Source organism: Thermoactinomyces intermedius (assembly GCF_013912365.1).
GTDB classification, from domain to species: domain Bacteria; phylum Bacillota; class Bacilli; order Thermoactinomycetales; family Thermoactinomycetaceae; genus Thermoactinomyces; species Thermoactinomyces intermedius.
Window position 1 is genome coordinate 57,672 of the sequence record NZ_JACETT010000014.1, and the last position, 40,857, is coordinate 98,528.

General features: G+C 47.7%; 37 protein-coding genes, 3 tRNA genes and 1 other annotated feature (1 of these 41 cut by a window edge). Of the genes, 24 read left to right on the top strand and 16 right to left on the bottom strand.

What is annotated here, in order from left to right:
• On the top strand, positions 1-1,794 hold the 3' portion of the coding sequence (gene gyrB, locus H1R82_RS03710; RefSeq protein WP_181732978.1) for a DNA topoisomerase (ATP-hydrolyzing) subunit B. It extends 120 nt beyond the left edge of the window; only the last 1,794 of its 1,914 coding nucleotides appear in the window; the start codon falls outside the window, past its left edge; the stop codon is at positions 1,792-1,794.
• A 26-nt stretch (positions 1,795-1,820) separates the two neighbouring features.
• A complete protein-coding gene (gyrA, locus tag H1R82_RS03715) occupies positions 1,821-4,277 on the top strand; it encodes a DNA gyrase subunit A (RefSeq protein WP_181732979.1) in 2,457 nt (818 codons plus the stop codon).
• On the opposite strand, the gene H1R82_RS03720 is transcribed toward gyrA, so the two are convergent.
• Positions 4,274-5,272 (bottom strand): YaaC family protein, encoded by a 999-nt coding sequence (locus tag H1R82_RS03720; protein ID WP_309544786.1) that lies wholly within the window; start codon positions 5,270-5,272, stop codon positions 4,274-4,276. The genes gyrA and H1R82_RS03720 overlap by 4 nt on opposite strands.
• 86 nt (positions 5,273-5,358) lie before the next feature.
• Between H1R82_RS03720 and H1R82_RS03725 the strand changes: the two genes are divergently transcribed.
• The 8 genes from H1R82_RS03725 (at position 5,359) to H1R82_RS03760 (ending at position 13,273) form a co-directional block, all read left to right on the top strand.
• Positions 5,359-6,213: an alpha/beta hydrolase gene (locus H1R82_RS03725; protein WP_181732981.1), complete on the top strand. Its 855-nt coding sequence runs from the start codon at positions 5,359-5,361 to the stop codon at positions 6,211-6,213.
• Positions 6,214-6,374: 161 nt separating this feature from the next.
• Complete coding sequence (gene guaB, locus H1R82_RS03730) at positions 6,375-7,832, top strand: IMP dehydrogenase (RefSeq protein WP_181732982.1); 1,458 nt, start codon at positions 6,375-6,377, stop codon at positions 7,830-7,832.
• 195 nt (positions 7,833-8,027) lie between these two features.
• Positions 8,028-9,269, top strand: a complete 1,242-nt coding sequence (locus H1R82_RS03735; RefSeq protein WP_181732983.1) for a D-alanyl-D-alanine carboxypeptidase family protein — start codon at positions 8,028-8,030, stop codon at positions 9,267-9,269.
• 136 nt (positions 9,270-9,405) lie between these two features.
• On the top strand, positions 9,406-10,299 hold the full coding sequence (pdxS, locus tag H1R82_RS03740) for a pyridoxal 5'-phosphate synthase lyase subunit PdxS (protein WP_181732984.1): 894 nt from the start codon (positions 9,406-9,408) through the stop codon (positions 10,297-10,299).
• A gap of 19 nt (positions 10,300-10,318) precedes the next feature.
• Positions 10,319-10,906, top strand: coding sequence for a pyridoxal 5'-phosphate synthase glutaminase subunit PdxT (pdxT, locus tag H1R82_RS03745; protein ID WP_181732985.1), 588 nt, complete (start codon positions 10,319-10,321; stop codon positions 10,904-10,906).
• Between the two features lie 111 nt (positions 10,907-11,017).
• Positions 11,018-11,241: a binding site (T-box leader), on the top strand.
• 42 nt (positions 11,242-11,283) lie between these two features.
• Complete coding sequence (serS, locus tag H1R82_RS03750; RefSeq protein WP_181732986.1) at positions 11,284-12,561, top strand: serine--tRNA ligase; 1,278 nt, start codon at positions 11,284-11,286, stop codon at positions 12,559-12,561.
• A 103-nt stretch (positions 12,562-12,664) separates the two neighbouring features.
• Positions 12,665-12,754 (top strand) — tRNA-Ser (locus tag H1R82_RS03755).
• A 321-nt stretch (positions 12,755-13,075) separates the two neighbouring features.
• On the top strand, positions 13,076-13,273 hold the full coding sequence (locus H1R82_RS03760) for a hypothetical protein (RefSeq protein ID WP_181732987.1): 198 nt from the start codon (positions 13,076-13,078) through the stop codon (positions 13,271-13,273).
• A gap of 317 nt (positions 13,274-13,590) precedes the next feature.
• On the opposite strand, the gene H1R82_RS03765 is transcribed toward H1R82_RS03760, so the two are convergent.
• The 3 genes from H1R82_RS03765 to H1R82_RS03775 all read right to left on the bottom strand — a co-directional run bounded on the left by H1R82_RS03765 (position 13,591) and on the right by H1R82_RS03775 (position 16,182).
• Positions 13,591-13,752 carry a hypothetical protein gene (locus tag H1R82_RS03765; RefSeq protein WP_181732988.1) on the bottom strand — a complete coding sequence of 54 codons (162 nt, stop codon included), beginning with the start codon at positions 13,750-13,752 and terminating at the stop codon, positions 13,591-13,593.
• A 356-nt stretch (positions 13,753-14,108) separates the two neighbouring features.
• Positions 14,109-15,527 (bottom strand): sensor histidine kinase, encoded by a 1,419-nt coding sequence (locus H1R82_RS03770; RefSeq protein ID WP_181732989.1) that lies wholly within the window; start codon positions 15,525-15,527, stop codon positions 14,109-14,111.
• Positions 15,514-16,182 carry a response regulator transcription factor gene (locus H1R82_RS03775; RefSeq protein WP_181732990.1) on the bottom strand — a complete coding sequence of 223 codons (669 nt, stop codon included), beginning with the start codon at positions 16,180-16,182 and terminating at the stop codon, positions 15,514-15,516. Before H1R82_RS03775 ends, H1R82_RS03770 begins: the two co-directional genes overlap by 14 nt.
• Before the next feature lie 107 nt (positions 16,183-16,289).
• Here H1R82_RS03775 and H1R82_RS03780 point away from each other — a divergent pair, with 107 nt between their 5' ends.
• Positions 16,290-17,606 carry a hemolysin family protein gene (locus H1R82_RS03780; RefSeq protein WP_181732991.1) on the top strand — a complete coding sequence of 439 codons (1,317 nt, stop codon included), beginning with the start codon at positions 16,290-16,292 and terminating at the stop codon, positions 17,604-17,606.
• Positions 17,607-17,624: 18 nt separating this feature from the next.
• Here the strand turns inward: H1R82_RS03780 and H1R82_RS03785 are convergent, their stop codons facing one another.
• Positions 17,625-18,362, bottom strand: coding sequence for a sporulation protein (locus tag H1R82_RS03785; protein ID WP_181732992.1), 738 nt, complete (start codon positions 18,360-18,362; stop codon positions 17,625-17,627).
• Positions 18,363-18,523: 161 nt separating this feature from the next.
• Here H1R82_RS03785 and asnB point away from each other — a divergent pair, with 161 nt between their 5' ends.
• Positions 18,524-20,371: an asparagine synthase (glutamine-hydrolyzing) gene (gene asnB, locus H1R82_RS03790; protein WP_181732993.1), complete on the top strand. Its 1,848-nt coding sequence runs from the start codon at positions 18,524-18,526 to the stop codon at positions 20,369-20,371.
• A 136-nt stretch (positions 20,372-20,507) separates the two neighbouring features.
• Entirely contained in the window at positions 20,508-21,845 is a 1,338-nt protein-coding gene (locus tag H1R82_RS03795; RefSeq protein WP_181732994.1) for an APC family permease, read from the top strand.
• Positions 21,846-21,981: 136 nt separating this feature from the next.
• Here the strand turns inward: H1R82_RS03795 and H1R82_RS03800 are convergent, their stop codons facing one another.
• Both H1R82_RS03800 and H1R82_RS03805 read right to left on the bottom strand, forming a co-directional pair.
• A complete protein-coding gene (locus tag H1R82_RS03800) occupies positions 21,982-23,193 on the bottom strand; it encodes an MFS transporter (protein ID WP_181732995.1) in 1,212 nt (403 codons plus the stop codon).
• Between the two features lie 382 nt (positions 23,194-23,575).
• Positions 23,576-23,652 (bottom strand) — tRNA-Arg (locus tag H1R82_RS03805).
• A 170-nt stretch (positions 23,653-23,822) separates the two neighbouring features.
• Here H1R82_RS03805 and H1R82_RS03810 point away from each other — a divergent pair.
• Complete coding sequence (locus H1R82_RS03810; protein WP_181732996.1) at positions 23,823-24,263, top strand: Dps family protein; 441 nt, start codon at positions 23,823-23,825, stop codon at positions 24,261-24,263.
• A 49-nt stretch (positions 24,264-24,312) separates the two neighbouring features.
• On the opposite strand, the gene H1R82_RS03815 is transcribed toward H1R82_RS03810, so the two are convergent.
• A complete protein-coding gene (locus tag H1R82_RS03815) occupies positions 24,313-24,882 on the bottom strand; it encodes an FAD-dependent oxidoreductase (RefSeq protein WP_181732997.1) in 570 nt (189 codons plus the stop codon).
• Between the two features lie 360 nt (positions 24,883-25,242).
• Here H1R82_RS03815 and H1R82_RS03820 point away from each other — a divergent pair, with 360 nt between their 5' ends.
• The gene (locus H1R82_RS03820) at positions 25,243-25,845 is read left to right on the top strand and encodes a TetR/AcrR family transcriptional regulator (protein WP_181732998.1); all 603 of its coding nucleotides are present in this window, start codon (positions 25,243-25,245) and stop codon (positions 25,843-25,845) included.
• 88 nt (positions 25,846-25,933) lie between these two features.
• Positions 25,934-27,967, top strand: coding sequence for a YhgE/Pip domain-containing protein (locus H1R82_RS03825; RefSeq protein ID WP_181732999.1), 2,034 nt, complete (start codon positions 25,934-25,936; stop codon positions 27,965-27,967).
• Between the two features lie 11 nt (positions 27,968-27,978).
• Here the strand turns inward: H1R82_RS03825 and H1R82_RS03830 are convergent, their stop codons facing one another.
• On the bottom strand, positions 27,979-28,596 hold the full coding sequence (locus H1R82_RS03830) for a poly-gamma-glutamate hydrolase family protein (protein WP_181733000.1): 618 nt from the start codon (positions 28,594-28,596) through the stop codon (positions 27,979-27,981).
• Positions 28,597-28,726: 130 nt separating this feature from the next.
• Between H1R82_RS03830 and H1R82_RS03835 the strand changes: the two genes are divergently transcribed.
• The 6 genes from H1R82_RS03835 (at position 28,727) to H1R82_RS03860 (ending at position 32,512) form a co-directional block, all read left to right on the top strand.
• Positions 28,727-29,668 carry a metal ABC transporter substrate-binding protein gene (locus tag H1R82_RS03835; RefSeq protein WP_181733001.1) on the top strand — a complete coding sequence of 314 codons (942 nt, stop codon included), beginning with the start codon at positions 28,727-28,729 and terminating at the stop codon, positions 29,666-29,668.
• Positions 29,649-30,392: a metal ABC transporter ATP-binding protein gene (locus H1R82_RS03840; RefSeq protein WP_181733002.1), complete on the top strand. Its 744-nt coding sequence runs from the start codon at positions 29,649-29,651 to the stop codon at positions 30,390-30,392. The genes H1R82_RS03835 and H1R82_RS03840 overlap by 20 nt, the downstream gene beginning before the upstream one ends.
• Positions 30,393-30,426: 34 nt before the next feature.
• Positions 30,427-31,293 carry a metal ABC transporter permease gene (locus tag H1R82_RS03845; RefSeq protein ID WP_181733003.1) on the top strand — a complete coding sequence of 289 codons (867 nt, stop codon included), beginning with the start codon at positions 30,427-30,429 and terminating at the stop codon, positions 31,291-31,293.
• Positions 31,294-31,317: 24 nt separating this feature from the next.
• Positions 31,318-31,746, top strand: coding sequence for a Fur family transcriptional regulator (locus H1R82_RS03850; RefSeq protein ID WP_037996594.1), 429 nt, complete (start codon positions 31,318-31,320; stop codon positions 31,744-31,746).
• Between the two features lie 83 nt (positions 31,747-31,829).
• On the top strand, positions 31,830-32,312 hold the full coding sequence (gene tadA, locus H1R82_RS03855) for a tRNA adenosine(34) deaminase TadA (protein ID WP_037996612.1): 483 nt from the start codon (positions 31,830-31,832) through the stop codon (positions 32,310-32,312).
• Between the two features lie 109 nt (positions 32,313-32,421).
• Positions 32,422-32,512, top strand: a tRNA-Ser gene (locus H1R82_RS03860).
• 70 nt (positions 32,513-32,582) lie between these two features.
• Here the strand turns inward: H1R82_RS03860 and H1R82_RS03865 are convergent.
• On the bottom strand, positions 32,583-33,734 hold the full coding sequence (locus H1R82_RS03865) for a site-specific integrase (RefSeq protein ID WP_181733004.1): 1,152 nt from the start codon (positions 33,732-33,734) through the stop codon (positions 32,583-32,585).
• Positions 33,715-34,419 carry a hypothetical protein gene (locus H1R82_RS03870; RefSeq protein ID WP_181733005.1) on the bottom strand — a complete coding sequence of 235 codons (705 nt, stop codon included), beginning with the start codon at positions 34,417-34,419 and terminating at the stop codon, positions 33,715-33,717. Before H1R82_RS03870 ends, H1R82_RS03865 begins: the two co-directional genes overlap by 20 nt.
• A gap of 275 nt (positions 34,420-34,694) precedes the next feature.
• Between H1R82_RS03870 and H1R82_RS14900 the strand changes: the two genes are divergently transcribed.
• Positions 34,695-34,895, top strand: coding sequence for a helix-turn-helix transcriptional regulator (locus tag H1R82_RS14900; RefSeq protein WP_181733006.1), 201 nt, complete (start codon positions 34,695-34,697; stop codon positions 34,893-34,895).
• 102 nt (positions 34,896-34,997) lie between these two features.
• On the top strand, positions 34,998-35,756 hold the full coding sequence (locus tag H1R82_RS03880; RefSeq protein WP_181821606.1) for a PIG-L deacetylase family protein: 759 nt from the start codon (positions 34,998-35,000) through the stop codon (positions 35,754-35,756).
• Positions 35,757-36,083: 327 nt separating this feature from the next.
• Here the strand turns inward: H1R82_RS03880 and H1R82_RS03885 are convergent, their stop codons facing one another.
• From H1R82_RS03885 to H1R82_RS03905, 5 genes are all read right to left on the bottom strand, one after another.
• On the bottom strand, positions 36,084-36,509 hold the full coding sequence (locus H1R82_RS03885) for a RelB antitoxin-like protein (protein WP_181732908.1): 426 nt from the start codon (positions 36,507-36,509) through the stop codon (positions 36,084-36,086).
• A gap of 105 nt (positions 36,510-36,614) precedes the next feature.
• Complete coding sequence (locus H1R82_RS03890) at positions 36,615-37,679, bottom strand: ICP22 family protein (protein WP_181732909.1); 1,065 nt, start codon at positions 37,677-37,679, stop codon at positions 36,615-36,617.
• Positions 37,676-38,215, bottom strand: coding sequence for an HMG-box domain-containing protein (locus H1R82_RS03895; RefSeq protein ID WP_181732910.1), 540 nt, complete (start codon positions 38,213-38,215; stop codon positions 37,676-37,678). Before H1R82_RS03895 ends, H1R82_RS03890 begins: the two co-directional genes overlap by 4 nt.
• A 626-nt stretch (positions 38,216-38,841) precedes the next feature.
• Positions 38,842-39,186: a hypothetical protein gene (locus tag H1R82_RS03900; RefSeq protein WP_181732911.1), complete on the bottom strand. Its 345-nt coding sequence runs from the start codon at positions 39,184-39,186 to the stop codon at positions 38,842-38,844.
• A gap of 985 nt (positions 39,187-40,171) precedes the next feature.
• Entirely contained in the window at positions 40,172-40,813 is a 642-nt protein-coding gene (locus H1R82_RS03905) for an RNA-binding protein (RefSeq protein WP_037996597.1), read from the bottom strand.
• Between the last annotated feature and the right edge of the window lie 44 nt (positions 40,814-40,857).

The window sequence follows — 40,857 nt, forward strand, 5'->3', positions numbered from 1 at the left end:
TTGGTGTGGGAAGTGGTGGACAACAGCATCGACGAAGCACTGGCCGGCCGTTGCGATACCATTCAGGTGATTGTCAATGAAGACAACAGTGTGACCGTGATTGACAACGGAGGCGGGATTCCTGTCGGGATCCACCCAAAAATGGGCCGTCCGGCGGTGGAGGTTGTGATGACGGTCCTTCATGCCGGGGGTAAATTCGGCGGAGACGGATACAAATTTTCAGGCGGTTTGCACGGCGTGGGGGTTTCCGTTGTCAACGCGTTGTCCACGTGGTTGTCGGTCGAAGTGAAGCGGGACGGGAAGATTTATCATCAACGTTATCAACGAGGGGTTCCGGAAGCGGATTTGGAAGTGATCGGGGAAACAGAGGAAACAGGGACCAAAATCACCTTTAAACCGGATCCCGAAATCTTCACGGAAACCACTGAGTTTGATTTCAACATTTTGCAAAACCGCCTGCGCGAACTCGCTTTCTTAAACGGCGGCGTAAAAATTATTTTGAAAGATTTGCGCGGCGAAGAAGAAAAAGAAGTGGTTTTCCAGTTTGAAGGCGGAATCCGGTCGTTTGTGGAGCATTTGAACCGGAATCGCGAAGTGTTGAATCAACCGCCGGTATACATTCAGGGGGAACGGGATTCCATCCTGATTGAAATCGCTTTGCAATACAACGATTCTTTTACATCCAACATTTATTCTTATGCCAATAACATTCACACGCACGAAGGCGGCACGCATGAAGCCGGCTTTAAATCGGCTCTGACGCGCGTGATCAATGATTATGCCCGCCGGAACAACCTTTTGAAGGATAATGACAGCAATCTGACCGGGGATGACGTACGGGAAGGCTTGACCGCCATTATCAGCGTGAAAATTATGGATCCTCAGTTTGAAGGGCAAACCAAAACCAAACTGGGGAACAGTGAAGCCCGTTCCGCAACCGAGCAGCTCTTTGCCGATCATTTCCAAACCTATTTGGACGAACATCCCGCGGAAGCGAAAAAAATCATCAACAAAGCAGTGATGGCGTCCCGTGCCCGCCAAGCCGCCCGCAAAGCCCGGGAATTGACGCGGCGCAAAAACGCGTTGGAGGTCAGTGCATTGCCCGGGAAATTGGCGGATTGCACCTCCCGCAGCGCTCAGGACAGCGAGCTTTTCATTGTGGAGGGGGATTCTGCCGGCGGTACGGCAAAACAAGGTCGGGATCGGATGTTCCAAGCCATTTTGCCGTTGAAAGGAAAAATCATCAATGTGGAAAAAGCGCGACTGGACCGGGCGCTTTCCAATGATGAGATTCGCACCATCATTACGGCATTGGGGACCGGAATCGGTGATGATTTCAATATTGAAAAGGCCCGTTATCACAAAATCATCATCATGACGGATGCCGACGTCGACGGTGCCCACATCCGGACTTTGCTGCTCACCTTCTTTTACCGGTACATGCGTCCGTTGATTGAACATGGATATGTGTATATTGCCCAACCGCCTCTGTATAAAATCACGCAAGGCAAAAAGATCCGGTATGCGTTCAATGACAAGATGAAAGATGAAATCGTGGCCGAACTCGAAGGCAAAGGGAAAATCGAGATCCAACGGTACAAAGGGTTGGGGGAAATGAACGCCACCCAGCTGTGGGAAACCACCATGGATCCGGAAAGCCGCACATTGCTCCGGGTTTCTTTGCAAGATGCCATGGATGCCGATGAAGTGTTTGAGATGTTGATGGGTGACCGCGTAGCACCGCGTCGGGAATTTATCAAGGAGTATGCACAGCAGGCGAACCTTGATATTTAGGCGAGTGTAGAACGGAGAGATGAACAATGGAAGAAATGAACCGTATCCAAGAAGTCAATATCAGTAAGGAAATGAAAACCTCTTTCCTGGACTATGCGATGAGCGTGATCGTGAGCCGGGCGTTGCCGGATGTCCGCGATGGGTTAAAACCGGTTCACCGGCGGATTTTGTACACCTTTTACGAGTTGGGGATGACGCCGGATAAGCCGTACAAAAAATCTTCCCGTCTCGTCGGAAACGTGACGGCAAATTATCACCCGCACGGGGATGCAGCCGTGTACGATTCCATGGTGCGGATGGCACAAGACTTTACTTACCGTTATCCGCTTGTCGACGGACACGGGAACTTCGGATCCGTGGACGGGGACCCGCCGGCGGCCATGCGTTATACCGAAGCGAGGATGGCTGCCATCAATCTGGAAATGCTTCGCGACATCCAAAAAGACACCATCGATTTCACGCCGAACTACGACGGGCAACAAGAGGAACCGGTGGTGCTGCCTTCCCGTTTTCCGAATCTCCTTGTCAACGGGGCTTCGGGGATTGCGGTCGGGATGGCAACCAACATCCCCCCGCATAATTTGAAAGAAGTGATCGACGGCATCCTGTTGTTGCTGGAAAATCAGGATGTGTCCGTTGAGGAATTGCTCAAAGTGATCAAAGGGCCGGATTTCCCCACCGGCGGCATCATTTTGGGATATGACGGAATCCGCAAAGCGTACCGCACCGGTCGCGGAAGCATTCAAATCCGGGCGAAAACGCGGATTGAAGAAGCCCGAAACGGAAAAATGCGGATTGTGGTGGACGAACTTCCGTTCCAGGTCAATAAAGCGAAACTGATCGAAAAAATCGCCGAACTGGTACGGGATAAAAAGATCGACGGAATCACCGATTTAAGGGATGAATCCGACCGCAACGGAATGCGTGTGGTGATTGAGCTCCGCAAAGATGTGAATCCGCAGGTGGTTTTGAACAACCTGTACAAATACACCAACTTGCAAACCAGTTTTGGTATCAACATGCTGGCTTTGGTCGACGGCCAACCGCGCGTGTTAAATTTGAAGCAGATGATCCAACATTACGTGGACCATCAAATCGAAGTGATTCGTCGCCGGACCCAATATGATTTGAACAAAGCGGAAGACCGGGCACACATTTTGGAAGGGCTCCGGATTGCTCTGGATCACATTGACGAAGTGATTGATTTGATCCGCTCCTCAAAAACCACGCAGGAAGCGAGAACCGGCCTGATGGAACGGTTCGGCCTGTCCGAAAAACAAGCCCAGGCCATCCTCGACATGCGGCTGCACCGTTTAACCGGTTTGGAACGGGAAAAAATCGAGAGTGAATATAAAGAACTGCAAAAGTTGATCTCCAAATTGCGTGCCATTCTTGCCGACGAGAACAAAATCCGGGGAGTGTTGCGCAAGGAAATCACCGAAATCAAAGAGAAATACGGCGACGAACGCCGGACCATGATCAAAATTGAAGAAGACAACATCGACATTGAGGATCTGATCCCGGAAGATGAAGTCTCCATCATGATGACGCAAAGAGGGTATATCAAGCGGGTGCCGCTTTCCACCTACCGCGCGCAAAAACGGGGCGGAAAAGGCATCACGGGAATGGGAACCCGTGACGACGATCTGGTTCAGCACATGTTTGTCACCCATTCACACAGCACGCTGCTTTTCTTTTCCAACAAAGGAAAGGTTTATCGCCTGAAAGCTTATGAAGTTCCGGAACTGGGACGGACGGCGAAAGGCACCCCGGTGATCAATTTGATTCAAATTGATCAAGGGGAACGGATCGAAGCCGTCATTCCGGTCAAAGAATTTACCCCGAACCAATTCCTCTTCTTTGTCACAGCAGAAGGAGTGGTGAAGAAAACCGCATTAAGCGAGTTTGAAAACATCCGCCGCAACGGATTGTTCGCCATCAATTTGCGTGACGGGGACGATCTGGTGGGCGTGCGCCTGACCGACGGGGATCAGGAAGTGATCATGGGAACACGGCACGGCATGTCCATCCGTTTCCATGAATCCGACGTCCGTGAAATGGGACGTTCTGCCACCGGGGTAAAAGGAATCACCTTGGGCGAAGGAGACCGCATCATTGACATGGATATCGTGGTTCCGGACAGCTACGTCATGATCGTGACCGAAAACGGCTACGGAAAACGGACGCCGATTGATGAATACCGGATTCAATCGCGTGGGGGCAAAGGGATTAAAACGTTAAGCCTGACGGAGAAAAAAGGCGAAGTGGTTGCGCACAAAGTGGTGTCGGAAGATGAGGATCTCATGATTGCCACGCAATCGGGCGTCGTGATCCGGATCAAAGTTGCGGATATTTCCATCATGGGCCGGTATGCCCAAGGCGTTCGTCTGATTCGGGTGGATGAAGACGAAGTTTCCGCGGTGGCCCGGGTGCCGGCCGAGGAAGAAAACGATGAAAAAGAAGAGAAAGAACCGGATGCTTAATCCGGCCAATCCCAAAGCGGGGCCATAAAGCGGGGGAACCCGTAAAGAATCAGATCGGTCAGATGGATTAACATCAGCTGTTCCTGATGAACGGACGCCAGCATGATTTCTTCCCACAAGGGAGGATCATACCGGCACAGCATACTCATGGAAAAACAAAGCATCATCAGGGATATGACCCGCGGGAGCGGATGAGGGCGATGATTACCGGTATACAGGTAATGATCGCCCTTTTTGTTTTTTTTGATCCAAGGATGAAGCCGGTGTGGCGGGCCGGAGGCAAAACAGTTCAGGTAAAGCGCTCCTTGCTCTTGATGGTGCAATGAAAACCGGATTTCCCCGCTTTGTGCGTTTAATTTTTCCACAAAGGATGAAGGAGCAAGGTGGCATTGATCCAGAATTTTTTCAGGGACGATCAGAAGGGAGGACGCAGGAATCCAATCCACGGGAAACCAAGTGCACTCACCGAAGATCGCCCGGTACGTCGGCTGTAATTCAGGTAAAAAGCCGAGCAATTCCTTGACACGGTAGGAATCCCCGGCAGAGACCGGAAGCTCCATCAACTCAGCCAGATACGGAAACAGCCCCTCTTTTTGGATCCGGATTTCATCCTGCGAAAAGCGAAAGGGTTCCTTTTTCCGTTTGCGGGTGGACAACCCGTGCCGCAACACGGCCGTGCTCTTGGGATAATCGGGATCTTTGGTTAAAATCCAGGCTTTAAAAAAATCCATCATCCCATAGTACAGCAAAAGGGGTTGCATCCATTGGTCACATGCCCCGGCTGTTTGAAACAGGGAGCAAGCTTGACGAATGTAAGCGACAAACGATTGGACATTTTTGTAGGCCAGCACCCCCGGCTCCTTGAAAGAAGCATCCTCATATTTTTGCTGCAGAAATTTGCGCGCCCATTCTTCATTTTTAAGTTTTAAAAAAAGATTGGGTTCATGGAAGCCATCACGGGCAGAAGGGTCTGAGCAAAACGGCACACCCGTCACCTCGATTTTTCTTTCTTTTTTTTCTATTGTTTGACAAAATAAAAAGGGCTATGACAAGAAAGAGAAACGGGAGAGAGGCAGCATCCATGAAAAGAAAGGTTTTATGCCTTTGTCTGTTGTCGGCTTTTGTATTTGGACTGTTGCCGCCTCCGGGTTCCGGAAAGACAACGGTTCCGAAAAAATATGATCTGGTGTTGATTCACGGATTTAACAACCGCCATCAATGGGGTTATGAATTTTTAAACCGTTTGGCCCGGAGTTGGGGATCGGGGAATGTTTATGTGGTGTATTCCAATTCGTCCATGAAAGTCTGGTCAATGCCGGTGCAAGGAAAACGGGTGATCATGATGGGGGCGAAAAACCATCAGGCCGGGAATGATTCCATTGAGGAGCAGGCCCGGGTGATTTCCCGGAAAATTTCTGTTCTCCAAAAACAATACGGACTGGGGAAAAACTACTACATTTTGGCTCACAGCATGGGAGGACTGGTTGCCCGGCGTTTGGTTTACATGCGTCCCGGGGAAGTGGCGGACCTGGTGACGCTCGGGACTCCGCATCAAGGGACACCACTTGCGAAAGAATATGAATGGCTGGGGATGTTTGTTAACGGGCAAGAAGGGATCAAAGATGTGACGCCGGAAGCAGTGGCCCGGTTTAACCGGCGCTTTCCGGTGGAAAAAAGTCCCTTTTTTCAAGATGGAAAACTGTATACGATTGCCGGGGATGCAGATGGTTGGGGCGACCGGGGATGGAAAGGGGAATTGGCCGTCGGTTGGACCTTGCTGACCCTGAAATATCATACGGACAGCGACGGGGTTGTGGAAGAAGGAAAAGCCACGCTTCCCGGCGCTTATCATGTGAAAACTTTTTGGCATTTAAACCATTTGGAGTTGATCCAAAGCCCGCTGGTTGCCGAATTTGTGTCCAAGCTGTTGCCTTGAACGCATTTATCCACAAGACTTTGTGAGTTATCCACAGGCTTTTGTGGATAATCTATGGATAAATGCAATACAGCCATGACTGGATCTTGAAAAATCTTGACAGTTATGCAGGAGACTGTTAAACTGCTTTAAAATTATTAGGCCAAAAGGGGAAAACGTCTATGTGGGAACAGAAATTCGCCAAAGAAGGATTAACTTTTGATGATGTACTATTATTGCCGGCAAAATCAGAGGTATTGCCTCGTCAAGTCAATGTGGGAACCAAGCTGGCGGAAGGAATTGAATTGAATATTCCGTTGATCAGCGCGGGAATGGACACCGTCACCGAATCCAAATTGGCAATTGCCATTGCCCGGCAAGGCGGAATCGGAATCATCCATAAAAACATGAAAGTGGAAGAACAAGCCGAGGAAGTTGACCGCGTCAAACGTTCCGAAAGCGGAGTGATCACCAATCCGTTTTATCTGACACCCCAACACAAAGTCCACGACGCGGAAGAATTGATGGCCAAATACCGGATTTCCGGTGTGCCGATTGTGGATGAAAACAGGAAACTGGTTGGCATTATCACCAACCGTGACCTTCGCTTTGTACGGGATTATGCCATGCCGATTCAAGAAGTGATGACCACTGAACCGCTGATCACGGCACCGGTCGGGACCACGCTCGAACAAGCGGAAGAAATCCTGCAAAAGCATAAAATCGAAAAATTGCCGCTGGTGGATGAAAACGGGATTTTAAAAGGGCTCATCACCATCAAAGACATTGAAAAGGCGACACAATTTCCCGATGCGGCCAAAGATAAACAAGGACGTCTTTTGGTCGGGGCGGCTGTCGGGGTGTCCAAAGATATGGAACGCCGGGTTCAAGCCCTGATCGATGCCGAAGTCGACTTGATTGTTGTGGATACGGCCCACGGCCACTCCAAAGGGGTTTTGGATGCCATTCACACGCTCCGCCGGAAGCATCCGGATCTGGTCATTGTCGCCGGAAATGTCGCAACTGGTGAAGCTACCCGTGATCTTATCGAGGCAGGCGCCAATATCGTGAAAGTCGGAATCGGGCCGGGATCCATCTGCACGACCCGTGTGGTTGCCGGTATCGGCGTTCCGCAAATCACGGCGATTTATGATTGCGCGACCGTGGCCCGCCAATACGGTGTGCCAATCATTGCCGACGGAGGAATCCGTTATTCCGGCGATATCGTCAAAGCTTTGGCGGCGGGTGCGGATGCAGTCATGTTGGGAAGCCTGTTTGCCGGAACAGAAGAATCTCCCGGGGAATCAGAAATTTACCAAGGACGCCGGTTCAAGGTGTACCGGGGAATGGGATCCATCGGCGCCATGCAACAGGGAAGCAAAGACCGTTACTTCCAGGAAGATGCGCAAAAACTCGTTCCGGAAGGTATCGAAGGACGGGTTCCGTACAAAGGGCCTCTGGCCGACACCGTGTATCAATTGATCGGAGGCATCCGTGCCGGAATGGGTTACTGCGGTGCGGCCACATTGAAAGAACTGAAGGAAAACAGCCGGTTTATCCGGATCACCAATGCCTCTTTGCGCGAAAGCCATCCGCATGATGTCCAAATCACCAAAGAAGCGCCCAATTATCATTTATAATCCATCCGTTTAAATACAAGCTGTTGATCGTTGGTCCGGTCAACAGCTTTTCTTCGTGATGCGAAATTTTTCTTTTCTTGTCCATTTCTTTTTTTATTGCAATTTTGTAAAATGATTCTCATCCTTTTCATTCTTTCCGAATGTTTTGGTAGGGGACATTTAAAACAGAGACAGAGAAGTAAGGAATGAGCGATGATGAATCATTTTCACAGAAAAAAAGTTTGGTTGTTTTTCAGTGCGTTTGCCTTCTTCATATGGCTGTTTCCTGTTCCGGTGCAGGCTGAACAGGGAAAGCTGCCTCCGGTGGAGGCGCGTTCTTATTATTTGATGGATTTTTATTCCGGGGTGGTTTTGGCCGCGAAAGATGAAGAGACGCCTTATCCCCCGGCCAGCATGACCAAAATGATGACGGCCTTGGTGGTTTTGGACGACATTCAGGCCGGAAAATTGCGTTGGGATGACGTGGTGACGGTCAGCAAACGGGCTGCAGATGTGGAAGAAGCACAAATTTATTTAACCGAAGGCGAAAAGATCACGGTCAAGGAGCTTTTTGAAGCCATGTTGATTTATTCCGCCAACGATGCGACCGTGGCCCTGGCGGAACATGTGGGCGGAAGCGAAGAAGGATTTGTCAACCGGATGAATGAAAAAGCAAAAGAAATCGGGATGAACCACACCCATTTTCAAGGAGCCTCCGGTTTGGATCTGCATCTGTATCCCGATCCGCCCAAGGTGCCCGGGAAACATGTGATGTCGGCCCGGGACACGGCAATTTTGGCTTCGACGTTGATCCAAAGACACCCGGAAGTGCTAAACGTCACGGCGACGACAAAATATAAGGTCCGGCCCGGAACCAACCGGGAACAAACAGTGACGAACTGGAACCTGATGCTTCCCGGTTTTGTGTATGCCTATCCGGGAGTGGACGGATTGAAGACCGGACATACCAATGCCGCCGGCTATTGTTTCACGGGAACCGCGCAACGGGACGGATACCGCTTGGTTTCGGTCGTGATGGGGACGGCGAATGATCAAAGGCGTTTTTCCGAAACGAAAAAACTGTTGGATTATGGATTTGACCAATTTGCATTCACCACTTTGGTTCCGGAACACGGAAAAGTAAAAGGACAAGAATCATTGGCTTTGCCCAACGGTGTGGAACGGACCGTCCCGGTGGAAGTGGAAAAAGCCGTGTCGCTGCCGGTTCAAAAAGGAGAACAAGGAAAATATTCCGTAAAAGTCGAGTTTGATTCCAATGTGAAAGCCCCTCTGGAGAAAGGCACCATTGTCGGAAAAGCATATGTGTTTTATGATGGAAAGAAAATGGAAGGCTTCAAACCAATCAATGTGGTCACCTCTCAATCCGTGGAAGAAGGGAGCTGGATTCGCCTCTTTTTTCGGTCGGTGGGGGATGAAATTTCAAGTTGGTTTGATTGATTATTTTTCAAATGCTTCCATTCAATTATAATAAAAGAGGGAGGAAAAAGGGGATTTACTCTCTCGCAAAATGAAACCACCCTTTCATGACGATCACAGTTGAAGACATCCACAAGATCACAGAGGAGGCGGCAAGATGAGTCAAACACGGAAAACAGGAACGGACCGGGTAAAACGCGGGATGGCAGAAATGCAAAAAGGCGGCGTCATCATGGATGTGGTGAACGCCGAGCAGGCAAAAATTGCTGAACAAGCCGGTGCGGTGGCGGTAATGGCGTTGGAGCGCGTGCCGTCGGATATCCGTGCGGCAGGCGGCGTTGCCCGCATGGCTGATCCGCGTGTGGTGGAAGAAGTGATGAACGCTGTTTCCATTCCGGTAATGGCCAAAGCACGGATCGGCCATTTTGTCGAAGCGCGTGTATTGGAATCCATGGGGGTTGATTATATTGATGAGAGTGAAGTGTTGACCCCAGCGGATGATTTGTTCCATATCGACAAATCCCAATTCACCGTTCCTTTTGTATGCGGTGCCCGTGATTTGGGAGAAGCGTTGCGTCGCATCGGGGAAGGGGCATCCATGATCCGGACCAAAGGGGAACCCGGTACCGGAAATATCGTGGAAGCGGTTCGCCATATGCGGAAAATGCAGGCGCAAATCCGCCAGGTGCAAAACATGTCCCGTGATGAATTGATGGCCGAGGCGAAAAAACTGGGGGCTCCGTATGAACTGCTCCTGCAAGTGCATGAGACCGGAAGATTGCCGGTGGTCAACTTTGCGGCAGGTGGCGTCGCAACCCCGGCAGATGCCGCATTGATGATGCACTTGGGATCCGACGGTGTGTTTGTGGGCTCCGGTATTTTCAAATCGGAAAACCCGGAAAAATATGCTCGCGCGATTGTGGAAGCGACCACCCATTATGAAGATTTTGCATTGATTGCAGAAGTATCCAAAGATCTGGGTTCGGCGATGACCGGGATTGAAATTTCCAAACTGAGTGCGGAAGAACGGATGCAAGAGCGCGGTTGGTGACATAAGGAGGACAGATCCGATGAAAATAGGAGTATTGGCATTACAAGGCGCAGTCCGTGAACATATCCGCCTGCTGCAACAAACCGGGGCAACGGCCGTGGCGGTCAAAAGGGCGGAAGAGTTGTCGGATCTGGACGGTCTCGTGATTCCGGGCGGGGAATCCACAACGATTGGCAAATTAGTGAAAAAATATGAATTGACCGAACCGATTCTTGCGCTTCATCGTGCCGGGAAACCCATTTTCGGAACCTGTGCAGGAATGATCCTGATTGCAAAAAATATCGGGCCGGAAGAAGAACCCCATTTGGGCATCATGGATATCACGGTGAAGCGGAATGGTTTTGGACGCCAGCGGGAAAGCTTTGAAGCGGAGCTGGCGGTGAAAAACATTGCCGATGATTACCCGGCGGTCTTTATTCGTGCTCCTTATATTGAAAAGGTGGAACCGGGAGTCGAAGTCCTCGCCGAAGTGGACGGAAAGATCGTCGCTGCCAAGCAAGGGAATTTGCTCGCGATGTCTTTCCATCCGGAATTGACCGAAGATCCGCGGGTTCACGCTTATTTTGCAGAGATGGTTCGTGAATCGATGGCAGAAAAAGCCGTGTAACGAAAAACGTTCATTTTGGACGGAATCCTCCCCGTTTTGGGGAGGTTTTTTTGGTTTGATGGTTACAAAGGGTGTACAATCGGATATAATAAAAGGTAAAATTTGAAATGGCAGGCCGCGAGGAAAAGGCGAGTAACTGATTGTTTTGCCATCCAGAGAGGCGGTGGAAGGTGCGAACCGCCCAAAATGATCAGTGAATCCACCTTGGAGCGAGGCACGAAGCGAACCGGGTTCGCGTAAGTGTTTTCGGTGAACGAACCGTTATCTCGTCAGAGCGGGCCGTGGATGCGTCCACGGTCAAGAAGGGTGGCAACGCGGAACCTTCCGTCCCTTGTATGAGGGGGGAAGGTTTATTATTTTATAGGAGGTGTGTGTGAGTGCTGGATATGAAAATCCTTCGCAATCAAATGGAGGATGTGAAGAAAAAATTATCGACACGGAATGATGAATTGGAAGGACTCCGCGCCTTCACGGAATTGGATCAGCGTCGGCGCGAATTGATTCAGCAAAGTGAGCAATTGAAAAACAAACGGAACGTGGTATCCAAAGAAATCTCCCAAAAGAAAAAGAACAATGAGGATGCAGAAGATAAAATCAAAGAAATGCGCCAGGTGGGAGAGGAAATCAAACGGTTGGATGAAGAATTGCGCCGTTATGAAGAAGAAATGAATCAAATCCTGTTCAAACTTCCTAACATTCCTCATGAAAGCGTTCCCGTCGGGAAGTCGGAAGAAGAAAACGTAGTGGTTCGCACATGGGGAGAAGTTCCCGCTCCTTCTTTCGGGCAAAAGCCGCACTGGGAACTGGCGGAAGAATTAGATTTGCTTGATTTTGAACGTGCTGCCAAAGTAACGGGTTCCCGGTTTGTCTTTTACAAAGGGCTTGGAGCGCGTCTGGAGCGGGCGTTGATCGATTTCATGCTGGATCTGCACACCAGGGAGCATGGATATACGGAAATCATTCCGCCTTATATCGTAAACCGCCGCACCATGACCGGAACAGGGCAATTGCCCAAATTTGAGAACGATGCCTTTAAGCTGGCGGAGAATACGGATTATTTTTTGATTCCCACATCTGAGGTGCCGGTCATTAACTATCATGCCGGCGAGATTTTGTCTATGGAAGATTTGCCCAAATATTACACGGCTTACAGCAGTTGCTTCCGTTCGGAAGCGGGATCGGCCGGACGGGATACCCGCGGTTTGATCCGTCTCCATCAATTTAACAAAGTGGAATTGCTGAAATTGGTTCATCCGGAATCATCCTATGAAGAGCTGGAAAAAATGGTGGAGAATGCCGAAAAGGTCTTGCAATTGTTGGAACTCCCCTATCGGGTGGTCGCGTTGTGCACGGGGGATCTCGGGTTTTCTGCCGCCAAAACCTATGATCTGGAGGTATGGATGCCCAGCAATCAAAGCTACCGGGAAATCTCTTCCTGCAGCAATTGTGAAGATTTCCAAGCGCGCCGCGCACAAATCCGTTTCCGTCCCGGTCCCAAAAGCAAACCGGAGTATGTCCATACGCTCAATGGTTCGGGTTTGGCCGTGGGGCGGACCGTTGCCGCCATTTTGGAAAATCACCAGCAACCGGATGGAACGATCCGGATTCCCGAAGCGTTGCGTCCTTACATGGGCGGAATCGACAAGATTGGATAACATAAATCCCTGCAACATTTGCAGGGATTTATGTTTTGGGGGTTGGTTGACATCGCACAAAAAATCAGTATAATATAACTTTGTAATTGAATATTTACATTGTGGAGAGGTGGTCGAGTGGTTTAAGGCAGCGGTCTTGAAAACCGCCGAGGGTTCACGCCCTCCGTGGGTTCGAATCCCACCCTCTCCGCCAAATGGACAGAAAGGTTTCGCGGACAGCGAAACCTTTTTCTTTGCCGACTGGGTTAAATTTTTACGGGACACGTTCAGGTGCTAATCGATTGGTCGCCGGTTGTTTATACACAAAAGACATCTCTCCACGGGAAAACATTAAAAAAACATAAAAAATTAATCAAATAGAAAGAGAATCGCCTTTCATCAGCAGGGGTTCTTAAATAAAAGGATTGAACTGACGGCCTGATTCATGTAAATTCAGAATTAAAGATATAGTTTTCACAATGATTTGATCAAATGTTAAAATCTGATTTCACATTTAAAATGAGGAGGGTGAAGAATGTTTTACTTAAAAATTGAAACTGAAAAAAACGGGGAAATCAAAACGCATGAATACCCCGCCGGATTTGAGACTGAAGAATCCGCCAACGAATACATAAAATCGCTGATTCGCTTGTTTCCCAAAAAACACGAATCCAGCCGCTTCTTTATCAGTACTGACAAAAGCAATTGGAAAGAAGTTCAGGTTGAAGTTTGAGATAAGGAAAAAGTTGAACAGGATAATCCAATGCGGGAGGAAGATATCCTCCTCTTTTTTTATTAATAATAACATTTATATTAGCACAAGATATTGTGAATAATGTGGATAAAATTGTGGATATGTTGATAACTTTTTATTTTTATACAACATAATGAATGAAAAAAGGAGCCGGCTTTATAGCACGACTCACCGGAGGGTATCGGTTTTTTTCCCGTGATTCAATCCCGTTGAAATCTTACATTTTCATTATAACGAATCATCGATGGATTCGAAATATTATTATGGAAAGGGTCATAAAAAAGACACATGCATAATTATGAATGACGTTTTTTGGAAGAAGAAGTTTTGGGGGTTAATTCCTCAAACATATTCTCCATTTTTAAGATCACGTTTTGATTATGGGATAATTGTTCCCGGACCAGGGGAAGGGTTTCTTCAATGATACGGGCGGCCCAGACCAGCCATGGATTTTGCATTCCATCGGCTCCTTTATTGGAAGTGGTATTGTTTTATTATTATATCATATCTTTGGCGATACGGGAACATGTGTTCTGATTTTGGATTGAAAAGCATTTTATTCCGGCATTGCACTATATGTTGTGGATAATGTGGATAAAGTTGTGGATATCTTGATGATTCCGTATTGTGATCATCTGTTTTAGATGTGTTTAAAAATCTGTACTAATGAATTGATAGACGGTTTATTCGGGTATTTAAGTGTTTTTTGTACTGTTTATGTTTTCGTATGGATATTGTAATCATCAGGCTTTTTTTCCGTTTCCGGGAGAAAAACCGGGGATGGATTGTCCCCGGACTGCTTTAAAAGACGGGATTAATCGTTTTGTTCAGGCAGAGGAAAATGAATCGTAAACAAAACGCCGTTTTCTTCGTTGCTCAGCCGGTAAGGGAACGAATGGATATCCAAAATCTGTTTCACGATATAAAGACCCAAACCGCTTCCCCCGGTGTTCCGGTTCCGGGATTTTTCCAAACGGTAAAAGGGTTCGAAGATTTTTTCCAGTTCGGCTTCCGGGATGGAGGATCCCGTGTTCAGCACGCGAAACTCGATATGGGTGTTTTTTTGTGCAAGGGAGATCCGGACGGTTTCACCGGAAGGAGAATAGTTGATGGCATTGTGGATGATGTTTGCCACCGCTTTTTGCAGATAGCCGGGGTCGGCCGTGACAAACAAGTCCGGCTCGATGCTCACGTCGAATCGGATTTGTTTGTCTTCGCGGAAAAATTCCAGCCTTTTGATGACGGATTGAATCATGCTTGATAAAGGAACCGTTTTTTTCAGCGGATGAAATGCATCCGATTCCAGTTTGGAGACTTCCAGGATTTCTTTTACCAGTTGCTCCATGTTTTTGATAATCGAATACGATCGGCGCAAATACTTATCCCTGTCTTTGTATACGCCGATTTGGTGGATCATGCCTTCCAGTTGCCCCATCACGGCCGTGATCGGTGATTTCAATTCATGTGAGATGGTCGCCATCCATTCCCTCCGTTTCGCTTCTTGCTCCCTTTCGCGTTGGATGTCATCTTTTAATTGCGCATTGGCTTGTTGCAATTCGGACATCGTTTGTTTCAGGTTTTGCGACAATTCATTCAGGCTCTGGGACAATTCCCCGATTTCGTCATCGGACCGGTTTTCCAACCTCTGGCTGAAATCCAGTTTGGCCATTCGCTTGGCCACTTGATTAATTTTAAGCAGGGGTTGGGTGATCAGTTTGGTGTAGAGAAATGCACCCGCCATGGAAATCAACAGGACAAAAAAACCCATGTACGGCATCAGCATCAAAATGGCATTGGATGCCTCATCGATGGGTTGCAAGGTGGCGACAAAAATGGCGATAAACCGGCCATCCTGGAAAGAAATGGGTTTTTCGATGATCCGGATTGGCGGGATGCCGTCCATTTCGTAATTCGATTGGGACGGAATTTTAACCAATGGAGAAGAAGAAGACGGAATTGAAATCATGTTTCCCTGTTGATCCCGGATCAGCAGATGGATGTTGTAGTCATGGGTGAATTCGTATAAAAGGTTTTGGGCCTGGGAAACGGGAACCTCCGAAACATCGTTCAATAATTGGTCGATGCCGTGATTTAATTTGTTGATTTTGTATTCATAATAAAAAGAAGGCAACAAAAAATAAAAGGCAGCAAACAGGATGCTGGTGGTCAGAGCGATCAGCAGGCTGGTGATCCAAAAAATTTTCAGGGTAATGCTTTTTTTACGCTGTATCAAGTTTGTAGCCCACTCCTTTTACCGTCCGGATGTACGGGACCCCCAATTTTTTGCGCAAGTTTTTGATATGGGTGTCGACAACCCGGGGATCTCCGTAATAATCCAATCCCCAAACGTTATTGAGCAGAAGCTCTCTTGAACACACTTTTCCCTTGTGTTTCATCAGGGTTTGCAATATTTCAAATTCCTTGGTCGTCAAGTGTTTTTGATGCTTGCCGACATAAACGGCATAGCCGTCCAGATCCAATGTGATTTCCTGATACTTTAATTTTCTTGTTGACTCTTCTGTCTGATAGGTTCTGCGCAGCACGGCTTCGACGCGTTTGATCAAAATATGAAAAGAAAACGGTTTGGTGATGTAATCATCCACCCCCAACTCAAATCCTTTCAGTTGGTCGGCTTCCTCATCCAACGCCGTCAGCATGATCACGGGAACACCGGACTGTTGGCGGATGGTTTTCAAGACCTGATATCCGTCCATCTCCGGGAGCATAACATCCAAAATCAACAGGTCCGGATCCGTTTCCATGAATTTTTGGATTCCTTCTTTTCCGTCACCGGCCACATCGACATGGTAGTCCTGAACCGTTAAAAATTCACGAATCAGCTCCTGAATGTCAGCGTCATCTTCAATGACCAAAATATGGTATGGCATGATGACCCTCCGTATCGTTATATTTCTTTTGTTATGATAGCAAATTTATTTATGAAAAGACGGGACATACTAAGAAAAAGTGGTCCTCTTCAGGTGGAGGAGTTGTTATGCAGGAGCTTATCAGGCATCTTTTTTATCTTTTTTTGGTCCTCATCTTTGTCTTATTAAACGGTTTTTTTGTGGCATCCGAGTTTGCCATTGTGAAAGTCCGTTCCAGCCGGATCGCGCAGATTGATACCAAGCGCGGAAGAATTGCACAACAGGTTTTGTCCAATCTGGATGAATATTTATCGGCCACCCAATTGGGAATCACCTTGGCGTCTCTGGGGCTTGGATGGATCGGGGAACCGGCGATCGCACGGTCTTTGGAGCCCTTTTTTCGTTGGGTCGGGATTCCGGAACTTCTGATTCATCCGGTTTCTTTTGCGATTGCTTTTTCCCTGATCACCTTTTTGCATATCGTGATCGGGGAAATGGCCCCCAAATCGCTTGCCATCCGCCAGTCGGAACGGGTCACTTTATGGACGTCGGTTTTTTTGCACGGATTTTACAAGTTGTTTCGCCCGTTTATTTTTTTGTTGAACCGGTCCGCCAATTGGTTTCTCAAACGGTTTGGCGTCGGAACGAGCGAAACGCAACAAGCGCATACGGAAGAAGAAATCCGCATGCTGATTGCCCAAAGCCATCGCAGCGGTTTCATTGACCAGACCGAACTCAAACTGTTTGACAATGTGTTTGATTTCACTGAACGCGTTGCCAGGGAAGTGATGGTTCCCCGTGTGCGAATGCATTGTATGTACGTGGAAAAACCGCTCGAAGAAAATCTGAACATCATCAAGCAGTTTCATCACACCCGTTTTCCCTTGTGCAAATATGACAAAGACAACATCCAGGGATTGATTCACATCCGGGATGTGTATGAGCAGCTGGTGGAAGGGAAAAAGCCTGATTTAACGGCGTTGGCACGCCCGGTCGTCGTTGTGCCGGAAACGATGGAAATCAAAGACGTGCTTCGCCAATTACAGAAGAAGAAAACAGGAATGGCCATTGTCATCGATGAATTTGGCGGGACATCCGGATTGGTCACCACAGAAGATATCATCGAAGAAATTTTCGGCGAGATTCAGGATGAATTTGATGATGAAAGGCCGTTTTTCCAAAAAGAAAAACAAGGCATCCTGATCGATTCCGGGTTGTTGATTGAAGAAATCAACAATTATTTCAACATCCATATTGAAGACGAGGATAATGACACCATCGGGGGCTGGCTGTTTTCCAAGCTGGAGAAAGTGCCGAGTGTCGGGGATCAAGTGGAGTTTGAAGGGTTCGTGTTCACGGTCAAGGAGATGGACCAGTGGCGCATTTCCCGCATCTTGGTCGAACAACTTGACACCGCCGAAAAAGGGGGCGATGTGGTCCGGTAAAATGCATCGCCCTGCGGATTAAACCAATTTTCGGCTCAGGATTTCCTTTAATTTGTTGGTGGGGTTGGTCAACGTTTGTTGTCCGTTGACATAAACATGGCCCAGTTCGTGGGGATTCCAGGAAAGCGTGGTGTAAAAAGACTGATTGGCCCGGATCATTTCCAGGTTCATCAACACTTCGCTGTCAGAGAGATTGAAAACGACATTCAACTCGTCGATGTAACCGTGATAACGTCCGATGGGCCGGAATTGGAATACTTGTTGAAAACCGAAAGGCTTGGCTCCCGGATCATATTGGTTATAAATCTGGTACAAGATAAATTCCGAATCCTCGATTTGCTTCAGGCAATTTTGCACGGTTGGATGGGGAAGCACCTCAATCAGGTCTTCATCACTGGGATCGATGGCCATTTTGATGTCCAACCCCGTTTTTAAGTAAATGGGGTAACTGCCTGTGGACATCGGCGTGACAAGCGGCAGATGAATCTGAAACGGAATTTCCTTGGTTTCATTGGCTTGAATGACAAAGGATTTGGACAACTGGTACTCTTGCAGGATGAAAGAAGTTTTTTTATTGTTCCTTAAATAATGAATCACCAGATACAAATAAATATCGTCAATTTGTTGTTCGGCTTGTCCGCCTTGTATAAATACAACGCCTTGAACCGAATCGCCGGCGTAAAAGGTTTGTTGGTTCAGGCGGGTGTCCACTTGTGCGGCTCCGATTCCCAAGCTGGCTAATGATTTGAAAATCAACAGGATCCCTCCTTTGGTCGAAAATTTTGGCTAAAATGACCAATTATATCATAACACAAAATAGGACATTTCCCGATATTGAATATTTTTATGGGCACTTTTCCAGGGTTTTTACATAGTATGAGAAGAAGACACTTTATGAGAAAAAATGGGGGATGTCCATGTGCGGAATTACCGGATGGATTGATTTTACGAGGAATTTGACCCAAGAATGGGAAATTTTACGCCGGATGAATGAAACGCTCCAATCTAGGGGGCCGGATGGAGAGGGGTTTTGGTTTTCCGAACATGCCGCTTTGGGACACCGTCGGCTGATCGTGATTGATCCGGAAGGCGGAAGCCAACCGATGATCAAAAAAGTGGATGGGTATGAATTTGTCATCAATTATAACGGCGAAATCTACAACATGGAGGAACTCCGCCTCAAGCTCCGCTCCTTGGGCCATACCTTGGAGACCCGTTCCGATGTGGAATTGATCTTGACGGCATACTTGGAATGGGGGGAAGATTGTCCCAAGCATTTAAACGGAATTTTCGCTTTTGTCATTTGGGACGGGAAAAAGCAGGCTTGTTTTGCGGCCAGGGACCGGTTGGGAGTAAAACCGTTCTTTTATACCAAAACAAAAGATAATGCTTTCCTGTTCGGATCCGAATTGAAAGCCATCCTGGCCCATCCGGAAGTGGAACCGGTTCTGGATGATCAGGGGCTGGCCGAAATTTTGGTGATGGGTCCGGCGAGAACCCCGGGATGCGGAGTTTTTAAAGATATCCATGAATTGCGTCCCGGACAGGTGCTCCGTTACGACCGGAACGGCCTTAAAACGTGGACTTACTGGGAGCTGACCAGCCGTGAGCATGAAGACGATCTGAAAACCACGGCCGAAAAAGTGCGCGAGCTTTTCCGGGATGCAGTGAAAAGGCAATTGGTTTCAGATATTCCGGTGGGCACGATGCTGTCGGGAGGACTGGATTCCAGCGCCATCGCGGCATGTATGGCACAGGTTTATCAGGAAGAAAACCGGGGCCCGTTGCATACCTTTTCGGTGGATTACATTGATAATGAAAAATACTTTCATGTCAATGAATTTCAACCCAATGCCGATCCCCCTTGGGTCAAAATGATGTCGGAAGAGATCGGGTCCGAGCACCATACCATTTTACTGGATAATCATGAACTGTTTCGCAGCATCATCCAGGCGATGGAGGCAAGGGATTTGCCGGGGATGGCGGATGTCGATGCTTCCATGCTCCTGTTCGCCAGAGAGATCAAGAAAGAAATGTCCGTGGTGCTCTCCGGGGAATCCGCAGATGAAGTGTTCGGCGGGTATCCGTGGTTTCACCGGGAAGAGATGGTGAATGCCGATACCTTCCCTTGGGCGCGTTTGGTGGAAAAACGGCTCCCCTTTATTTCCCCGGAAATAAAAGAGCGGGTGAATTTGCCGGAATATGTGGAAGCAAGGTATCAAGAAGCCTTGGCAGAAGTTCCGCGCTTTTCCGAAGATTACACCCGGGAAGCACGGATGCGGGAAATGTTTTATTTGAATTTAACGCGGTGGATGCCCACGTTGCTGGACCGGAATGACCGAATGAGCATGGCATTCGGGTTGGAAGTGCGCGTGCCGTTTTGCGATCATCATTTGGTGGAATATGTGTGGAACATCCCCTGGTCGATGAAAAAGCACGGAAACCGGGAAAAAGGATTATTGCGTTATGCCATGAAAGAGGTGCTCCCCAAACCTATTGTCGAGCGCAAAAAAAGCCCTTATCCCAAGACCCATCATCCCGATTATTTGCGCCTGATGAAAAAACAAATTCGCGAAATCCTGGATGACCCGTCAGCGCCGTTATTTCAATTGTTGGATCCGAAGGAAGTGGAAAGCTTCATGAATCAGGATTTGACCCAGTTGCATTTGCCTTGGTTTGGCCAATTGATGAACGTGCCGGCCTTATTGGCTTACTGGTGGCAAATCAATGAATGGATGAAGCGGTATAAAGTGGTGATCCAATAAACGCGGGAATGAACCCCAATCCCGCGTTTTTTGGCATAAAATAACACCGTCCTTTTTTATATTAATAATTTACTTCATTAAAGCAATGGCGTTATAATGGATGGGGCATGATTGTACTTTGGACGGTGATGAAACAATGCAAAATCAAGAAACAAAATTGAAAAAGGATCTGGGTTTTTGGCCTGCGATTTCCTTGGTGGTGGGAGTCGTCATCGGTTCAGGAATCTTCGTCAAGCCTGGCACGGTGCTGGATTATGTGGGAGGGGACTCCTCCCTGGCCTTGTTGGCTTGGTTGTTGGGCGGTTTATTGATGTTGGCCGCGGGACTGACCGTTGCCGAACTGAGTGCCCGGATTCCCAAAACCGGCGGGCTTTATATTTATTTGGAGAACGTATACGGAAGGTTTTCCGGTTTCTTGAGCGGTTGGGTGCAGACGGTGATTTATCAGCCGACGCTGATCGGATCCATGGGGCTTTATTTTGGATTGTTGGTAGGGAATTATTTGTCTTTGGATGAATCCTGGCATCTGTGGATTGGCATCGGAGCCGTGCTTTTTCTGACCATCGTCAACAGTCTGGGCGTGAAATACGGCGGAATCATCCAAGTGATCACCACGATTGCCAAAATGGTGCCCATTGTCCTGATTTCTGTATTCGGATTGTGGCAAGGTTCCGGCGACATTTTTTCTTCCGCAACCTTCGGGGGAAGCAAAGAAGGATTGGGGGCCGCCATGCTTGCCGCCATGTTTGCATACGACGGTTGGATTGCGGCTTCCTCGGTGGCAGGGGAAATGAAAAACCCGGCAAGAATCCTTCCCAAGGCGCTGAGCCTCGGTTTAATTGTCATTATAGTCGCTTATCTTGCAGTCAATCTGGCTTTGCTTGCCGTCATGCCAGCCGGTCAGATTCAGGCGTTGGGGGAAAATGCAGCGGGGACGGCCGCCGGTCTTTTGTTTGGAGAGGTCGGACAACAAATCATCAGTATCGGTATCATCATTTCCATTTTTGGTGGTTTAAACGGGAAAATTTTAAGCTATCCCCGGCTTGCGTTCGCCATGGCCAATGACCGCCTGTTGCCGGGAGGAAACTTTTTGTCGCAGGTACATCCCAAATTCGGCACGCCGATCCGCGCGATTTTGTTGCAAATCCTGCTGGCTGTCCTTTTCATGGTGCTGAGTGACCCGGATCGTCTGTCGGAAATCGCCATCTTTGCTATTTTCATTTTCTACATCCAGGCATTTATTGCCGTATTCTTGCTGAGAAAGAGAGATCCGGAATGGGTCCGCGACAAAGGAAATTACAGGGTGCCGCTTTATCCGGTGACTCCCGTTCTGGCGATCATCGGTTCTTTGTTTGTGGTCTTCAGTATGTTGACCCACGACTTGGAAGGGGCCGTGATCACTCTTCTCATTGCTTTAGCCGGTTTGCCGTTTTACGGATGGATGAAACGAAAAGAAAAACTTGCGGATCAATAAAAAAGTGTCGCCGGAGCTGAAATGCCGGCGGCACTTTTTTGTATTTCCGATCGCCCGAATCCTTTTTCAGCCGTGTGTTACCGGGACCAAAGATCCGGACCGGTTTCCGGACCTTTGGCAGGATTTCCCCGGATCATCAGGCAGCTTGTTGGGAGCGTTGTTGTTGTTTCTTTCTCAAGGAGGCCTTTTTGCCATGCAAGATAAAATACAGGAAAATCGACAGGAGAACAAGGAATGAAAGCATCAAATACATGTTCCTGAAGTCCATGTACTGGATGACAATCCCGATCAGGTAAGGACCGACACCCACGCCTCCGTCCACCAGAGAATAGAAGGTGGAAGTGGCCAAACCGACTTTGTGCTTAGGGGATTCTTTAATGGCAACCACCTGGCAACAGGACATGAGGGCGCCGAACCCGAGCGCAAGCAATGCGCCTGCCAACAGCAAAACCGATCCGTGCCGTGCTTGGCTGAGGAACAGGAAACAAAGTGCATGCAAAATGATGGCCGGATACAGAACCATGTTTTCCCCTTTCAAGTCCAGCAGTCTCCCGGCAAGCGGGCGCGAGATCAAAAGCATGACGGCATAGACGATAAAAAAGAATCCGGCGGACTCGGTCAAATTTACTTCGATGGCGTAGGAATTGATAAACGAAACGATGCCGGAATAAGTGATCCCGATGAGAACCATGTATAAGGAAATCGGAAGAGCTTTCTTTTCAAAGAAATCCCAAAAACTGAATCCGCTTTTCATCGCCTGCAGTTGTTCCTCGGTGACGGAGACTTGAGGAATGTCGGCAAAAAAAGCGATGATTAAAGAAAGGAATGAAAAGAGTGCACAAAACTCAAAGATTACTTGGTAATCCGCGTGTTGGGAAATAAAAAGACCGAGAAACGGACCGATGGCGGTTGCCACGGTGGTGCTCAAGGTGAAATAACCGATGCCTTCGCCTTTCCGGTGATGTGGAATCATGTCCATGACCGCGGTTTGCATGGCTGTGGAAGCGCACCCGAAAGCAGCTCCGTGGAGAAAACGGATCAACAGCAACCAAATCAAATGATCAGCAAGAAAATAGCACAAGGTGGCAATCAGGTAAAAAAACAATCCTCCCAAAAGCAGGCGTCTTCGACCGATCACTTCAATGTATTTTCCGGCAAACAACCGGGAAACCAATGCCCCGATGACAAAAATCCCCGCAGCCAGCCCGGCCGAGCTTTCAGAGGCATGATACTGTTTCACGGCATAAACGGCCATGGTGGTCATCAGCAAATAAAAAATTAGGGACACGAAAGAATTGGACAAAAATAAAAAAAGGAAATTTTTCGTCCACAGCTTGTCCTTTTCCATATAAAACCATCACTCCTTTATCCTGTAATGAAAAAGAAGCCGGCCCCGATCGGCGACTTCTTTAAAAAGCATAATAAAATGCGCCCTCCACAGTGGAGCCAGCGCGTTTTCGGCGCACCGAAGACTTGAAACCCCCGGTACGCGGGTGAAAATAGTCCATGACCCGACATCACACGGTAAAATTATTTCGATACCCTAATTATATCATATCTTCGAATTCTCTTCAATGATCATCAAATTTTCTTCAGTGTTCGGGGTAGCGGCTGCTCACAAAATAAAACGCCGCCTTTCTTTACCGTCAATCCCTGGTAAAGTGGCGGCTGTACGCGCGGATCAGGATTTTTTACGGTCTCAACCGTGAAACCCTGCATCCTATCCGGCTTGGTGCACCCGAGAGGATTCGAACCTCCGACACGCGGTTTAGGAAACCGCTGCTCTATCCTGCTGAGCTACGGGCGCTCGATGTTTTAATGATCCAATCTTCATTATAACGTTCCGGAATCAAAATGTCCAGATATTGCGGATGGCCGAAAAAGAGCGTATTTTGACCGGAAATCCCTTCATCCATGCATAATAAAACGCGTTTTGAAAAAAATAGGGACGTGAACTTCGCATGGAAAAGAGGGATGATGATGCAAGAATTGCATAAGACCTTGAATCAGCAACTGGCCAATTTCAGTGTTCTTTATTTCAAGCTTTATCATTATCATTGGTTTGTCAAAGGAGAAAAGTTTTTTGAACTCCATACCAAATTTGAGGAATTTTACAAAGAAGCAGCATCTTACATTGACGAAATTGCAGAACGGATTTTGGCCATCCAAGGCATTCCGCTCAGCACCATGAAAGAGTATTTGGATCATGCCACCATCCGGGAAGCGGTGGGCAACGAAACCGCTGAACAAATGGTGGAGCAATTGATCCAAGACTTTCAAGTGATGGTGGATGAGGTGAAACAAGGCATCCAAGAGGCGGAACGTGCCAAAGATGATTCCAGTGCCGATTTGTTGACCGACATCCGGACAAACCTGGAAAAACATATTTGGATGCTGACGTCATACTTGGCAAAGTGAAGAGAAAGAGGGCACCTTCCGGGCGTTCGGGAAGATGCCTTCTTTTGGTTTATTTTTTGGGAAGGGCATCATGATCCACATATCTTTCCCCGTTTAATTCACTGATCACATTGATGGCGACGCGGGCTCCGTCTCCGGCGGCAATAACGGTGTGGAAGCTCGCGCCGGCACAAATTCCGGCTGCCCAGATTCCTTCAATATTGGTTTTTCCGTTTTCATCCACGTCAAAGATGGTTTTGATGAACGGCTCGGTTCCCGGTTTGGTTTTGAGGCCGGTTTTGTCAGCCAGTTTGGTGGCCATTCCGGTGGCTAGAATGACTTGCTTGGCTTGGATGGGTTCCCTGTTATCGGTTTTAATGACGAAGCCTTCCGATTCTTTGCGGATGTCGGAGACACTGACTTTCACCCATTCCGCGCCAAACGAAACGGCTTGTTCCTGAATGGTTTTCAGCAAATCAGCCCCGTTGATTTCCCTGATGCCGGGGTAATTTTTCAACAAAGCTCTTCCAATGGGAGTTTTTTCATGATCGATCAGTATGGTTTTCTTGCCTGCTTTGGCTGCGAAAATCGCGGCGCTCGCACCCGTGGGGCCGGCCCCGACGATGGCAATGTCAAACATGCAACCACCCTCCTGCAAAAAGGTTCTGTATAGATGATTTATATAGAATATTCTATCCTTATTCCTTGCAATTTGGAACAATTGGCAAACAAGCGGCATGAAGATAAAAAGGTCCCCGATTGCAGGAAAAAGAGTCTGTGGGGGACAGACTCTTTTTGCCTTATGTAGTCTTCTGAAAAGACATAGCTTATTTGGCTGGTAAATAAAAAATGAAAATCTATTTGTAGTATAACGCAAATAGAGACGGGATTCTATTTTTTTCTAAACTTCTGTTTGATTACTTCAATATATTATTGTTTTAGCGTATACTGATTTTAAATGGGTTCGTATCGGATCGACAGAAAACTGGGAGGACTTATTATGCGTCATGAAAAAGTGGATTTGATTTTTAAAGCTGCCATTGAAGTGTTTGCCGAAAGCGGTTTTGATCAGGCCAAAATGGATGATATCGCCAAAGTGGCCGGCGTTGCGAAAGGAACCATTTATTATCACTTTAAAAGCAAAGAGGAACTGTTTGTCGGTTTGATGAATGAAGGCGTCCAAAAGTTGATTGACTGTGCACAGCGGAATGTGGATTTACACGAGTCGCCGACGGACCAATTGCTGGCATTGGTGGAGAATCAGGTCCATTTTTATGTGCAAAACGGAAAATTGGCCAAGCTGTTGTTGAGCGAAGCGTTTGGGACCAAAACAAGACAACACCAGTTCCGGATTAAAATTGGCGAATATTTGAAGTTGATTGAGAAAGTGATGGAGGAAGGAAACCGGATCGGCGAATTCCGTGTCAAGCATGTTCCGGAAGCGGCCAGTGCATTTTTTGGGGCAGCCAGCGTTGTCGTTTTACAAAAATTGTACAGTTTGGAAGAATTGGATACGGATCAAATCGAGAAGGATGTTCCGCAAATGATTGAAAGCCTTCAGCATATTGTTTTGTGCAGTATTAAAAATTCGCCATATTTTTAAGGAAATTATACTTGTTTATGCAAACAGGCGTAGTATAATATCATTTATACTGACCAGTCAGTTTTTTGTCCCTGTGAGGAGGGGAATCATGAAAAGGAGGAAAGAGAACCAATTTTTGTTTTTGTCCGGTTTTAAGGATCTGGATCGGTTATGGGATTCCAAGCCCATGCGGCTCGGGTTGGTCGGGATCCTTTTGATCCCCCTGATCTACTGTGTCATTTACCTGTCGGCGTTTTATGATCCCTATGAGAATTTAAAATACCTCCCGGTGGCGTTGGTGAATGAAGACCAGGGGACCGTGCGGGACGGAGAGAACCTGAATGTCGGAAACGAACTGGTGGAGGAACTGCAAAAGGATTCCAAGGTGAAATGGGAATTGACCGACCGGAACAAGCTGGAGGAAGGACTGGACAAAGGGACCTATTACATGGGAATCGTCATCCCCAAAAACTTCTCGCAAGCCGTGGCGTCCGTGGATTCCCCCGAACCGCTGAAAGGGCAATTGGAGTATCATGTGGACAAGAGCAACAACTATTTGTCCGGAACGATCGGGGATTCCATCAAACGGGAATTGGAAATGAACCTGGATGAAAAGTTAAGCAAGATTTACGTGGAACAAATTTTTGCGCAACTGTCGGATTCGGTGGAAGAATTGCAAAAAGCGGCAAACGGGGCCGGCTTGTTGGCGGAAAAAACCGGGGATGCCCGGTCCGGTTCCCAAACCATTGCCGGCAGCTTATCCAAGTTGGATCAAGGCGCCTCCAAAATTCTCGGGTATTTGCAACTGTTTAATCAAAAAGCAACGCAAGCAGAGAAGGAAATCAACAAGATTCCGATGGAGGATATGGAAAAGGCGCAACAAATCATCCACCAAGTGAATGATGAGATTCAAAAGCTTGCCCGGATTCCGCTGCCTGAGGATCCCCCGGATCTTAAAACACCGCTGTCGGAAGGGCAACGGTCGGTGAAAAAAGCGGCGGAGGATGTCCGGAAAACCGAAGCCGATTTAAACCGGTTGATTGAAAAACATCCGGAACTGGCCCAAGACCCGTCGGTTCTTTCCATGAAGGAGGCATTAAAACAAGCGGAAGCGGGCAACACATCGGGAATGAACCGGTTCCGCGAAATCGACCAAAAGATCCCCGACTGGGAGAAACATTGGAAAGAGTTTTTAAATGAGAGACAAAAAGTGGCGGACCATGCAAATCAGTTGACGCAAAAAGTGGATCAGGCAGTGGCGAAAGCCAAGGAGTTAAAAGGAAAAGCGAGCCAGTTGGTTCAGGCGACTTCCCAGCTTTCCGACGGACAGCAACAACTGGTCAGCGGCATCCGGCAGTTGGAAACGGGAGCGGGGAAATTGTCGGAAGGATTGGGCAAAATCCAGTCCGGACAAAGCGAGTTGGCCCAAGGTTTGAGTGACGGGGTGGATAAAGCGAAAGATCAGCTTCAAGGTTCGGACCAAAAAGAAGAAGTTATTTCCGATCCGGTACAGATCAAGGAAAACGTTCATCATGATGTGCCGAACTATGCAACCGGATTTGCCCCGTATTTTATCTCCTTGTCGCTCTGGGTGGGCGCCATGTTGTTGTTTACCGTGGTTGATTTGTATCAAGTGTTTTCCGACCGCAAAGAGCCGCTATCCGTGCCGGCCGCCGGATTGATCGGCATCGGGCAGGCGGTGTTGCTTATCACGGCCGTCATCTGGGGACTGAAGATCGAGCCGGAACTTCCGGGCTGGCTCTACCTGTTCAGCATCGTGATGTCGATCACCTTTATCGCTTTGAACCACATGTTAAATGTCTTTTTGGGCAATGTGGGACGCTTCTTGTCGATCGGGATTTTGATGCTGCAACTGGCATCCAGTGCCGGGACGTATCCGCTGGAGCTTTTGCCTTCGTTTTTCCGCACGATCCATGATTATTTACCCATGACTTACACCGTTCAGGGATTGCGCGCGATTTTGTCCAGCGGAAACATGGAGATCGTGGAACATTGCATGTATCTGTTGTTCGCGTTTATGGCCGCGGCGATTGTGATCACCCAGTTCCACCTTCAAATCGGAAAACCGTTGTTGAAAAAAGGCGTGCAGCAAATCAAATTAAAATGGAGCAAAGCATCATGAAAGCGTCCGGATTAATCCGGACGCTTTTTTTTGGGAAGACTGTAAATGGCGGAACGGATCGCTTCCACAAACGATTGAAAACGGGGAGTAGGCTCTTTTCTTCCGTGGCTCAAATCTTTGAAAAGCTCCGAACGCATGCCCCGGGTCAGTTCGATTTGCAGTCCTTTGCCCCGGGCTCCGCGATTGACGATGTTTTTCGGGTCCTTCCCTTGCAGATGGCCGGGGGTGGCACCGACCGGAAAGGATGCCTCCAACAGGTGAAACCGGGTTTTTTTCAACAACTCCTCATCCCGGCCGCCGAGGTAAACGAAAGGCTTGTCGCCTTTGGTTCCGTGAACCGCGATCACACCGGAGGCACGTGCCACCAGATGCAAGGCGCGCGGTTCGTCAAAGCGGATGGAAGTAATGTGGAGATCCCGGTTATTTTTCCTTTTTTCCCCGCTGAAATCATAAAAGCTCCACCTTTTACCGGCGATGGCCCGGGCAATTTCGCTGGTGCCGGCTTCAATCCTCCCGCCGTGAATGGCTAAAATCACGATGTCGGGAAGTGCATACTGAATGTGAATCGTATAGTCTTTTCCGATTTGCTCATGAGCCGACAGTTCTTTAAAATTCGCGTACTTATCCATTTTTAAAAGGATTCTCCTTTGGAACGAAAAAGATTTAAATCGTAATATTTACGATTTACATAGATGTCTAAGGAGGTTATAATGATAAAGATCTGTGAACGAATTTTGTCTGGAGAAGGTGATCCAAAACATGAAACACCTGAAAAGCGCCGTGTGCTGGATCCTTTTCACGGTCCTTGCGCTCACGGGCTGTTCGGCGGTTTCCCCGGAAAAGGCCAAGCAGCCGGGGGATAAAATACAGGTCTATACCAGTATATACCCGCTTTACGATTTTGCGAAAAAAATCGGCGGCGAGCATGCGGCGGTGACCAATCTGGTTCCCCCGGGGGTAGAGCCGCATGACTTTGAATTCACAGCACGTGATATGAGCAAGATGAGTGAAGCGGATTTATTTGTTTATAACGGCGGCGGGTTTGAACCGTGGATCGAGCGGGTCAGCCGGATGTTAAATCCGGAGAAAACCAAAATCGTGGAAGCATCCAAGTCGATTTCCCTGCTCCGCGATGATCGACACGAGGGACAAACTGATCCGCATGTGTGGCTGGATCCGATGTTGGCGAAAAAGCAGGCATCGGCCATTTTGGATGCCTTCATTCAGCTGGATCCCCAACACCAGAAGGACTATGAAAAAAATTATAAAGCGTTGGCCGCCGGGCTGGATCAACTGGACCGGGAATACCGGGACATGACGGAGAAAGCCGCCAAAAAGGAGTTTGCCGTTTCCCATGCCTCGTTTTCCTATCTGGCGAAGCGTTACGGACTGACGCAAATTGCCGTTTCCGGACTGAGTCCTTCCGACGAACCGAGCCCCAAAGAACTTCAACAAGTGGTGGAACAAGTCAAATCCCGTGACATTGATGTGATTTTCTTTGAAACCCTGGTCAGCAACCGGATCGCCAATGTGGTGAAAAAGGAAGCCAAAGCCGAAGTTTTGGTGTTAAACCCGCTGGAAGGATTGACGGAACAGGAAATGAAGCAAGGGAAGGATTATTTTAGTGTGATGCGTGAAAATAAGGAAAACCTTGCAAAAGCATTGGGGGTTTCTTCAACAGATGAAAACACCTCTGATTGAAATTGAGCATTTACATTATGCCTATGCGGAACAACCCGTGCTGGAAAATATCGATTTGACTGTGGAGGAAGGGGAATTCCTCGGCATCGTGGGGCCGAACGGATCAGGCAAATCGACCTTGATCCGGTGCCTGCTCGGCTTTTTAAAAACCCGGCAGGGACGCATCCGGGTAAGAGGCGAGGAAGTCTCCAAACTGCAAGACCGGCTGCGTGTCGGTTACGTTTCCCAAAAAGCGAACAGCTTCCATTCGATGTTTCCCGCCACGGTGAAAGAAGTGGTTCAATCCGGCTTGTATGGGAAACGGGGATTGTTCCGACGGTTGAAAAAAGAACATATCGAACAGGTGGAAAAAGCCATCGATCTGGTCGGTTTGACGTCCGTTCAGAACAGGAGCATCGGCAAGTTGTCCGGCGGTCAGCAGCAACGGGCTTTCATTGCCAGGGCATTGGTGGCTGAACCGGAGCTTCTTGTATTGGACGAGCCCACCGTGGGAGTGGATGAAAAAACAACCGGACAGTTTTATGATTTGTTAAACCGGCTTCACCGGGAAGAGGGTTTGACCTTGCTGATGGTGAATCACGATCTTCAAGCGGTGTCCGGGTTGGCGGATCAGGTTGCCTGCCTTAACCGGCGCTTGATCTTTCACGGCGATCCCGGGGAGTTTCAACAACGACGGCAGGAAATTTTGAGCAAAGCCTATCAATACGAACTGATGGGCGTCTGACCAGAGAAAGACAGGGAGGGAAGAGCTTTTTTCTATGATGATGGAGATCTTGCAATATGAATGGATGCAGAACGCGTTTTATGCCGGAATCATCATCGGGTTCATTTCACCGCTTGTCGGCGTGTTTTTGGTGGTCCGGCGCATGTCTTTGATTGCCGATGCGTTGTCCCATATCACACTGTCGGGGGTGGCGGCCGGAATGCTGTTGCAAAAAGAGCTGCCGCTTTTTTATGCGGTCAACCCGCTTTATGTCGGCATGGCTTTTGCTGTCACCGGTTCGGTTTTGGTGGAACAAATCCGCCGTTTGTACAAATCCTTTGAAGAGATCGCCATCCCGATTTTGTTGTCGGGCGGAATCGGATTGGGTGTTGTGCTCATCAGTGCGGCGGACGGTTTCAATGTCGATATCGCCGGGTATTTGTTCGGGAATATCCTGGCCGTCACCCGTGAGGAATTGGGCTTTATGGCAGCCATCGGGGGAATCGTGGTCTTATTCATCCTGATCTTTTACAAAGAAATGTTTGCCCTTGCCTTTGATGAGGAACATGCCGTTTTAACAGGCATCCCCCGCAAAACTTTGCACTTTTTATTTTTGGTGATCGTGGCGCTTGTGATTACGGCTTCCATCCGGGTGGTCGGGATTTTATTGGTCTCCGCCCTCATGACCCTTCCGGTGGCCGCCGGGTTGCAGTTGGCAAAAAGCTTTAAACAAGCGCTGTTTTGGTCGGTGCTTTTTTCGGAGTTGGCCGTTTTCAGCGGACTGGTTTCCGCCTATTATCTGGACTGGGCTTCGGGTGGAACCATTGTCCTCGTTTCGCTTATCATTTGGCTTTTTATTTTGTGTTTCAAAAAAATGACGAGGAAAACGGGAAGAATTTATTATAAAATAAAGGGAAAGTAATGGTGGAAAATAGGAGAGAGAGGGATGGATTTAAAACAAGCATTGGAAGTGCTGAAAAAAAATGGATATAAATACACCGGCAAGCGGGAAACCATGATGCATATATTTTGGGAAGAAGGACGCTATTTAACAGCCAAAGAAGTGTTGGACCAAATGCAGGAAGATTTTCCCGGGCTCAGTTTTGACACCGTGTACCGGAACCTTTCCCTTTTTGAACGGTTGGGCATCATCGAAGGAACGGAATGGGGCGGGGAAAGGCGGTATCGTTTTCACTGTGACCGGGATTCACACCATCATCATATCATTTGCACGGAGTGCGGACGGACCCGTGCCATCCAGCTTTGCCCGATGCATTCCATTTTGGGGGAGCCGGAAAACTTCGCCATTACCGGACACAAGTTCGAGATTTACGGGATTTGTTCCGATTGCGGAGGAGAGCAGACAACACAATAGAGAGAAATGGGATGGGTTGGGACTTGCAAGAAAAGGCAGGTCCTTTTTTGCAAGGGCGGTCCACAAAGGAGGTGAAGTCCGGAATGGATCATGAAACGTATATGAAAGAAGCGCTGGCCGAAGCGAAAAAAGCGGGAGAAATTGGCGAAGTCCCGATCGGGGCGGTGATTGTCAAAGACGGGGAAGTGATCGGACGCGGATACAATCTCAGGGAAACGGGAAACGACCCGACCGCCCATGCGGAAATGATCGCCATTCGCGAGGCCGCCGCGAAAACGGGAAGCTGGCGGTTAAATGATTGCACCTTGTACGTCACCTTGGAGCCGTGCCCCATGTGTGCCGGCGCCATCATCCAAGCACGCATCGACACCGTGGTCTACGGGACAGAAGATCCGAAAGCCGGATGTGCCGGAACCTTGATGAACATCCTTCAGGACGGGCGGTTCAATCACCAAACCGAAATGATCACCGGAGTCATGAAAGAAGAATGCAGCACCATCCTGACTTCTTTCTTCAAAGAACTCCGCCGCCGGAAAAAAGAACAAAAAATGCAGGAAAAATCCTGATTGCCGCTCATATCCACAAAACTCACGGCAATTCCTCTTTCTCTTTTTCCCTTGACAGACATCCATTTCTCCTGTACAATATACAACTGTATGATCAGGATATCATCTTGGAGAGGTGTCCGAGTGGTTTAAGGAGGCGGTCTCGAAAACCGCTGTACGGGCTTCCCGTACCGTGGGTTCGAATCCCACCCTCTCCGCCAAAATCAAGGACTTTCGCAATTAGCGAAATCAAGAAAAAAGGAGGTTTGCAAACATTTTGCAAACCTCCGATTATTTTCCCCCAAATAAGTGGTCGTCCAGTTTCTGGGCGGCCTCTTTTTGCATGTTTGGTAAAACGTGTGAATAGAGGTCCATTGTGATGGTAATTGTCGAATGGCCTAGGCGTTCAGATACGATTTTCGGGTGTTCCCCTTGCTGGAGGAGGAGCGTTGCGTGAGTATGTCTCAGATCATGAAAACGGATCGGTGGCAAATTATGTTTGCGAACCAGGCGGCCAAAATCTCGGGATACATAGTCGAGATTGTAAGGCGATCCGTCATCTTTGCAAAATATCAAGTCGTGGTCCTGGTATGCGGGGCCCAGGGCAAGTTTATTTGCAGCCTGTTCTTTCTTTATTCGTTTTAGCATGTTTACAATAGAACCAGATACAGCTACAGATCGGCGGCTCCCGTCCGTTTTTGCCGCATCACGGAACGCGAAACCGTCACTTTTTGTCCGGTACAGGGTTTGTCTTACGCTGATTACTTGGTTCTCAAAATCAACGTCACTCCATCGGAGGGCGAACAGCTCCCCTCGTCTCATTCCGGTATTGACCGCAAAAAATATAGGCTCGTACAACTTAGAGCCCTCCGCCGCTTTTAGCAGCTGGAGAACTTCATCTCGCGTTAGTACCGTTAGTTGTTTCCGCTTTGGTTTTGGCGGTGATACAGCCCTTACCGGGTTAACAGCAATAACTTGCCACTTTACGGCTTGCTCCAGGGCTTCGTGCAAGACCCTGTGATGGTGATAGACGGATCGGGCTGATAAGCCGCCTTTTCCATCCGTCCTCCCGCTGCTCAGCTTCTCAGAGTAATATCTTTGGATATGAAGTGGTTTTAGTTTATCGAGCGTCATTTTACCTAAAGACGGGATCAGATGCCTGGTTATTATATATTCGTAACCTTCATAGGTCCGGGGCGCGCAGTTGGTCTTCGCATAATCCTCAAGCCAACGTTTCAGGTATTCCTCAAGCGTGATTTTCGCCGGTTCTATGAGCCCCCCTTGATTCAGCTCGTGAATCTTTGCGGCCATTGCGCGCTCGGCTTCTCTTTTTGTTTTGAAACCAGAGAACCATTTTTGCCTTCTCTGTCCTGTTTTCGGATCCCGGCCAATATCCAGGACGAAACACCATTTAGAACCGCGTTTACGAATGTGACCCTTCATCCGAATCCCCCTTTAAGCCTTCTATGATGGCGTCAACATGTGCAAGCAAGGGCCGAACCAGATGATCCGGCAATGGGTTCCCCTCATCATCCGTTAACAAACCTCTTTCCAAGACGGCTTTAAGGGCTTCTATTTTTAAAGGACGCACGATCTCCGCCCAGGGCAGAACCGTTACCAGTAAATCAAGTTTTTCGTCTTCTTTAAGGCATTTCAGCAACTCTTCAGGGTGGGATTGCATCATTTCCAGATATTTTCTATAAGTTTCCCCATTCTCTCCCCTGTTTTCTAATTCCTTGATGATTAAATCTTTATTGGGCGAGATGACCCACTTAATAATCGTTTCTAATGCGGAGTCAAAGCCTCCCAGATCTTTGACTTTTGACGATACATCGTCGGCCAAATCATCGAGGCTGCTGATATACCGATACAGCCCCATCTCCTCTTTTAGGTCCTTTGGAATTTTCTCAACATATCCTTTTATAATAAGGCGTTGCGGATCGCCTCCGGTTACTTCGGCAAGCACCCTTGAAATTTCTTCAGATGGGGCGGGCCTTTTTCCTAATCGTAGTTTGCTGATATAAGTGGGGTGAATCTGGACTCCTTTTTTCGCGCACTCTTTTGAAATCTGTTCTAGAGTTTTACCGGATTGTTTAATGTAGTGTTGCAACAATTCAGCATAAGTCATTGTTTATCCCTCCTTTCTTTCTTTAATAATTACCATCGAATGATTATATTTTATTCTAGACAATATTGTCAATATCAACAAGACAAAATACCATCTAGACAAAAAAGTCTTGACACTGAAATAGAGACGCGATATACTTGCCGTAGACAAAAAGTCTAGAGTGAAAAAGCCCGAGAGATAAGGCTTTTCGCCTTAAAAAAAGCTGTTGACAAGATTGTCTAGACGAAATTATAATTGAGCCAGACAAGTCAGTCATAGTAGAGAGGTGAGACCAAATGAGGAAAAATCGGATTAGGGAATTCCGAAAGCAGCGCGGTTTAACGCAATATGAGCTTGCGCTCATGTTCAGGGATCCTGTGCATCCCACCTATATATCCCGGTGGGAGCGAGGGGTATCGGCCCCGACGGTGGATCACCTTTTAGAACTAGCTAGGATTTTCCAGGTCCGGCCCGACGAGATTTACATTATAGACTGACAGTCTGGCTGTAGAAAGCGCAGGAAATCCAATTGAAAAAACTCTAAACCAAAACTGCCCCTTGGCTTTTGCCGAGGGGTTTATTTATTGGAGGGATACATCATGAGCAGACCAGTTATTTTCTATGCACCGCACGCAGATGATGAGACGTTGAACATGGGGATCACCATCGCTGAGCATGTAGCAGCCGGCAGGGATACTCATGTGGTTCTGATGACGCATGGTCGCCAATCCGGGGCCCTTAACGTAATCAATGGAACACATGTCAATGGCGGATACTTCTGGGAGATCAAGCACGACCCGGAGTTTGAGGGGTATAAACCGTTGACAGTTGAGCAATTTGCGGAAGCCCGGATGGAGGAGTTTTATAATGCTCTCCGGCAACTTGGTGTACCAGCTGAAAATCAGCATATTGAATATCTTGATGATCCGAACAGCGACGGCGGGGAGAATGTGACAGTGAATGAAGCCAAAAGTGTAATCCAAAAATATATCAACCTGTTCCCTGATGCTGACCACTATACCTTGAGTTATCACGATATTCACTCGGATCATGCGGCATGTGGACAAGCTTTGCAGGATCTCTATGATGAAGGGGCAATTCAATATTATGTCCGCTTTATCATCAGTATGGCCACAAGGGATGACTATGAATCCCGTGGCGCTTCGATTCCTGGTGGCGGTTGGAAAGATACTCCGACGGATAACACTATCAAGCAACGTGTCATCAATGCTTGCCGGTGTTATGCTGCCTGGTCTCCGAGGCTCGGTGCATATGCGATCGGATATCATTCAGTCAGCCGTCAATTTGATAAATTCTTGGCCGATCCGTTCCATTATCTCCATATGCCTGGGCAATAATTAAAATCCCTCTCCGGTTATGGAGAGGGATTTTTTTTATCTTAATGGGGTGGAGTCATTTGACGGATGTGTAGTTTGGGGTTTCAGCTTTCACGAGAAAACCCCCTCGGCTTTTGCTTCTACCAAGGGGGTTAAATTTTCTTATTAAACTCTTCCTGTGTGGTTTTCAGTTGTCTTTTAAGTATTTGCCTCCATCTTCCCGGCGGGATTTCTCCCGAACCTTTGGAAACCTTTGTTCTCAATATGGTCCCATCTTCCAAGATCTTGCGGTAAAAGTAGTGATCCGTGTCTTTATAAAGCTCCCAACCGTCCCGCTCGCAGTACCTTTTAAGCTCCTTCCATTTCGGCATCGAGCAAAGCAGCAACTTCCTGGATGTTGTTCTGATTCAAGACGTGAAGGACATACGGGAAGTGTTTCTTGCGGTTCGGAGCTACATAATAGAGTTGAAAATCTTCCATGTATTCTTTAGCGTATTCGATCAAATCACAGGCCACTTCTTTCTTTAACTCCTTAAGGTTTGGCGCGTCGCAAACAATATCAATTTCCTCTAAGTAGCCACAATAAGCGCCGGTCTCATCCACTTCATATTTCAAGGTAAACCGGTAACGGCTTAATACATCCTTTAACTGCTGATCATTAATCAACCATGCATGGTCCCGATTTTTCCGGATCGGCTGCGGCTTCTGACGAACGACCGAATCAAACACAGAGGACCAGTTTCTCCTAACTTCCGTCGCCAATAAAGCCTGCATAAGCATTTCCCCTTTCACCTCCTATTGTACACCTTGTTCATAGTGTACGCAATAGAACATGAAATGATACGGCCTAATTTTTCCACAAGAAATAAGCCGAGGATTTCAAGCAATTCCCCGACTTGCAAGGATTTCTTTGGCTCGTTTTGCGTAGTGCTCTGTTGTGCCGGCGATCTCAGCGAGTTTCCGACGGCCCGGCAGCTTCTCACCCGATTGGACGATCTCCAGGGCTTTGGTTAACGTTTTTTCTAAACCGGGTGATTTGTCGTCCCCCATTAAATCCTCCAGGTCTCCCAGTGGGAGATTATCATCTCCCGGTTTTGGGATATCCGGGTGATCTTCTTCGATTACTTCTCCCGGCTCATCTCCCACTGGGATATCGTCCGGGATATTTTCTCCTGATTGGTCTCCCACTGGGATATCGTCCGGGTGATCGCCCCCCGGTTCTTCTACCGATGGGAGATCCTCTTCACCCACTGAGATATTTTCGTCTCCCGGCTCCGTTTCGTTCCCATCCACACAATCTTTTCCATCTGGTTCAACCTCAGGCGTTATGATGGTTTCTCCCGGTTCTCCCAGCTGGTCACCCGCGGGATATACGCTTTCTCCCAGCGGGAGATTGTCGTCCGGCTCCTCTTCCTCCGGGATATACATTTCTCCCATCTGGGAGATTCTCGTCACCCGGTGGTCTCCCATTTCTCCCATCTGGGAGATTCCCGTCACCCGATGATCTCCCATTTCTCCCATCTGGTTGGATTCCGGCCCCGGATTATATCCCAGTGCCTGGCCAAATAATTCCGGGTTTCGTTCCATCCAAGAAATCATGATTTTCAGAAGAAGCAAAGCCGCCACCGTACAGATACCCAGGGCTACGCCCTCCGCATCGTCAGCCTTAATCGCCGGGCGGATGTTGGACCAGGTGGTAAAACCAAGCCCGAAGATAAAACAAATCCAAGGGGGCCAGCCACGGCCCCCGGATTCCGTCAAAACAATTACTGAAAGCACAAACACCATGTCTAGCGAAATGAAGCCCACGTGATACAAGCTTTCAAACGGAAGGACCATCAGGTCATGAAATAGTTCCAAGGCGTGAGCATACGACATGGCCACGTTACACAACAACACCAGGTAGGCGCCATACCGGGCAAAAACGAAGAAATTGAATCTCATTCGCCCTCACCATCTTTCCCGGTGGATCCGGCAAGCGCCTTTGCTTCATAGTAGCGTAAGCGTAGCTCCACATCAGATTTTAACCACTTGTCGCGTTCTTTCTTGGTCATCTGGTCCAAAGCTTCTGGATTTTCGCGCAAATATTTGATATGATCAGCTTCGAGCCGGTCTCGGTAGTCATAAACGACCGGTTCAGCTTTCCGAGATCGGGATGGGGTTTCTTGGGCGGAGTCCTTCCCGATCTCTTTTAGTTCGATCACGTGCCGTTTCAGCCGCAAATAATCCTCCAAACGCTTCGGGCGTTCCCACGTCTCAATGACTTTCTTGGCCAATTCCACAGGTTTCATGACGTGTGTAAACTCCTCATCCTTGTAGCCTCCAATCCATTCCGCCTCGTTAACGTATTTTCTCGTGCCATCCAAGAAATGCGGCTCCCCATCGAAGACATCCAATTCAAAAGTCTCATGGTCGTCGCTGTACTGGACGACTACCGTATACATTTTAAGATTTGTTCTGACTTTGAATCTGGTCAGCATTTCAAAACCCCCTCTTTCGAAATTTCGATTGCCAATTTCGTTGTCTCTCCCCAGGGATTTTGAGGCCTTCCCCGGTAGGGGAGAGGGGCCAAACCCCTGTCGTTGCGTGGGTTAGCATTTTCTAGCTACCCCTTTCTAAAAAGCGATAGGGGAGAGGTCTTACACCCCCTCCCTACCGGTTTCTGATGTCATTTATTCCTGCTTCACAGCCAGTAACGGCGTATGCCGGCTGTAGGCGTTTAGCAGTAACCCCAGTTCCTGCATAATCCGCCCCGGCTTTCCAGACAGAATAATCAGTGTTTCCCGTTTCGCGTTTTTCTGATACAATAGCAATATCCCCTTTGTATGGGAGTAGTCTCCCATTCTCTTGTAAGTTAAAGCGCGCCCCCCCTGTTATGGCTTCTGGCCTTCAGGGGGATTCTTCGTTTTTAAATGGCTTTCAATAACCAACTTACAATCCTCTGCTGTGCCTTCATGGACTAACAACTGACCCTCCGGGCTGTAGACTCGAAGTCTCCCGTTTCCCAGGTACACCAACCGGTAGCTTTTGTAATGAAGCTCCTCACCTTTTTGGATCCGGCGTTTGGGCATAGGACTCACCTCCTTTACGGGGAGATAAGGAGCGGTTAGAGCCACCCTTCCCGTTGTAAAAAATCCTCCTCCCAGTTTTGCTCGAGCGTTTTTTGATCGGGTGTTTCCCAGCGCTTGTAAAAACGCCGGATGCATAACCTCTTCTCTCCGTCTTTGTATATATAGATAAACGCCGCTGTGCTAAAAGCGTACTCTTCGAGCACTACTCCGTAACTGACTGTCGGGTTCAATTTACTTTGGAACTCAAAATCGTATTTCTCCTCAACCTCTTCGGGCTCGCTCAGTTCTGCCGTCTTTCTCCAGCAAGTTTTACCATAGGGTTTTTCATCCCACCAATACACATTTTTAACGAACCGTCCGCATCTTGCGCAAATAGCCATGTTATCAACTCCCCCTTAACAAGAATATTTAGTCATATAAGACTGACTGTCTGTCTAAAATCAGTATATTCGTGTTATTACAATCAAGTCAAGACTTTTTTGTCTAAAAACCCCGTGCACAGTGTAGACGATGTGAACAATACAAAACATCTACCCCCTAATAGAGCGTATAGAGGGTATTTGAGAGGTCATTTTACCTCTCTAACTCCTCTAATCCCCCTATCTCTTGACAACTTTATTTAACCGTTCACACTGTATACACTGTTCACGTAATAAAAGAGAATATAGATAATATAAGGACTGGAGGGTGTGAACGGTTTTAATTTTTGGCGTGAACAATGTGAACGATGGAAAATTTTAGGTGTGAACAGTTCCGAAAAACTGTTCACGGTAATTGTTCACGGTCTTTCACGCTGCAAACCAATTGCAAACATATTGCAAACGAACATTAGCAACATGGAGGGGTACCCAGGCATAGAAATGTACAAAATCGCCGTTTTTTGGACGTATCAGGCACATATAAACATTAAAAAACGGGTGTCGTCGAACTCGAAAACCGTTGTGCGGGTATTCCCCGTACCGTGGTTTCGAATCCCACCCTCTCCGCCAAACGCCAAGAGCTTCGCAACAGCGGAGCTCTTTTTTTGTTTTGCTTTCAAAATGGACAAGACAGACAGTATAGGATTGAAGGATACTTTCTTAGTTGTTAACATAGAGTGCGATTTTTTACAGGTGATTTCATTTCCTCCTTTCAGGTGACCTTTGGCTCGCCTCTTTTTTTGGTGAATATATAAAAGTAAAGGGGATTCCTTCTGACGAATCCCCTTTACACAGCATTACTTGTTTTTTTTCTTCACCCAATAAATAATGGCCCCAATGATGACAATGCCAAATACAAACATCAATGTCTGGTACAGAAGAGTAGCGATACTAAATATTTTAACCAACTCCTGTTGATTTTGTTATGGTGGAGTATATTGAAATTTTACGGTACAGTATATCCATAGTGAATATTGATGTCTTTAGAGTAAACGGTTCCGACTCCCTGAACAAATACAACCCATTTACCTGTTCCTCCACCTTTTACCATAGTGGTTCTTGAGCCGCTTGTTGGAGTACAATAAGCATATTTTTGGTCCCACCCAAGAGAAAAAGTCACACCTGTATGTGTTGTCCAAGCACGGCAGCTTGTAATTATTTTATTACTATTCCAAGTAATATCGGCATAAAGATTAATTTTTGAGAATCCAAACGATACAGATCTTACTTGAGTTGTTCCTAACGCAAGGGTACTAAATGAAGAGTCTTCGATTATTGGGTTTTCAGCGTCCTTATTGATTTTTGTAAAGAATTTATCAGCTGCCTCAACACTATCAAATTTAATGACTTCTGTTCCTTGAGGGATATTAGTTGCGGGTTCTAAATTGTATTTTTGAAAGAGTTGTTCTAGTGTTAGGCTTTCCCCAGTGCTCGGCAAGTTTGTTACTAGTTCATCTCCATCAACTACCTCATATGTACTGTCCAGCTCTGCATCACTCATTTTAATTCCTGCTGCATGGCTGTAAGAAGGAATGAAAGAGCTAATTGTTAGTGTTAGTAATGTGAATAACATAAAAATTTTTTTCATATATTAAGCTCCTTTACACTTAATTAATTCTATTATCACTAGAT

Bases quoted from the DNA above. Each gene is read 5' to 3' on its own strand.
- gyrA (WP_181732979.1), top strand. From the start codon at position 1,821: ATGGAAGAAATGAACCGTATCCAAGAAGTCAATATCAGTAAGGAAATG.
- H1R82_RS03725 (WP_181732981.1), top strand. From the start codon at position 5,359: ATGAAAAGAAAGGTTTTATGCCTTTGTCTGTTGTCGGCTTTTGTATTT.
- guaB (WP_181732982.1), top strand. From the start codon at position 6,375: ATGTGGGAACAGAAATTCGCCAAAGAAGGATTAACTTTTGATGATGTA.
- H1R82_RS03735 (WP_181732983.1), top strand. From the start codon at position 8,028: ATGAATCATTTTCACAGAAAAAAAGTTTGGTTGTTTTTCAGTGCGTTT.
- pdxS (WP_181732984.1), top strand. From the start codon at position 9,406: ATGAGTCAAACACGGAAAACAGGAACGGACCGGGTAAAACGCGGGATG.
- pdxT (WP_181732985.1), top strand. From the start codon at position 10,319: ATGAAAATAGGAGTATTGGCATTACAAGGCGCAGTCCGTGAACATATC.
- H1R82_RS03760 (WP_181732987.1), top strand. From the start codon at position 13,076: ATGTTTTACTTAAAAATTGAAACTGAAAAAAACGGGGAAATCAAAACG.
- H1R82_RS03765 (WP_181732988.1), bottom strand. From the start codon at position 13,752: ATGCAAAATCCATGGCTGGTCTGGGCCGCCCGTATCATTGAAGAAACC.
- H1R82_RS03775 (WP_181732990.1), bottom strand. From the start codon at position 16,182: ATGCCATACCATATTTTGGTCATTGAAGATGACGCTGACATTCAGGAG.
- H1R82_RS03780 (WP_181732991.1), top strand. From the start codon at position 16,290: ATGCAGGAGCTTATCAGGCATCTTTTTTATCTTTTTTTGGTCCTCATC.
- asnB (WP_181732993.1), top strand. From the start codon at position 18,524: ATGTGCGGAATTACCGGATGGATTGATTTTACGAGGAATTTGACCCAA.
- H1R82_RS03795 (WP_181732994.1), top strand. From the start codon at position 20,508: ATGCAAAATCAAGAAACAAAATTGAAAAAGGATCTGGGTTTTTGGCCT.
- H1R82_RS03800 (WP_181732995.1), bottom strand. From the start codon at position 23,193: ATGGAAAAGGACAAGCTGTGGACGAAAAATTTCCTTTTTTTATTTTTG.
- H1R82_RS03810 (WP_181732996.1), top strand. From the start codon at position 23,823: ATGATGCAAGAATTGCATAAGACCTTGAATCAGCAACTGGCCAATTTC.
- H1R82_RS03815 (WP_181732997.1), bottom strand. From the start codon at position 24,882: ATGTTTGACATTGCCATCGTCGGGGCCGGCCCCACGGGTGCGAGCGCC.
- H1R82_RS03820 (WP_181732998.1), top strand. From the start codon at position 25,243: ATGCGTCATGAAAAAGTGGATTTGATTTTTAAAGCTGCCATTGAAGTG.
- H1R82_RS03825 (WP_181732999.1), top strand. From the start codon at position 25,934: ATGAAAAGGAGGAAAGAGAACCAATTTTTGTTTTTGTCCGGTTTTAAG.
- H1R82_RS03830 (WP_181733000.1), bottom strand. From the start codon at position 28,596: ATGGATAAGTACGCGAATTTTAAAGAACTGTCGGCTCATGAGCAAATC.
- H1R82_RS03835 (WP_181733001.1), top strand. From the start codon at position 28,727: ATGAAACACCTGAAAAGCGCCGTGTGCTGGATCCTTTTCACGGTCCTT.
- H1R82_RS03840 (WP_181733002.1), top strand. From the start codon at position 29,649: ATGAAAACACCTCTGATTGAAATTGAGCATTTACATTATGCCTATGCG.
- H1R82_RS03845 (WP_181733003.1), top strand. From the start codon at position 30,427: ATGATGATGGAGATCTTGCAATATGAATGGATGCAGAACGCGTTTTAT.
- H1R82_RS03850 (WP_037996594.1), top strand. From the start codon at position 31,318: ATGGATTTAAAACAAGCATTGGAAGTGCTGAAAAAAAATGGATATAAA.
- tadA (WP_037996612.1), top strand. From the start codon at position 31,830: ATGGATCATGAAACGTATATGAAAGAAGCGCTGGCCGAAGCGAAAAAA.
- H1R82_RS03865 (WP_181733004.1), bottom strand. From the start codon at position 33,734: ATGAAGGGTCACATTCGTAAACGCGGTTCTAAATGGTGTTTCGTCCTG.
- H1R82_RS03870 (WP_181733005.1), bottom strand. From the start codon at position 34,419: ATGACTTATGCTGAATTGTTGCAACACTACATTAAACAATCCGGTAAA.
- H1R82_RS14900 (WP_181733006.1), top strand. From the start codon at position 34,695: ATGAGGAAAAATCGGATTAGGGAATTCCGAAAGCAGCGCGGTTTAACG.
- H1R82_RS03880 (WP_181821606.1), top strand. From the start codon at position 34,998: ATGAGCAGACCAGTTATTTTCTATGCACCGCACGCAGATGATGAGACG.
- H1R82_RS03885 (WP_181732908.1), bottom strand. From the start codon at position 36,509: ATGCAGGCTTTATTGGCGACGGAAGTTAGGAGAAACTGGTCCTCTGTG.
- H1R82_RS03890 (WP_181732909.1), bottom strand. From the start codon at position 37,679: ATGAGATTCAATTTCTTCGTTTTTGCCCGGTATGGCGCCTACCTGGTG.
- H1R82_RS03895 (WP_181732910.1), bottom strand. From the start codon at position 38,215: ATGCTGACCAGATTCAAAGTCAGAACAAATCTTAAAATGTATACGGTA.
- H1R82_RS03900 (WP_181732911.1), bottom strand. From the start codon at position 39,186: ATGGCTATTTGCGCAAGATGCGGACGGTTCGTTAAAAATGTGTATTGG.
- H1R82_RS03905 (WP_037996597.1), bottom strand. From the start codon at position 40,813: ATGAAAAAAATTTTTATGTTATTCACATTACTAACACTAACAATTAGC.